Below are 57,671 nucleotides of genomic sequence, written 5' to 3'. Positions count from 1 at the left end.
GGTGAAGCGTACCTTAATGCGGGTAACACTTTAGCCAGTATCAGCCTCACTACCAGTGATGGCGTGAGTGCAACCAATACCGTCGAGACGACTTTAGTTAATGACACTGAAACCTTAATACTCACCAATGGCAGCGCGACAGAACACAGCACTGTCGCCGGTACCGTTATGGGCACGTTTACTCTGACTGATGAAGAAGGCGGCTTAAGCGTCGACTTCACCGCTGGCACTAACACCGCAGGCTATTATGAAATCGTTGGCAACGAAGTGCGCTTAACTGCCGCCGGTGTCGCGTATTTGAATGCCGGTAACGTTTTAGCCAGTATCAGCCTCACCACAAGTGATAATGTCACAGCAACTAATACCGTCAGCACAACTTTAGTGAATGACACCGAAACGCTCACCCTCACTAACGGCAGCGCCACCGAACACAGCACCGTTGCTGGCACCGTTATGGGCACGTTTACCTTAACGGATGAAGAAGGCGGCTTAACCGTCGATTTCACTGAAAATACCAATACGTTAGGCCATTATGAAATCGTTGGCAACGAAGTGCGCTTAACCGCCGCCGGTGTCGCGTATTTGAATGCCGGTAACACTTTAGCCAGTATCAGCCTGACAACCAGTGATGGCGTGAGTGCAACCAATACGGTTAGCACCACGCTAATCAATGACACTGAAACCTTAACACTCACCAATGGCAGCGCAACCGAGCACAGCACGGTTGCGGGCACCGTTATGGGTACGTTCACCTTAACGGATGAAGAAGGCGGCTTAACGGTTGATTTCACTGCTGGCACTAACAGTGACGGCCACTATGAAATCGTCGGCAACGAAGTTCGATTAACCGCGGCGGGTGTCGCGTATTTGAATGCCGGTAACACCTTATCCAGTATCAGCCTCACCACCAGTGATAATGTCACGGCAACCAATACGGTTAGCACTACGTTAGTGAACGATGCGCCAGTAATCACAATTCTGTTGGTAACAGACTTTATCGAGGATGACGCTTCGAACTCTGTCGGCTCAATTGTTGCTACTTTCCAAACGAGTGATGAAGAAGGCAATAACGTAACTGTGACACTAAGTGACACGACACATTACGTCCTAGGCACGGGCACAAATGCCGGTAAAGTATTGTTAACCGCAGAAGGGCTTGCGTTGGTCAATGCTGGTATCGATTTACCTGCATTCACACTTATTCCTAATGATGGCGTAAGTGAGGGGCAAAGCGTTAATGTAGATCCCACTGTCACAGCCCAACAAAATGTCACTTTTGCTATAGATGATAGCGTTACTACCGATGAAGATATCGCGATTAATATCGATGTATTAGCCAATGATATTGATGTTACAGGAGCAACCGATACCATAATCTCAATAGTTGCATCGGTCACAAATGGTGCTAATGGCTCAGTGAGCATTAATGCCGATGGCACAATCACCTACACTCCAAATACTAACTTTAATGGCACAGACAGTTTCACGTACACCAATACAGAGGGGCAAACCGCAACGGTATATGTCACTGTAAATGCCGTTAATGATATTAGCGTGGCAGTAGATGATGCCGTCAGTACCCAAGAAAATAACATACTCAATGCAAATGTACCTGCCGCGACAGATGTTGATGGAACAGTTGAAAGCTATCAATTAGTTGATGATGTTACAGCAGGTCACCTAGTCTTCAATAATGACGGCAGCTACTCATTTATTCCTGGCAATGACTTCGACTACTTAGCTGTAGGTGAAAGCCGTGATGTGACGTTTACTTACACCGCAACTGACAATGATCGCGGAGTGAGTGAAGTGAAAACGATTACCATCACAGTGGTAGGAACCAATGATGCACCAACCATAAATACCCATGTTGGTAGCACCCAAATTGAAAATATCGCAATGGCTGGCGATACGGTTGCGACGTTCACCGCAAGTGATTTAGACGGTGACAATGTTACCTACAGAATTACCAATGGCAATGCTGATGGTTACTTTACGATTGATACCAATACTGGCGTGGTGACCTTAACGGCTGCGGGTCAGGCTGCGTTGGCTAATGATGCCTTAATTGACACGCTGTATAATTTGGGTGTTACAGCGAGTGACGGTATTGCTGATTCGGTAGAAATGCTTGCCGTTATCACGTTCGAAGCAACTAACGATTCAGCCATCGTGAGCTCAGCTAACAATATTATCAATGAAACAGATAAAGCTATTACCACTAGCGGCACATTAACCGCGATAGATATCGATAATGACAATAATGCCTTTACCCCACAAACGATCGTAGGTACTTACGGTACTTTCACCATTGATGCATTAGGCGTATGGCATTTCACTGCCAATGATGCATTCAATGAATTGAATGCGAATCAAAGCCTCTCCGAAACCTTTAATGTCACCAGTGTTGACGGTACCGCCAGTACGGTAACAGTGCAAATTAATGGCACTAACGATGCGGCAACAGTGAGCAGTGACAATAACGTTATCAGTGAAACCGATATAGCTATTACCACTAGCGGCACATTAACCGCGATTGATATCGATAATGATAATAATGCCTTTACCCCACAAACGATTGTAGGTACTTACGGTACTTTTACCATTGATGGATTAGGTGTGTGGCGTTTCACCGCCAACCATGCATTCAATGAATTGAATGACAATCAACACATCACAGAAACCTTTAATGTCACCAGTATCGACGGCACAGCCAGCACTGTCACAGTGCAAATTAATGGTACTAACGATGCGGCTACCGTGAGCAGTGACATCAAGATAATGAATGAAACCGATGCGCCAATTACTACTGGTGGATTACTCACGGCCAAAGATGTAGATAATACAAATAATACCTTCACCCCATCTACCACCGTGGGGATATATGGCACCTTCAGGATTGATACTTCAGGCGCATGGACATTTATAGCAAACTCCACATTTAATGAATTAAATGCGGGTGATCGTATTTCAGAAATGTTTACCGTAACCAGTGCCGACGGTACGGTAAGCACAGTAACGGTACAAATTATTGGTACTAAAGAGATACTGGCTAACGTTATAGACGACCCAAAATTAGATGACGTTGATTTACCTACCAACGTCGATCCCAATGCCGAGCAGTCCGCTAACACTGTTGTTGGAGGAATCGTATCTACTTATAAAAATATGGAAATTAATCAAGATATTGATTTAATAGTTGATGTACTCGGAGCTCAAAACCCGATTTATCAACCCCAAACAGCTAATACTCCAATGTCAGATGAAGTATATCTGAGCGTGTTATCTGAGCGTCCTAATAGCGATGTGCATAATGAAATCGTTAAACCAGCAGAAGCGCTCACTCAAACATTTTTGCAAGAGCTCACGTCATTTTGGAAAGACAACGGGATAGAAACAGCAGCACAATCGCCAACGTTTAATGCAGACACAAATTCGCGTAGTCCAGAATTTGTAAATGATCTGGATAAAATGCAGCAAGACTTAGATACAGCAGCAAAAGAAAAACAAATAACAAACGATCTCAACGTTGGAACCGTTACAGGTGTGGGTGTCACTGCAGCAGCTATTTTTGCCAGTTGGTTGCTCCGTGGTGGCTCACTGTTAGCCAGCCTTATTACCGCAATGCCAGCATGGCGATCACTTGATGTATTACCCATATTGACCGCTGATGAAAAATTAAGAAATGGACAATCAGCAGGTGATGGCGAAGCCGAAGGGAATATTGATCACTTATTTGACGAGCAAAGTTCAGCTCATCCATCTGATGACAAGATTAAAAGGTAAAATATGAAAATTGCTGGGCTATCACCCATTGTGCGTCTTTCTATTGGGTTGAGTTTACTGACGGTCAGTTTATTGTTGGTTGCCGATTTTTTAGGTTTTATCCCCAACCCTAAGCTTGCCGAATTTACGGCACGTAAAGAAATTGCCGAATCATTAGCAATACAAGTTTCTGCTGATGTGATGAAAGGCGACATCAACTCTGTCGCAGTGTTGATGCACTCTCTTCAACAGCACAATAAAAGTATTGTGTCTCTAGGGTTGCGCGCTAACGATAAACAACTTATTTCCAGTGCAGGCGATCACAGTAAGCATTGGCAGTTAACGGATAAAGACTCATCAACCATAACAAACGTGCTAGTGCCCATCCATGACAAAGACGGTCGATGGGGCTCGCTTGAAGTCAGTTTTGAGCCACTCGATGGCAACGTATGGATTTTTGACCGTGCAGGTTCAACCATTACCATCATTATCTTTATATTAACGGTTGGTTTTTTTGTGTATTGGTTGTTCCTAAAACGAGCCCTAAATGAATTAGACCCAAGTGCAGTCATACCAGACCGCGTTAGCGCAGCACTAAATATATTGGCGGAAGGATTGGTCATTCTCGATAACAACGGACGTATCGTTTTTGTAAACACCGCATTTGAGCGCAAATTAGGCCAGCCTTCACAAATGCTAATTGGCACAAACTTGTCAGAATTAGACTGGAGAACGACAGATACAGATAAGCGTAATGAACCACACACTCTACCTTGGCAACAACTATTAGAAGGGATAGAAGCGCAACATTCAAACTTAAAGCTATACACCCAATTAAAAGAGTATCTTAGTTTTGCTGTTAATATTGCCCCCATCGAAACCGCAGAGGGTGATATTCGTGGTGTAGTGGTGACATTCGATGATGTAACAGAGTTAGAAAATAAAAATATTGATTTAGAACGGGCTTTAAGTCAAATCAAACATAGCCAACAAGAAATTACATATCAAAACAGGAGGTTGCAGATTCTCGCCACACGAGACTCGATGACCGGACTGCTAAACCGTCGTTCACTCTTTGAAGGTTTCACCAGTTTATTAAGTGAAATGGATGACGATGAAGACACGCTCAGTTGTATCATGCTCGATATCGATCACTTTAAATTAGTGAATGACCGTTTTGGCCATGCTACTGGCGATGTGGTTATTAAATCATTGGCAAAAATTTTATCAGAAACAGCACGTAGTGACGATTTAGTCGGGCGTTACGGTGGCGAAGAATTCTGTATTGTATTGCCAGGTGTAGACGAGAAGCTCGCTGCGGATATTGCAGAGCGGATACGGATAGTGGTGAATAACGTTAATACTGGTGGAGTTAGCGGTTTTATTCCATACACAGCCAGCTTTGGAGTATCGAATGTCACTGGGGGGAAGTTTACACCTGAATTCATCATCGACCTTGCTGATAAAGCACTCTATTACGCTAAAAAATCGGGTCGTAATCAGGTCGCTCGTTGGTCCCTTATAGAAGGTACTGAAAAAACCATTGAACAAAATACTCAAAATGACATTGAGAAAACAGCCCTCATAAGCAGTGAATCAGTGTCATTAACCGCACCAGTAGCTGAGCCTAATAGTGCTGAAAATACAGCAGCACAAAATTTACACCATCGTATTGCAGAGCTTGAAGCATTAATTTACGGACAAAAAACACATGACTTCGATTTAGCCAATAACGACAGTGATTTCCCTAATCAGATCGTCATGATGGATCGGATTAAACAAGGCATTGCGCGAAGTGTACGTTTAAATACATTATTCGCAGTTTTAATCATTGATGTCGATGCCATGCAAATCATTAAAAACACACTCGGTGAAGCCGCGGTTAATAAGCTGATTAACATACTCGCTAAGCGTTTAAAAAATATGCTGCGTTCAGCAGATTCAGTGGTTATAGATGGCACAACTAAAATTGGTAGCAACCTGTCTCGCACCAGTAATGGTGAGTTTGTCGTATTATTAATGGACATGCATAAGCAAGAAGAAGCCACCTGGGTTATTCAGCGTTTATTTAATTGTTTGTGCGAACCCGTAACAATTGAAGGCACAGAGGTTTTTCTTGATACCCGGATTGGCGTCAGTCTGCACCCAAATGATGGTCAAAACCCTGAAATATTACTCACACATGCTGGTGTTGCTTTACGTGAGGCTAAAGCCACATTAGGTAGGGATATTTGTCTTTATTACAGTAAAGAAACCAATGAACATGCTAAAACCCAATTATATATGAAAGGGGAGCTCCACAGAGCGATAGAACGTAACGAACTATCAATTGAATACCAACCCGTCATCTCAATGAGCACAGGCCGTATTATCAGTTTTGAAGCGCTTTTACGCTGGCGCCACCCTGAATTAGGCTCAGTTTCACCAGAGGTGTTTATCGCCATCGCAGAGCATTCAGGGTTAATAGAAGACATCGGTAACTGGGTGTTAGAAAAAGCATGCAGACAATTAAAAACTTGGCATGATATTGGGCATCAAGACCTAACAATCGCGGTTAATTGTTCCGTTGTACAGTTTAGATCTTCAGACTTTGCCAATAAAGTCCTAGCTATTGTTACGCAACAAGGTCTTAAACCTAACGCCTTAACCGTAGAGATCACAGAATCAGCGTTAATTCACAATATCAAAGCTGCAGAGTCAAATCTCAATGAACTAAGCAGTGCAGGAGTGAAGATATCACTGGACGACTTTGGTACTGGTTATTCATCTCTTAGCTATTTAAAACTGTTTCCGATTGATATTGTTAAAATTGACAAATCATTTTTAACTGGCTTTCCAGATACCCCTCAAGATGCAGCTATCGTAAGTGCCATCATTGCAATGGTGCACAGCTTAGGATTGCATGTTGTCGCCGAAGGCGTAGAGCTTAATGACCAATTACAGGCATTACAACACTTACAGTGCGATTCAATTCAGGGATACTTATTTAGCAAGCCAATCCCACGCGAACAAGCAACAGCACTGCTCGCTAATCCCACCGATATCCGCCGTCGAGTCTGGGACAGCAAATCTACCAATATGTCTAAAGATAATACCTTACTCGCAGGCGTGCTCAATAATGCCCCTAGAGAAAGAGCGTCATAATCGATTACCTAAACAAACAACGGCATATATTCTCACAATAGCTATATACAGATTTTAAAAGTGAAGAAACCACAAGCTCATCATTACTGATGAGCTTGTTTGGATATAGATAAAAATTGCTATTGTTATTAAAAAGCCAAGAAACCAGCTGTTAAAAAATGTGTTAATCGATAGCGAAGTCGCTTCATTGTTTACCGTGTTCTGGCTCTACAAATAGTGAGCTATTTTTTGCTGAGGCCATTACCTAAATATCATCGACACTTGCATCATAAAGGTTAGAAGCTTAATACAATAACGTTTAAGTCGTCCAGAATCAGAATCTAACAGCCGCATGATAATGCTAACGATTTTATAGCTCAGCGCGATACAGTGCACCTAACAAATTGCCTGATAAGCTTGTGGGTACAATATTAAATCCAAGGATAAACCAACGTCTGTATAAACGAACATCCCTAAAGTGAAAAGGATGATTGAGCTTTTTTATAAAAATTTTGTTAGCAGACCAAATGTCACTGTTTCCATGCCAAGATTGATTACCTTCACGCAGATCATTTATGAGGGTTAACAATGCTAATTGACTAAACTCCATTTCATACCATGTTTTTTGATAAGAAATGATGAAGTTATAAGTTATGGATAGGTGAAAGTGAAAGCAGTCTTCAGATTTTTTAATGATTTTTAAATGTACGCCAGTATCTTCAATATCAATAACAGTTATAGTATTCAACGTATTGATAACCTTTGTCATCGATTGCCTAAGTTTGATCTCAATCTCTAGTTTTTCCGAGCGTTCAGGAAAAGCATCTTTGTCGATATGTTTTCGCACATCTAGAAGCTCTTCAAAACTGTAGGTCTCGTATTTAGGTTCCATCCAAATAAGCTCTATAAGATATCTTTCTCTAATAAAATGAACCCAGGTTCTCGAATTGAATAATTAAAATAGTCTTTTAAATTCATTAGCTTGCATGATTTCACGCCTTTAAATTATGCAATTACTTACTAAGATTGACTTTATTCCTGAAGTTGAAAAAAGTCAATAATTATGAGCTAATTTGGCCATGTTTTGCTTAAAATCAGAATGTTTCATCTATACTTTTCTTAAATGAAATTGCTTCTTCATTCCCCATTTCAGCAGCAACGTTTAAATATTTGAGAAATAATACCTCATCCTTTAAATCAAGATAACCGAGCGAAAGAAGATAATAATAATCTGAAATATACCTATACTTGATAAATTTAGTAGCATACTCAATTACGAGCCTTGGATTTTTTATAAACGATTCTCTTCCTAAAGTAAGCACTCTGAGATAATAAATTTCCGCATCGATACTATCCCCAGAATCGATTAATCTAAATAATCGCTCCTTTAGCTCGACCAAATCCGGCCTGTTCTTATCTATGACTGCGATTAAATATTCAGTTTCAGCATCTACATGACCTTGTTTGGCAGCCTTCTCTAGCGACGCTAATCTATTTGATTGGTCAACCGCTAAGTTAGCACTTTCCCAAGTAGCATGAGGCAACCCCTGCTTAACCTGACTTATTATTAATTTGCGATCACAAACCTCCTTTCCAGAAAAGTACTGCCAGATGCAATACTCGATATAGCCATGCTCGGTCGCAAAAAAATTTTTATTAAGATCATCTAAATAAGATGTCTCGCCTGTGGTTCGATATAGATTAATCAAAGAGGCTATTTTTAGCTTTTGTACAACAGAGTCGTTACCGCCAATATACAGTCTTTTAGCCCGGCGTTTTATTTCAAAATCCAAAGTACCAAGGCCCTTTCCACACTTCTCAAGCTCAGTATTTATCGCCTGTTCATCATTAGAAAGCTGTATAGTTTTATTAATATCCACCATTGCATTGAGATCACAAGCCAAGACTCCTGCACTATTTAGCATCATAAACGTTATACTAACGGCCAGAGTAAGCCATCTCACCAAGATAATTTGCAAAGCTGTTTGCTCCATGTCTTATTACCTGAAATACAGGCATCTGTGCGTATGGTTGTTGACATAAGTTAGCAGAAAACCAATTGGGGTGGGTAGCCATGTTTTGTTGTGTTTTCAAAAGTGGTTTAAAGAAAGTTTTCACTTAACGAATATGAAAGATATCAAGAATAAAAGTATCAGAAAAATCCTTATCCTCTTAAAGAAAGTCATTTTTTTATATTCTTCACTGCTGATTAGCCTACTATATTTGTTGCCAGACTTAATTGCTGACTTGACATCTTCAAGCGTTATTTTGCTGTCTTGAAGTGCTAATCTAGCATGAATCTGAGATGCGAAAATACCTTCTAAATACATCAAAACCAGAAAGCCAAGCACACAAACTATTGTAAAAATCAAAAGAATCCCCGTCCAATAAGCCATGTATGATTTACAAAACCATAGCTAGCATCGAAAAAACGATGCCCCCCATTTCTTGAACAAATAACATAACTCGTTTTCATGGCTTTGGCGAGGGTTAGGATCGATGTGATCAACTCATCAATATTTATCGATATGGCTAGAATATTATCGTTAAATGAGTTGTTTATGGTCATCTAAGGCATTCAGCACAGCAGAAAATCTTGATATCAATCAAGTATAAGGAAGATGGTGGTTTTCAAGCCCTTTAATCAAGACACTCATAATTAATCTACGATGCCTAATGATACTTTTTCGTATTGGTTTTAATTCTTGAGGAGGGATAGTTTGCTTGTAATAAATAGGAACCTAGGGTTTAAATCTCTATCTTTCGCCAAAACGAAAAAGCCTCATCATTTCTAATGAGGCTTTTTCGTTGAATGTGGCGGACGGATAGCTTGCTTTTAATAAATAGGAACCCAAGCAATCAGCCACAAAGTAAAAATAAATTTCATTATAATCAATAACTAATCGAAAAGTCACATCTCAGGTAGTGAACATTCGTAGTCGATATATGACATTTAAATATTTATATAATCTTTTGTCAAGAATTCCATAGCATCTTGTTATGAAACTTTTGACAAACACTTCACTTTACTAGTTATTTTAGGAGGATTACCTGAAATATTTACCCCTCCGCCTGTAGTTGATGAGGTATATGTACTCATTTCACTAGAGATTATTTCTGAATCCCCTTTACATAATTCATTCGATTTTTTTAATACAGCTCTTTCTAAAGCTTTTTGATCATGCTCCCAACCACCTAACACTTCAATGCTAAACTGATTATTTTCAATTGGTTCAATATTGCTATACTGAATCATAGAACCCTCATGCCAAACCATTGAAGTACATCCAGTAATGTTCAACGACAAGATTAAAAAAAACACATTTCTATAATTCATAACTATTCCTTTAGAAGATTCAAAAGCCAACTGTTTTTTGTCCGTTATTAATCGCCTTGTTAGATATACTTACATTGAACAGCTGGGTGTACCTCCTGCAACAGCTTCTTTAACTTTATCGAATTCTTTTTCCCAAAACATATTGAGACCAACTACATTTACGGTTGTATTACAGTTAGCAGCACTTTGATCTATTTTTACATTTAGAAAATATCCAGCGGCACTGCCAGAAGGTGAGTAAACATTATAAGTAGTTGATTGCTCAGTTTTGAATTCTTTAACTCTATGGTTTAGATCATAACCGATTATACCAGAAGTAAATACAAAATCAGGTTTAAAACACTGAGTAAGATAACCTCTAATGCGACTCTCTACGATTTCTTTACTTTCGGAAAAGCACATAGGCTCACTTTTATTACCGTTTGTAATTAGCTCACCTTCAGTCTGAGGAAACATCGCACAGCCAGATAAAATTGTGGTTGCTAAAATCAATAATGGAAATTTACTCATTACGTCCTCTGTATACCTAACGCTTATTAAAGGGCCAAATAAATTTAAAGTCGGCTGTTTAAGTTATTAATTAATATCATCTTATATTTGCTATCTTATTGAAGTAAAGCAATTAATTGTGCCTAACAGACAAAAACAAACCGAGCTTGCGCGTAAAGTAGAGTTTGTGGTCACCGCCATAAAAATTAAAAGCATTAATATCAGACGATTACGATTTTTCTATTTTCAATACGATACAACTAAAAAACGATTTTTATTCGATTTTTAGCGTAAATCGATGAAACACCATTATAACTGTGCATAAAAACAGTACGCACCACATAAAAGTGTGCATATTGATTTTATCTTTCACGCTTTTGATTTCTTCACATGTGCAGCATGTGGCTGTTGGGGTTAAGGGGGATCCCCTTGCCCGTAGCTCCTATCCAGTAAAAAAGATGCCACCCATTTCTTGAACAAATAACATTAAATTTATTCGCAAGGCAACCACCTTATTGTTTGACGGTTAAGCCACTGGTAGCGAAGTTATCAAGAATGGTTTGCCAATCATCGGCTGTACGGCGATTTTTCATGTGTCGCTCCTCTGTTAATAAAAGTAACGACAGATTAAGGGTTAGTTGCGGAAGGCGGAATACGTCTTAAAATGATCGCTTACACCGACTCAATACGCTAACAAACACAAGGTGATGGAGTTGCTGCGCCTTCAACTGTTGATAACAAAAACTTAGCCGCAGGAAAAACCTTAGCCGAACAGCCACGACAGATATGTAAAACCCTCCGGAGCGGATTTGGTTTCAAAGTTTAATTTCTATCGATTTTTTTGATGTTGTTTATCAGCTTTTAAACACTTAGAGCATTTGTCTGTCGCGAATGATTTAAATGATATTAGCTCTCCAAACACTCCAAAAGATTGCCCACACCCAATACATTTGACATAGAAATAAGTCACAGCTGATATTAAGAAGATTAATGCAATCAATATCAATCCGAACTGAAAAAAAGATAGCAACATCAACGTAATTGCCAGTCCCATCCCAATCAAATACCGCTTAATAAATTTAGATAAAGTCATTAAAATTTCCAGTGACTTATTGTTTCTGTTTCCATTTTCATTACGGAGCCTCAACCGCCAGCACCAATATCAAAGCCGCCAGATACAAAGCCTTGTCCTTCAACTATTGAATAGTCCACACTAATTGGGCCAATTGACCCGCCTGATTCAATACTAGTTCTTCTAAAATGTTCTATAGACTTAACAACATCTACAGATAACGTTGCTTGCAACTCCATTTCTCCAGCGAGATCATCCCCATTACCAGTAAGTTGAACACCTGACTTAACGTATAAAAACGTGGCCACACATTTTTGAACAAATAACATAACTTGTTTTCATAGCTTTGGCGAGGGTTACGATATACGTGCTCAACTCACCTATTTCTATCGATATGACTAAAGGGTGATTCCTAAGTGGTTGGTTTGTATGGATTTTTAAGAATTAGGCAAAGCAGGGCACCTTGATATCAATCAAGCAAAAGGATAATGGTAATTTGATTGGCGTATTAACCGTGACACCCATAGTTAATCTGTAATTTATAATGATACTTGGTCTTGGATCTTGAGAATAGATAGCTTGCATGTAATGCTGGGTTTTAATCTCTATTTTTCGTCTAAACAAAAGGCCTTAGGTTTGTCGATCTGGCATTTTGCATTTGGTCTTGAATCTTGAGGAGGGATAGCTTGCTTGTAATAAAGAGGAACCCAGACTCTCGAATCAAATAGTTGAAATAGTCGTTTAAATTCATTTTGTTGCAGAGTTTTATGCCTTCAAAGTCTGCAATTGCTAACTAAGATTGACTTTATTCCTGAAGTTAAAAAAGTCAATAATTATGAACTGATTTCATTTGGGGCGCAGCTTGGCTGTTAAGTCTGCTTTTTTATAAACATCAGGGCAGTACAACCGCTTCTAGCGGTAAATGAGTCACATTAAAAGCAATGACAAGTGTGAAGCAATAGAATAGAAAACTAAGGCCAAAAAGCCTTGGGTGAGCAGAGTGTTATCTTGACTCACCGGAGCGTCCTATATGGCCATGTTTTAGTTCTGTTTATTTAGCACCAAATCCTTTTTCGCTAACAGACCAAAAAAAATGATCATTTTTATAATACCCAAATCCTAACAATCCATCATTTTTTGAATAAATATACTTCATCTGCACACTGGGGTAAGCAACATAGTCTACAAATGTATTCTTAGGACCTTTTATAACATACAGTTCAGAAAAGTTCTTCCCTAATATTTTCAACTTTTTATTTTTCGCAACAACTTCATATAATTTGTTATTGAACTCCCACTGTATAGTACTTTCATCAATATCTTTAGGCACTGCAAATACTATATCGTAAGAAATAATACAGTTAAATTTACTGAAATAGTTGCAAAAGAAGGCATCAGATTTAATGTCTCGCCCGCTATATACACTCCCTCGATTTTCATTTTCCATTTGAATGGTAAATTTTTTGTCTCCATCAATGGATCCAATATATATATATCGTACGTCACCATTTCGACCATAGCAAATTGAAATAGACAACATAAAAGTCAAGGCTACAACAATCATAAGTTTACTAAAGATCACCATATTAATTACCTTGATAAAGTTTTAAAAATTGCTTACCGTAAACTTCAGCACTGGCTTCACTTCTATTATAATCAAAATGCCCCAATTCATGTCCGTAGGTAACTATTGCACTTTCAATAGTTTCTGCTCCAAGTGCAGAAATTTGAATTTTTGCACTTAGAGGACCCCAACCTCGAACAGGAATAGGTGTAAATAGCCCATGAGCGGACTTACCTTCATCAGAATAAAGCTCCTCAGAATAAGTAACAGACTTAACTTGATAGATTTTATCCGTTGGTGGTTGCACAAGTCCCTTCGCAAGGGCATTATTAACAAAATTACCGCTTTTTTAATATTTTCATTATACCTTTCTTTCAAAGTTTTAGATGTTTCATTAACGAGGTATTGAATAGCAGCAGTTACCGCCCCATTCCCAAACTTCCCCCCTTGAATACTACTCATTATTCCTCCAGCAGCACCGCGAGCCAACATTTGTTCACCTATTGACCACGCATCTTTAGTGTTTTCAGCACCATGAATTTGATTACCGATAGCACCAAATACTGCACCACTCAATGCACCATACATAGCACCTTTCAAACTCCCTGTTGCGACAGCCCCTCCGATAAAGCCTGCCATTGCACCAGCAACAATTGAGTTAGCCATAGTACCTACCACGACAAACGATGCCACCCATTTCTTGAACAAATAACATAACTTGTTTTCATAGCTTTGGCGAGTGTTACGATAGACGTGCTCAACTCACCTATTTCTATCGATATGACTAAAGCGTGACAACTAAGTAGTTGGTTTGTATGGGTTTTTTGAGATTAGGCACAGCAGGGAAACTTGATAACAATCAAGCACAAGGATAATGGTAATTTGATTGGCTTATTAACCGTGACACCCATAGTTAATCTGTACTGCCTAATGATACATTTTGGGTATTAGTCTTAAATCTTGAAGAGGGATAGCTTACTTGTAATAAAGAGGAACCCAGGGTTTAAATCTCTATCTTTCGCCCCAAATAAAAAGGCCTTAGGTTTGTCGATTTGGCATTTGGTCTTGGATCTTGGATTTTGGATCTTGAAGAGGGATAGCTTGCTTGTAATAAAGAGGAACCCTTGGGTTCAAAGTCCTATCTTTCGCCAAATAAAAAGGCCCGCTATAAATAGCGGGCCTTTTTATTTGAATGTGGCGGAGGGATAGGGATTTGAACCCAGACTCTCAAATTAAATAGTTAAAATAGTCGTTTAAATTCATTTGGTTGCAGAATTTTATATCTTCAAACCCTGCAATTGCTAACTAAGATTGACTTTATTCCTGAAGTTAAAAAAAGTCAATAATTATGAGTTTTTAAAAGTATTATTTTGTGCATATAAATTTTTAATCATAATTGCGTATAAATTGTTCGGATCGATTAATCTTAACTAGCTCAAATCAAAATAGGGAAAACCTAATCCGCATGGGTGATTCAACTTACAGTTCTGTAGTCAGTGTGGTTGAGCAATATATCCAGTTCTACAATTACAAACGCAGACATTCAGCAATAGATTATATGACGCCACATCAAAAATATAATGAGTTAAAAAAAGCGGCTTAAAATCTCTCCAGAAATACTTGACCATTACATGTCGACATGATGTCGATTTAATGAATAAATTAAAACATATCCATTATTTTCTGTAAGGAATTAAAAAGGCAATCCTAAGATTGCCTTCAAAATATTAATATCTAACTACGCCATTGAAAGTGATTGTAGTTTAGCTGCTTTAGCCGCAGCCGCTTCTGCGTGAAACTCTTTATCATTTTTAATGTGCTCAATGAATTGATTGAATTTCTTTAAATTCATTCTATAAAGGAAAAAGTACATACATATACCAATAAGAATAAAGAATATTCCAAAAAATATTAAGCATAATGGAATGCCAATAATGATCAAAGTAATGCTTATATACTTATAGCTATTATTACCTTTTTTCATCATCTCAGCAAAATGAGTCAGAGTTTCTGGGTCATTTGCTCCAGTTTGTTGGATGGTCATTTTTTTTAATGTTTTATATTCAATTTCTGTCATTTTCAGCTTCCTAGGTATGTGGTTAGAACTGTTGGTTTTTAACAAGAGTAAATCGATAAAATTACAATGTATAAAATAATTCTTGCAAGTTTTTGATGCTAAAGCGTCAATAAAATTCAACTAAGTTAATAACTAACATGATTTTTTTAGCTTTATGCAAGAAGTCCCTCCTCTAATTTACGGATGTAAATGTTAAATAGTTAAAGTTATTTCACTTTGGCCAAACTCGTTTAATATTGCGTCTTTAAATTTATCTGAATGTTTTAGATAATACACTTGCTTTAACTTACAGTTACCTGTTTGTAAACTAATTAAAGCTCCAACTTTTCTGGCTCTGGGATATTCGCTATTTCCTATTTAAAACTCTGTATTATGGACACTATTTCAGCATTTAATGAAAAGCGCATTAACGCGCCATTTGCAATATGTACTGAAATAGCAGTTTAAGTCACTCAAAATACATTCACGTAGGTTAAGCTAGAATGTAACTGATAAATAGGCGATAAAAACCAGTTTACTATTGAATTAGCCTTTCACGTCAATAATGACATTATTTTCATTTTTGAAGTGATAGGCTAAATAAACAAATGCAACTGCCACAGCTTTCAGTACAAACTGATACATCAATATTTAAAGTAGCTCGTTAAGTAAACAGCTACTTTTCCTTAATGAGAGCCTTAATACATAGCTAAATTCTCTAACTTACAACATTGTTAATCGCAGCTAGCGTCTTTTTCTTCGTATGTTGTGATGTGAATAACATCATCAGAACAATCATCTGAGAAGCACACTGTAAATCCATAGTCGAATGATTCGATATCGAAATCAGGTACTAGCTGAGTTGTCTTTTTCGTGTCACTGATGAATAACTCAGTGGCACTGTCATTCACATCAATAGCGGTGCCTTTTGGTGCACGATAGACGTTATAGGTTACATGATCTCTTTCTGTACCAAGCGCATTCAGTGTTAATTCAAGCATTCCGCATAAAGGAAGTGACTCGCCAAATGTTTCAATTAGTAGCTGTTTGTCACATGCGTTGCCATAAGGAAGTGCCTGCTTGATGTAGCTTAAATTACCCGCCTGATAAAGCTCACCCGCTTCAACAAGTTTGTCGTTGTTAAGATGACCTTCACCACAGCTATCAACAGTACACGTTGTGGTGTCACTAAACTCAGTCGATGTTGATAAAAGAAGGTATTTCACTTCTGCTGGCGTTAGCCCGTCAGTAACACTAAGCACGTTGGCAATGGCTGCTGAGACAAGAGGAGTTGAGAATGATGTACCATCACCGACGTATGCCTTGTTGGGCAGAGATGGGTCATCTAATCCATACACGGCCAAGTCATCTCCGCGAGCAGTAATGTCATTGAAAGATCCATAATTAGTAAAGCTTGCCTGGTTGTCATTTATGTCAGTAGCAGAAACAGCAATTACACCCTTGCAGTTTGCTGGCCATGCAAGCGCGGTTTCGACGCTGCCATTTCCTGCGCCAGCAACAACTGCAATACCTTTTGATAGGGCATAATCAACTGCTTCCTGAACATCAATAGGGCAGTCAGAATAACCGGCGCGACTAATATTAATTACATCAACTGGGCGACTAATATCGGCGATGCCCTCATCGGCAAAACTTTTCCCTGCCAGCCAAGCTATGCCGTCATTTAAGTCGAAGGCGCTTCCTTCACCACAGGCAGCCACTCGAGCAGGGACTACTTCAACGTTATTGCCTGCACCAAAGATCCCCACTCCATTATTGCTTTTTGCTGCAATGATTGAAGCGACATACGTTCCGTGAGGAGTGCATGAGGATGACTCACGCATTATCTTTTCACTGTATGCATCACTGTCACGCTCAAAAAAGTCAGCACTTTCACTCGCGTAGTTGATATCAGGATGCGGAGCAAATCCCACATCAACAAGTCCAACACGGATTTTCTTTGTCTGCTTTGTTTGTGATTTTAGCCACGAGCCAATAAATTGATTGCCGACAGTTGCCTCAGTTAATGAAGAGTGCATGTAAGAATACTGTAGGCGCTGAAACTCAGCATCGTTAGGCAATGAGCCATCAGATGACACAGACTGCTTACCAGTAGGCTGGGGCGCAAGCTGTGGCGTAAAGTAACGTTCAGTAATTTGCGGTTCTTTTGGCGCAGACATTGCTGCTGTTGCTACGAAAGACGCGAGTATTGCCATTGATAAGGTAGTTAATTTTTTCATGATATTCTCCGGTAATACAGCGTTATTCTGCGGCACAAGTTGATGAAATGATTTTGCCGATTAACGCAAATTCGCTATTAAAAACCCATTGGCTGTTCACATATGAGCCCATGGATGGATTACCAATTAAAGATGACATGCCAGTCAAGGTCATACTTAACTCACCAGGAGTAAACACCGGTAGCTTGTCTGAAAGCGCTGCAATATCACTGATTTTTGTCGCCAAAGTGGTGTTGATTGAAAGAATGTAGGTTTGCAAGCCGCTTATAGTCGAATCAATATCGGTCTCACTCAGTGCGCCAGTCTTGTAGTCTGCAAGCATTTTGGTGATTGCTGCTGAAGAGTAAGCGCTGTTTTTGGCTAAGGTGCTGTATGCCACTGTTTGCGCGTCACTAAAGGCATCTTGATAATCATCTGCATCGGATGCTGTTGTTTCGCCAACATACACCGCAGCACTACTGTAAAAGCGGTAAATATTCGTCATGTCAGCAAATAATGATTTTTGGCTCACTGATGATGCGTAGGCGGTTAAAAACGAAACCTTACTGACGGCTGATGTGTTTTTAACATTGGCCGTGAACGTAACAGTATGTGAAGTTTTGCTGTCTTTAGCGGTAACGACAAACTGCTCAATGAGATCGTTGTTCATTTCAGGGGCAGTAAAGGTCACATTAACTGAATTACCACTAACATCAATTTTGACTTTTCCTTTGCCTGAATAGCTACTTGTTGCCGACAGTGTGCCATTAACATTGCTTGCTGAGAATGATCCAGAAACTGAGCCTAGTTCATCTACTGAGGTGCTAATCAAAGACGTGCTAACTGTCATTGGTTGAGATGGCTGCGTGGTTACTGGTGGTTGCGTGGTATCACTCGTTTCATCGTCACCGCCGCCACCACAAGCAGAAAGAAAAACGGTTATAACCGCAGTATAAATAAACAGAGCGATGTTCTTTTTCATTATATAATCTCGATTAATATTACGAAGTGTAAAGTTGATTGTAGTGTTAAAAGCTAATTATTAATTTTAATGCAATAATTTAATAAGGTAACAAGTTGGTTTGTGGGAATTAATAAAGTGACTCTATGGTGTAGAGTTTTTATTTTTAACAGGCGACGCTAAGTTCTTTTAATATTCGCGCTATCTATTGCTGTTGCATTTAATGCGAAATGTTAAGTTTCAATTTAATATAAGTATTAACATTTTATTAAGATTGAAAGTGTGCGCCTTTATATGTCATAACGTAAAAAATCAGCAACCTATCTAAAGGCTGCTGATTAAATTAATTTATATTATTTCCAGTCGGCTACCCATATTTGATAATTTGCTTTAAAAGAACTGTAGGTCATTACTTGCCCATAGTGATTCTTCAATCCAAGTGCATCAAACGCTGACTCAAAGCTAGTGATGCCGCTTGCTGTATTTGAATATAGCTTGTTTATGGTGCTAACATCATTATTTAGATGAAGATAACTATAAGCCAAACCATATTCTTCATAGTATGCATTTTTATCTGATGCGTTGTTCATATCATCAATTGATGTATTAGACACTTCGCTTCGTTTAGTTATTGATTGGCCTGAAAGATACACTGCCTGACCTTCTACAAGCCAGCTCGGAAGGTTGTATATACCAATAACAGAGCGCTCAGTGACTCGATAGTGTTGCATTTGAACATGGTGAATAAGCTCGTGCTTGGTGTAAACTGATTGCAATACACGACTATCCGCTTCTGGCTCAGCGAAGTTTAGTCCGTGAAATGTCCCTTCAGCAAAACGACTTTTACTCATCTGTCCAGCAAGACAGACAATAACTTTGTCGCTGCGTTTTTCAACTTCATCTCCTGAATTCCCGCTAAATTTTTCTGTTAGAATTAAGGCCGAGTCAATAGCGCCCTGAGTGTCAAGAGACTGATAATGATCTGGGATGCCATAGTAAACATCGCTAGAAGTCATTGACTTCCAATCAACATCTTTATGAATGCCAGTGTAGACATAGTTATACGCAAGTTCATCATTGTATTCAGTTATGTTTAAAAAACGATTTGCGATTGTTGGCGAGTATTGCGGCATAAATTCTTTTAGAGATGCCGTGGTAAAGTTCATTTTCCCGTAGGAAAAAGACATATTATTTTGAACAAGTGTTGCAACAGCCATTAAGTCATTATTGCCAACTGCGCTGTTAGCATAAACTCGTACAAATTCGCTTTCGAAATACTTATCAGAATTACCATCACAGTAATAACCTTGACCTCGATCTTCTGTTGGATATTCGATATAGCCATCACTACCAGATTGCATCGTATTACCAGACACATAGGTTTTAGATGGTGTTGTATCTGATGGAGCATCGGTTTCTTTTTCTGAGTCGCCGCCACTGCCACCACAAGCCGATAACACTAATGCCGCTAATAATGTATAAGAATGTTTTTTCATTTTAATGTCACAGAATCTCAATAACGCCATTAATATCCATCCACACATTAAATGTGTGGTGATAAAAGCTAATGTAAAAACAACAATACTTCGTTGTTTTCAGTCTCAGTGTTTAGTCCCCAATTAATTACTCGCCATGAGCAGTAAAGGGGGGCATGAATACACAAACACCCTTATAAAAAATAACCCAATTTACAGAGAATGACTACAGACGGATTTTTTAAAAAAAACCACATAAGAATTGAAAAATTTTTTATATTATAGCGTTTTAGCTCAAATTTTAAGCATTCAAATCAGTCTGTTATGGACTTTTAAACGGTTAAGGATATAGTCACAAATTACACCGTGTCATACTTTGTGATGACTCTGCGATACACTTGCTCAAGCAGTCAATTACCTTATGTTGCTGCATAAATGTTAACGGTGCAGCACTAATAGCGACATGTTGATTTGTGAAAGAGTAAAAACATAACTTTGGTGTTTATATGGTTTCATTATTTGCGTGTTGTTGAGTATTTTAGGCATCTTTATACGGATATAACTCTCATTCACAGGCGGGAACGTGACTTCACTTTACGATATTTTTATTCAAGCAATATCACTTCCTGCTACACAACAACGTGCATTTATTCATCAGCAGTGTGAAGGTGAACAAGCATTAATTGATGAAATTAATGTGCTTATTACCAATGATAACGAGCTTGCTGAACATGACTGGTCAAGATTAATGGCAGACCAGTTTGACAGCTTATCTAACCATGTGACCGCGTTAACAGGCTGTTTTGTGGGTGCATTTAAATTGGTGAAACTCATTGGCCAAGGTGGCATGGGAGCCGTTTATTTAGCCGATAGAATTGATGAGAAATTTGAACAGAAAGTGGCTGTTAAAATTATTAATCATCAATTAGAGTCATTTATAGGTAAAGAAGCCTTAATTCGTGAAGCCAGCTTTATGGCAAAGCTCAATCATCCTAATATTGGTAAGGTTTTTGACGCGGGGATCTCCGCTGAAGGTTATTCTTACATTGTGATGGAGCTCGTTGATGGTAAGCCAATTTCAACGTTATGGGCCGATAACAGCGTTGGATTAAAAGATAAGTTAAGCGTTTTTTGTAGCTTGTGTGACGCCATTCATCATGCGCACCAAAATCAAATTGTTCATGCAGATCTTAAACCCGCCAATATTTTGGTCGATAACCGCAATCAAATAAAGGTATTGGATTTTGGTATTGCGCGTATCTTTTGTAATAATGACGAACCAAGCCAACAGATATACAAAACGTATGTTAAAGCGTTAACCCCTATTTATGCCAGCCCAGAAGTTAAACTTGGCGAGCTTGCCAATACAACAAGTGATATTTACTCACTTGGGTTAATTTTAAAAGACTTACTGCTTTGCTCAGATGAATATAGCAAAAGAGTGGAGTTACATGCGATTGCTGATAAAGCATCCAGCCCTGATAGTTCGTTACGTTATCTTTCTGTTTTAGATCTTAAATATGATATTGAACGCTATTTAAGTCATCAAAATGTAACTGCGTATTCGGGCAGTTATGGGTTTAAATTAACAAAGTTTGTTTTTAAGCGATATCCTATCCCGACATTGACAGCGGTGAGTTTTTTTGCCGCGATAACTTATCTAACTGTGAATTTGTACATACAGTTTGAAGACCTTAAAGTGGCTAAGAATCAGTCTGACTTGGTGGTAAAAAAGTTATCTGAGCTATTGGAAATGGCAGACTTAAAAAAATCGAATGGTAAAGAGTTACTCGCGGTAGATTTATTAGATAATGCTAAAAAAATCGTTAAAGACGATAAAGTCCTTAATGCCGATTCTATTGCGAAAATCAAACTGACTCTGGCTGATAGTTATGAGTCTATTGGTAATATTGCACAAGCTAAAACTCTGTATCAAGAAGTGATAAATAGCGTTGCATTATTAAGCGACGCTGATATGGCTTTTAAAGCAGGCGGACAATTAGTGCAATTGTACAACTATTCAAATGAATTTAGTTTGATTGACCCTAATACAAGTGTGTTACTTGATCATTTAACATTTTCGGGTGTTGAGGGGTTACCAGATACACCATTGCAAGCCATTTTTTATCACAATTACCTTAATGGCCAGAAATACCATTTATATCAAAGTATGCCCAGCGATATGGGGCTACAACACATTAATTTACTGAGAAATATCAAAGCCCATTATTGGGATGAATTAACCGATGAGCTTAAGGGTAATGTGCTTGGCGCACTCGGTGGTGCGTTAGAGAATCAAATACCCATTGGCATAGAGTTTAACTTTGAACAAACAGATGAACTCATTTTTGACTCACAATATAAACCTCTTATTGAAGAAGCCGCTGTTGCCCTTAATCAATCGGTCGAGATTTATACTGGTTTGAATAACCAAATTGAAGTGTTAAAAAAGCAGTTGGTACTAGGCCGGGCGTACATAGAATTAGACAGATTTGAAGAAGGACAGCGTGTAATGAACCAGGCGCTGAATAACCACAAAAAAATTGTCGGTGAACAACATCCTAATAATATTCACTTTTATCGCATGATTGCTGGTTTTTATGCTTATGATGCGCCGCAATTAAGTTATCAAGCGGCGGTAAACGGTGTCACGTTAGCGGAAACATATTTGGCGACTAACCCCGGTTTATATTTGAATTCGCTTGAGGTGCTGTTGTTCACGTTATACAACATAGGGGATTTTGAACAATATCAACAATATGCTAATCGGTTGTTTAATGTGTATTTAACCCTTGGTACTGATAAGCGGGATATTGCATCGGTGACGTTAGCAGCAAAAATTATAGATGAGTATTTGTCTATTATTGGGAAAGCCCCTGAACACTTGCCCGCGATTGTGGCTCAAATTTTAAATGATGTTGATGGGCTGGTGAGTGGCAAAGACAATATCCCAGAGCGAACCACAGCGCTATTTACACCCGCATTCAATACTTATTTACTGAATTTAGTCACAAGCCAGGACTTAGCACTAACGCGTATTGATTATTTGCAATCGCAAGATGTGCTTACTACAACAGCAAAGCGAGATGTTTATTTTTACAATAAGAAACAACTTGAACTTGCCTATTTACTGAGTGAAAGCGTAGGCACAGAAGTGGCCCCTAACATTGCGTTAGCAGCATTACCTCAGTTTACATGGGGAGCAAAAGAGCGTCGCAATTCTGCTAATCGTCTTGATGTATTGATAAAAGAAGCCAAAATCGCACTTAATTATCACGATATAGCGTTTTCAAAGCGCAACATTACCCAGATTAAAACACTGTTAGATAACCGAAATATTCAGAGTAATAGTAATTGGTATAAGCAATACCAGCAGCTGGTGGATGACGTTGCCGTTTCTGAACGGTCTGTGGGTTTAGCGAAACGCAGCAGTTAATATAGATTCAAAGGAGCTTGTTAATGACAGAAAGTGAAGTGTTGTATTTAATTAAAGCTTGGCAAAATGGCGAACCTGAGCCAACGAAGGTATTGATGGAATTGGCTTATATTAAAATAAAAGAGTATGCCAATATTCATTATGACAATCTGCCTGAGGATGTAAATACTGCATTTTTATCTTTGTCTGTTACGGATTTAACGCATGATTGCTATGAAAAGTTGTTGGTCGCCGAGTCAACTTTACCTGTTGAAACATTACGTGAGTTTTACAGTTATTTAAATTCAACGGTAAGAAACCTATTTATTGATCATTATCGTAAGACGGTAAAGAGCAAGGCGAGGGGGATGAGTAAAGTGTCATCAACCATTGCGATTAATCAAAAAGGCCAACCTTTGGAGGACGACTTTAATAGCATCATTTTGTACCTCGAAATGGACGGCTTTTCTAAACACTATGCCAGGCAGGCAGAGGCACTGGATTTACGCTATTTTGCTCAAAAGAGTAACAAAGAAATTGCCAGGTTACTCGGAGTGTCTTTAAGAACGGTAGAAAATGATTTACGGTTTGCCAAAGCATGGTTAAAGCAACGCATGCAGCCGTCTGTTCAACCGTCTAGAGAGTTTGCATAAACGGTGTTGTGATAGTGATTTAAGATACGTTTAACCACCAATAAAAAACCAGACAAGCTGTCTGGTTTTTTATTGAACTCATTTAACTAACGAATAAAGATCAGTCATTACAAGTTTCACAAACGTTAACACCGGTGAAATCAATATCACCTAATTCACCATTAACAACGGATTGTGTCATTGGACCATAAGCATTTTCATCAGCGGTGTCGATGGCGTAAATTTGGTAGTCGCCATCTGGAATGCTGCCAACGGCATAGCTATAGCCGCTCTGATCTGTATTTACCGTAACTTCATACTCATTTTCTTGATCCAGTGTTGGTATTAGAAACAATCTGGCGATGGTGACTGTCGCTGAAACAGATGTAAATGATGCTGAATATTGATCTGTATTCAGCCAGTCATTTAGGATTAGTTCACTGTATCCTTCTGTTGTTAATAGGTCTGTGTAGTCATAGCCAGAAGGCAGTGTGAATGCGCCTGTTGCTTGCAACATTGCGATTTCACTGTGAAACTGTGGCATTGTTTGAGGATCTTGTCCTGCTTGATACGAATTTCTAATGAGTGAGATAAGTGCTTGATCAGTTAACCCTTTGTCTACTAAGTAGTTAACCGAGGTTTTATAGATTGAGTATAGTTTATTATCGTATTGTGGATAGGCTTCTAAGATATCTTGTTGGTGGTTATAGGTGTTAATGCCATAAGCTGATTGCAACCCTTGTAATGAGGGATTACTTGCCAGATCGCTTGTAAAGTTCATTAATAATGAACGGCTTACATTACTTGAATCCATTGAAGCAAAATACTCCGCACTGCCTTCTTGGAACCAACGAGGTAAGTGATGGTATATTGTATTTTTTCCAAGTAATTCAGTTTGAACAACATGGAATAGCTCGTGTTTTGCTAGTTTAAAACCGCTAGCGTTAAGTTCAATAGGGCTAAATGTCATACTGGCAATTGAGCCTGTTCCATTACCCGTTTGATTGTTATCGAGACAAATTACCCACTTATTTTGTCCATCTAAATTTAGGTCATTACTTTTATTTAAGCCCGTCGCAGTTATCAGTTCATTTAAGGCTATTTGAGTAAGTTGTGCTGCATAAATTAAATCAGCGTCATTCCCATCACTTTTGGCGCTTGAGCTGAAACCTACATACAAGTCTGTCGTTTCATAGACACTGCTTGTTGTCGAACATTGAGATTCTACGCTGTTATCTGATACCGATGGGGTTATCGCCAGCATTTTTTGAGCAAGTTCACCTGTTGGGGCCATATAGACACTTTGCTCAGAAGAAGAGCCGTTGCCGTTGCTAGGTGTATTGACTGAGTCGTCGGTGTTTTCATTGCTGTCGCTGCCACCACATGCAGTTAATCCTGCAGATAATAATGCGATACTGATTAACGATGTATATTTTTTCATATTATTTTCAACTTTCTTCATGGTCAGTGTGTCATTAATCAACTTTAGTAAATTTTATGGTTGCAATACCTGATTTAATCAGTAATGAACCGTCTTTATCGATGATGTAGGCCTGATCGCCTTCTTGTGTTTGCATGATTAAAATTTTTCTGTCGCCTTGTTCTTTGACGTAGATTTTTTCGACTTCTATTTTTTGACCATTTGATTCAATGTAATCAGTGCCGATGTACATTGTTGTTTTAGGCATCATGCTATTTAAGCTGCCTAATCCGGTAGCCTCGATGCTTGATTCATATTGACCTTCATAGCCATGTCCCCCGCAAGCGGCGAGTAAAAGTGATAAACCTGCAACGATAAAAGATTTTTTCAGCATAAATTTTCCTTTGCGAACTCAAATATAAATCATCTAGAGGGTGTAAAAGCCGATGTCAGACGATGCGAGCAGATAAAAATACCTAGAAAAGGTGCCGTTTGCTACAGACGTCGTTTTAAAAAAAAACCACAATTGTTTTTATCAAATTTTGAGTTAGATAATGATTTCATTGCAAAGTGAGCGATGTTCGACAGTATTTGAAGAATTACAGTTGCGGCATGGCCAAACTCATTTGACTAAAAAAGTCCTATAAATGATTTATATGAGGGGTATTACCGTTTTAGTTTTTTGGAGCCTGTAAATTATTTTCAGGCTCCATCGGTCAAGTTTATAGTGTAATAGTTTGGAATTCTTTTGATGTTAAAATATCATTCAGCCCTATGGTGACTAAAGCTTTATCATCAAATTCAGCAAGTCGAATTATTTTATAAGCGGCTTTTTGATTAATTTTTCTCTCTGGACGTGCAATTAATAAATTAAATTTTTCACTATTATCAAGCTTAAATCGCCCATCCGCGCTAACAGTAGACACATAATCTAGCTGATTTAAAAGAATATTATTGTAGTGAAACTCCGAATACAAATTCAAAGTACGCATATGTTCAAAAGCAACTTCGTTAGCTATTTTTTCATCACTAGGAATTATCACTCTATCCACTGCGTCTTGAGCCCATTTCACTTTGGTTTCAAGGCTTTCTAGCATTCTTCTGTCATTACGTTGGTATCTGTTATGTAAATCAGCTATCTGAGGATGGTCTTGGTAATACGAGTTGGATTGTTTTATTAACTGATTTCCGTCTCGCAAATACGATTGAGCTTTATTTAAGGCAAGTTTAATTGCGTTAATTTGAGGTTCTTTAAGTTTCTGGTTTTGTGCATTATCAGACGCATAACTAGAAGGGAATGTAATTTTTGTGCAAACCAATTCTGATTTATCGTCTGTTATACGTGCATCTGAATAATAAATAGCATTTGGTTTATTTCCTGCATTTCTATCTAAATCGCGACATGTTTTATCTTTTAATGCCTCTGTGAAATTATACGAATACGTATTATAAAATCTGTCATTGCCTAATCTTTTACTTATGTTTCCAGTCGAGTCAACTCCTACATCAGCCAGACTTTTAATGGCTTCTGTTTTTGCCAATTGAAACGCATCATTTAACGCTACTCTTTGAGATTTAAATGACTCAATATCAGATCTCCCCTTTTCAAAGGCAGCAAAAGACTCATTGTAAGTGGGAAGAAATGAATCTTTTTCAGCTTTACTCGCTGCTAGCTGTGCTAATTCGTTATCAAGTTGTGCTTGATAGGTCGCTTTCAGTTTTGCTTTAGCCTCTACTAGGTTAAAAGGCTTTACGTCATCGACTAAATCAACAAGATCCATTTCATCAATTAAATCGTCAACGGCTTCAACGAAGGCTTCTGCATCACTTAAATCCTTAGTGCCCGTGACTTCTTCCATTCTTTGTTTGAAGTCTGCTTTAGCTTCAGCCCAATCCTCGATTGCCGATGAATCGAGTGTATAAATATCGACTTTACTCGAGCCTAAATAACGCATTGATGAATCATCTATCTTGCCAATATCAGGGCCTTGAGTACAACCTTGGGCTATAAAAATTGCAGCGACTACAGTAGAAAATTTAAAGATATTTGTCATCTAATTAACCCTTTTGCATAATTTGTTTATCAAATCACAACCTTTAACTAACTACTTAATTTGATGTCAAATAATGAGTATTAAAGGTCATGCTAAACCAAAATAGCTAACGAAAATACCTTGGTGTTAAGTCTGTTGCTACAGACGTATTTTTGAAAAAAAACCACAATTTTTTTTAATACATACGGGAGAAACTTGATATGCCATACCAATGACGTTTCAATAATCCTGTGTCACATTGTTCAAAAGTAATGAGATATCGCCTTTATTAGGCAATAAAGATCTTTTCCCTCAATTATTTTTTAGACAGAGAAATCTGTCTTTATTTGATTAATACTTACTTACTGTACTTATATATATCATCACACTGTGATGGGTTTAGCTTGATTGTGACTTCAATTTTGTACATTAGTGTGTGTTTACAATTGCTTTTAACATGCTTGAAGAACCATTCCTGTGTGGTCAAACTAACGGTGCTACTACAGCGATTATTGATTTATAAACAAGTACCCTTTCTAATTTGAATTACTAAATAGACAGTGATTTATTAAGATTCATGACAGAAAGTCCCTGTATGGCATTCAAAACCAATTCTCAATTTACCTTGATTTAAACAACAAGAAGATGTCAATACTGTGCCGTCTATTGGCAAACCATTGAATGGCAATAGGCTGTGGCTTGTACTTTGCGTTTTTCACATGCGCAGCATGTGGCTGTTGGGGTTAAGGGGGATCCCCTTGCCCGAGCTTGTATCCGACCTTTTTGGAACAAAAAGTGGGATACAAGCGTACCGGGTTACGTACTGGTCCCACATAATTGTGTGCTGCTTTTTGCTTCGCACTCAATGACTGCGAGCCATTTTCAACACCATTAATTTTCGCTCTCTGCTGTAGCGAAATAATGACAGCTTTGGCAGTGTTTGTGCCTCATTTGGCGCTGTTACTGCCAATTGCGTCTGGATATTTTTCGAGGTTTAATGCTTATCGATTAAGCACACCCGATCATCAAATTTGATAGTCAATTCTCTCGATATCCTTGAGCAATGCTGCAACGTTTATATCTTTGCCGTAACGACTGAAAGTGATGTTGGGATTAGCGTGACCGACGATTTGAGCAACAATATGCTCACTGATATCCAGTTGCTTAATTTCATCGATAAACGTGTGTCTGAAGCCATATGACGTGGGACGCTGGTTAGCTTGCATGCCGATTTCAGTTTGAAGTTTGGCGAGCTGTTTACAGTAGTTTTTTGACCAGTCTTCAATGATGCCAACAGGTTTATAGTCAAACAGCTGGGTATGAGTTGATTTTCTTTGATCAACAAACGCAATAAAGCCTAGCTCAAGCAAGTATTTGTGAATGGGCACATAACGTCTAGCATTGAGGTTCTTTAATCGTTGTACAGCGCCACTGTCATCAATGCAAATACAGTGTACGCCGTCGATTAGTTTGATATCTCCAGGTTTGAGCTGGCAGGCTTCTGAAGGCCTTAAACCGCCATAAAGCATTAATCGGGTGACCCATTTGAAATCGATTGTTGAAGCTTTGAATGATGAGCTGCGAAGTAGGCGTTTAAGCTCAGGATGCGTCCAGCGGTCTCTAGCTTGATTCGGTTTAGCTTTTGGTTTTTGTCCGACTGTAACGCTTTCAAAGGGGTTACTGGTGCAGTAATTCATTAATTGACACCACTTAAAGAACTGAAATACGGCAGCTAAGTACTCTTTATTGCTTTTGTAGCTTCGGCCTTGAGTTAGTAAAGCATCGCGATAGGTCATCGCATCAGCACTGGTGATGTCATGCACACATTTATCATCAGTTTTAAGTTTGGTTTTAAGAGCGGGTTTTGATGATACGGTATCAATAAAATGCCGAGTACGCTGCTCAAGCTGCTTAATAGAGAGAGGCCTTATGGCTGATTTTAGTTTTGAGATAATAAATGCGCTTAATGCTTCGTTTAACCCAATTACAGGCTTTGCTTGCGCCACAGCGGTAGTTTCACGATGCTGAGACAATTTAGTCTCTCTATTGGGGATAGCATGAGGTTTTTGCGTGATGTTGAACGTGATATCAGGATCAGCTGCATCAAACTGAGCTCTGAGATGGTTAATGACCTCATCAACGTAACGAATAAAGTCATTAATGCGTGTTTGATGGTCAATAGACTTGATGATTTTTTTTAGTGCTCCGGCAACATCAATGTTACGGATGACCGCCTCTGCTCTATCACGAGTCAGTAATGAGACTTTTACGTCAAAGGGGAAGCCCTTGTCGCGTAAATATTTGGCTAAACAGATACGCGTGAAGTATACGTTGTTGGGTGCTCGATAAAGATACATTGTCTGAGTCAATCCTTATGGAGAGCCCCTCAAACGCCAAAAACAAAAAAAGCCGTTGATAATCAACGGCTTTTCTCGTATTTAATGTGGCGGAGGGATAGGGATTTGAACCCTAGAACGGGATAAACCGTTGCCGGTTTTCAAGACCGGTGCATTCGACCACTCTGCCATCCCTCCGAACGCGGTGAATAATAAGGGTATTCACGAAAATGTAAAGCCTTGAAGTGTGCGATGGCGCAACAAATGTGCAATATCGCTCAAAAAGGGCTGCGTTTGCGTGATTTTTGCTCTTTTTATTCTTTCAATGCGTTTTAGCGTGTTGTCTCAATCGCCGTTTTGCTTTGCTGCGTTCTGTTGTGCTTGTTAGCAATCTCTACTGCCAAATATGTTCAGCAGTAGAGGTTGCGACAATAAATAGTGCTTAGTGCACTAAACCACGACGCTTTAATAACGCGTCTGTTGAGGGCTTTTTACCGGCAAAGTCGATGTAGCTTTGCATTAGATCCTGGCTGTTACCTTTTGACAATACGGTGTCGCGGTATTTTTGGCCGTTCTCTTGGGTTAATCCACCGTTCGCCATCATGTGTGCAAACGCGTCTGCGGCAAACACTTCGGTCCACAGGTAGGCGTAGTAACCAGCAGAGTAACCGCCGCCGAAGCTGTGGCTAAAGTAGGTGGTTTTATAACGCGGTGCGATTGGGCTGTAGTCTAAACCGTGTTTTGCCAGTGCTTGTTTTTCAAAAGCAGCAACATCGGTAATTTCAGTGCCAGCAGGAATTGAGTGCCATTCCATATCAAGCAGTGCAGCTGCTAAGTATTCAACGGTGCCAAACCCCTGGTTAAAGGTGTGCGCTTTTAATACTTTAGCCAGTAACTCGGCAGGAATAGGCTCGCCTGTTTGGTAGTGCTTAGCGTAGTTCGCTAGCACGGCAGGGTCGATACTCCAGTCTTCGTTTGCTTGTGATGGAAACTCAACAAAGTCACGAGCGGTTAAGGTCCCAGCTAGGCTTGGGTAGTTAACTTGTGAATATAAGCCGTGAATCGCGTGGCCAAACTCGTGGAATAACGTGCTCACTTCGTCAAAGGTTAACAGTGTTGGTTGACCTTCAGCAGGTTTTGGCACGTTAAGCGCGTTATACACGACTGGTTTAGTGTTTTTTAAGAATGACTGGCTAACAAATTCGTCCATCCATGCACCGCCACGTTTACCCTGACGCGCGTACATATCAAGATAGAACAAGCCTAGTGAGCTGCCGTCTTTGTTAAAGATTTCATAAGCGGTGACGTCTTTGTGCCATGCAGGTAAGTCGTTACGTGACTTAAAGGTGATGCCGTACAATTTTTCCATCGCGAAGAATAGGCCGTCGTTTAGTACGGTATTCATTTCAAAGTATGGCTTAACTTGACTGTCGTCTAGGTCATATTTTGCTGCGCGAACTTTTTCGGCGTAGTAAGCCCAGTCCCATGCTTCAAGGGTAAAGTCTTTACCGTCTTTAACGATTTCGGCTTGAATATCAGCGGCTTCAATTTTGGCTTTAACCAAAGCTTTAGGTGCTAAGTCATCTAAAATACCATAAACCGCTTCTGGGTTTTGCGCCATTTGATCGCCAAGCGAATAAGCGGCCCAGGTTGGGTAACCTAATAGTTTGGCTTTTTGTGCACGCAGTTGGGCGATTTTGATGTTAAGCGGGCTGTTGGTGTCCATTGCGCGATAAGCTGAAGTTTCCCAAAGCTGTTTACGTAAATCGCGGTTTTTAAGGCTAGACAGTAACGGTTGGGTGGTGGTGTTAACCAGAGTAATCATGTAACCGGTTTTGCCTGCCGCTTTTGCTGCTGCAGCTAATGATGCGATGTCATTGTCTGACAAGCCGTCGAGCATGGCTTTGTCTTCAACCACTATCACGTCATCTTTAAATGACTTTAAAACGTTTTGTGAGAAGCTGGTTTCAAGCTTAGCAAGCTCGCCGTTTAGTTCACGCATTTGGGCTTTGTCTTCTGCTGACAATTCAGCACCTGCGCGCACAAAGCGTTCGTAATAGACGTCTACTAAACGTAAGTCTTCGCCGGTTAATGTGGCTTTGTTTTTGTAAATGGCTTGAATGCGGGCAAACAGCTTTTCATCGAGGTAGATGTTGTCCATGTGCGCGGTCAACTGAGGCACAACTTGCTCTTCAACACTAATGAAGTTGTCGTCTGAAATTAACCCTGTAAGGTTAAAAAACACGCGTTGAGTGCGGTCTAATATCGCGCCGGTTTTTTCAAGTGCTACAACGGTGTTCTCAAACGTTGGTGCGTCAGCGTTGTTAGTAATGGCTGCGATTTCAGCTTTGTGCTCTTTCATGCCTTGTTCAAAGGCAGGTAGGTAGTCAGCTGCATTAAATTTGTCAAACTGCGGCGCCATGTATTGTAATGGGCTTGCGACTAATAGCGCGTTTTCGGCGGTTGCAGGTGCTTTGGTCGTTGTTGTTGGTGCTTCTGCTGTGGTTTTGCTCGTCATTGCGGTGTCTGCTGTTGGTTCTGAACACGCACTAAGCATCAATGCCGCACTTACGGCAGTGGTAATAAGAGTTTTACGCATTAATATATCCTTGGGCACGGCCCGATTGTAGTGCTTTTATGCCTATTTCAAATGTGGTAAATACCGAAAAATAGTGACCATAAAAACGAAAGTAAATACCTTGATACAATACCAAGCCTACGGCTGTAGGCATAGGGTAATGCGATTAACGAAGATTAATTTTTGTAACCAAACTTACCAAGGGTGATATTTGTTGGGTTTTAGTGCTGTTTATGGTGAATTCTAGTGGCTATTTGTGAGTTTTCACGTAGTTTAAAAGAGAGAAAAGGCATGATGAGGGCGTTAGATGAAAGCTGGTAAGCATGATACACAATTGCTCAAGCTCGCGATGGAGATTGGGATGGGTTACGCACAAAAACGTGGCTTTGACGATTTTGGTAAAGGTATTTCGCCTAAAGACAAAGTGGAATGTATTTATCGATTATTAGTGCAAGACAAGCTAATACAACCGCTCGCTGAAGATAAAGACGACGGCCCCAACCGTAAACATAAATTGATATTGTGGATTAGTAAGCAGTTACCGAAAGAGCATGAATTATTGAATTAACATGACTTGATGATGTTTAAAAAAGCCCAGGTGAAAGACTATTTCATCTGGGCTTTTTTGGTTGATACGATTAAAGCTTGATTTGATTAATCAGAACAACTGCCTTAGCGCGATTCAATTTCAACAATTTTTAAGCTGATGAGCTTTTGCTGCCACTGTTGTTGATTAATTCCTTCTATCCACAACACTGGCGATTGGCGGTGTTGGCCTTTACGTAAATACGTTTCTGGCATGCGGACAATGGCTTCCCAGGCTTCTAGGGTTTCGGTTTTGATTAAACCACCCTGATCGTTAAAGAAACTGGCCTCGACATTCACCACGATGACATGTTCGCCACTGGTGCTGTCAAAATCAAATACTAAACCTAATTCGTTATCTTTCCATTGAGTGTTTGCAAGAGTGATTGTAATGCCATCTCTTGTCGTGCGGCCCATTAATTCAGGTTGTGCCATCGCACTGGCGGTTAAGCGCGTGGTAGCCATTGGCGCCACCGTCGTTACGACCGCAGGCTTGGCGTTTGTGGTATCGACAGCCATTTTGGCATCAGCAGTATTCACCGCACTGGTTGCTGGCGCAGCGAGTGCAGTGACTGCAACTGGCGCTGTGGGTGTTTGAATAGCCGTAGCAGGTTGCGCCACGGTTTCGGTAATAATGTATTCCCAGGTGAAGTCGTCTTTTAGGCGGACATTAGTGCCGTTTTCTAAGGTGATCACCGCAACATCGGCAGCCATTGCCGCTGGGGCAAGTAATAAGAAGAGGGCTGATGCAATCGCATTAAGTTTGGTTTTCATCTATTCATCCTGATTTATGAGTCGTTAATGAGGTAATTCTACGTTTATTTAAGGGGTAACAGGAAAATATTTTAAGGTGAGTTATAAGCCAAATTTAAGGTTCGTGGCCGCAGTAAATATCAACAAAGACGGGTTATGGCTCATCAAAAAATGTATAACAGCGAGTCGTTTTTCTGGTTTATATCAGCAAATGCTTAAGGTGATTTGGCTCATAAAACGCAACATTGGCCCTAAAAACGGGTTTCGATTTACAGAGTAAAGAGTAAACTCATCCTTAACATGTAAAATTTATACATGAATAAATAATATTTGAGGAGTAGAGTTATGTTTTGTGTGCAATGTGAGCAAACCATTAGAACACCAGAAGGCAATGGCTGTAGTTACTCGCAAGGTATGTGCGGCAAGCTAGCGTCGACGTCTGATATTCAAGATTTATTAATCTATATGCTACAAGGCGTGTCGGCTTATGCTGTTAAAGCGCGTGAGTTTGGCATTGTAGATAACGACATTGACACTTTTGTGCCTAAAGCCTTTTTTGCCACGTTAACTAACGTAAATTTCGACGATGAACGCTTAATTGATTATGCCTACCAGGCACAGACGTATCGCGACCAATTAAAAGCGGCTTACATTGCTGCTTGTAAAAGCAAAGGCGTTGAACCAGAAATGGTGAGTGGCCAAGGTGAACTATTACTGGCGACATCAAAACCTGAAATTTTAGCTCAAGCACCCATTGCACTGCTTAATCGTGGTGACGTAAATGAAGACATTTTAGGCTTACGTTTATTATGCCTATATGGCTTAAAAGGCGCTGCGGCTTATATGGAGCATGCTCGCGTATTAGATCAAACTGATGTTGATGTGGCTGCTGAGTTCCATAAAATTATGGCATTTTTAGGCGAAGACTCTGTTGATGCAGACAAGTTATTTGCGACTGCAATGGAAATTGGCCAACTAAACTACCGCATTATGGCGATGTTAGATTTAGGCGAAACCACCTCTTTTGGCCATCCTGAGCCAACACAAGTGAATACCAAATCTGTTAAAGGTAAAGCGATTTTAGTGTCTGGTCACGACATGAAAGACTTAGAGCTTATTCTTGAGCAAACCGCAGGCAAGGGTATTAATGTCTTTACTCACGGCGAAATGTTACCAGCACTTGCTTACCCAGCATTTAAAAAATACTCGCATTTAGTCGGTAACTACGGCGGCGCTTGGCAAAATCAGCAAAAAGAATTTGCCACTTTCCCTGGTGCAGTAGTCATGACCTCAAACTGTATTATCGACCCTACAGTCGGCGAATATTCTGACCGTATTTATACCCGTAGTATCGTAGGTTGGCCTGGTGTGACTCACGTTGAAGGTGATGATTTCAGCGAAGTGATTAACAAAGCCCTTGAACTTGAAGGTTTTGCTTATGACGAAATTCCACACATGATCACCATCGGCTTTGCCCGTAATGCCTTAATGGCAGCGGCACCAACCGTAGTTGAAAACGTTAAGAATGGTTCTATTAAGCACTTCTTCTTAATTGGCGGTTGTGATGGCGACAAGTTGGAGCGTAATTACTTTACCGATTTAGCTAAATCAGTGCCTGACGATTCAATTATTTTGACCTTAGGTTGCGGTAAGTACAAATTCAATAAATTAGACTTTGGTGACATCAATGGCATACCACGCTTATTAGATGTGGGCCAATGTAACGATGCTTATTCTGCTATCCAGTTAGCCTTAGCATTAAAAGATATTTTTGAGTGTGACCTTAACGATTTACCGTTGAGCCTGGTGTTGTCGTGGTTTGAGCAAAAAGCGATTGTAGTGTTGTTAACTCTGTTATCGCTAGGTGTGAAAAACATCCGTACCGGGCCTACTGCGCCAGCGTTTTTATCTGACAATCTAATGACTATTTTAGAGCAGCAGTTTGGTTTACGTGGCACTACTGATGTTGCGTCAGACTTAAAAGCGATGATGAAAGTGGCGTAATTCGCCCTAAAAATCGTGCATTTATGTTACCCGTATTTGCACGATAACGATTACAGGCGATATGAGAAGTTCATATCGCGATCGGTATTTTTTACTGCGTTAAAGGTGTCAAAATGAGTAGTGCTCCCTCAATTGGTTTTTCATTTTCACAAGCGCTTTCTGCCCAAGCGGCAAAAAAGGTGACTCCTGTTATCGATACCCCTGTTTTCAAGACCTCGCCTACGGTGCAACCGCCTGTATTGACAGGCTCGAAGGCACTTTGGGCTGCTGAAAACTGGCAACGAGGAGAAGTGCAACTGCGTTGTATTGAAAAGTGGAATGAAACCCATGATGTGGTGAGCTTTCGATTTCAAGGACTGACACCGGTTAAGTTTAATTTTAAACCGGGACAGTTTATTACCTTTAAACTCGACATTAATGGCGACAAAGTTTATCGCAGTTACACTATTTCATCGTCACCTTCACGGCCATTTTCGTTAGTGGTTACGGTTAAAAAAATCGTTGGTGGTTTGGTGTCTAATTACTTAACAGAGTCGCTCAATGTTGGCGATGATGTGACGGTAACGGGCCCTGATGGCATATTTAACTTGATCGACATTGAAGCCGATAAGTACTTATTGTTAAGTGCCGGTTGCGGTGTCACGCCAATGCATTCTATGTCGCGCTGGTTGTGCGATACCACCACCGACAGCGATATTGCCTTTGTACACAGTGCTAAAACGGTTCATGACATTATGTTTGCCGATTCGATGGCATCAATGGCATCTCGAAGCCCGAGTTTTAATCTTAATTATGTACTTGAGTCCGACAGTAATAAGCAAGAGTTAACCGCTAAACATACTTCTACAGGCTGCGAAGGTGGTCGCTTAAGCTTAGAAACCTTAGTCAAGTTAGTACCCGATTATCAACAACGTACTGTATTTGTATGCGGACCTGAGCCCTACATGGCTGCGGTAAAATTAATGCTTGAAACCGCCGAATTTGATATGAGTCAGTTTAATCAAGAAAGCTTTGGCGCAAGTAGCGCTCTAGGCTTAAAAGCGGCGTTAGACAGTAATCCATCAACTGAACGGTTTATGTTGAGTATTGGTGACAAGCAGGTTGAATTAAGCGGCGATCAAAGCTTACTTGACGGCATAGAGTCTGCAAAATTACCGATGATTGCGGCTTGCCGAACGGGCGTATGTGGTGCATGTAAATGTCAGGTTGTTTCAGGCACTACTGTGTCGTCTAGCAAGATGGCATTAACCGCTGAAGAAATTGCGGCAGGTTTTGTATTGGCGTGCTCGACTAAAATGACCTCGAATGTGCAGCTCAAAATGTAACGACTTGTTCGACATAGTTAACGTTAAATGAATACTAAAAATCCCTTAATAGTGGCTCTATTAAGGGATTTTTATTTGGGTTAGCTGTTATCCGCAGAACCACCAGTTTTGAGTGAAATAGCATACCGATTAAAGGTAAATTCGCCTTCTTGATACTGCGAGTGATAAATCATCCCAAGCTTAGTGACGACATTAATTGAGCCTGTGTTCACGTCCGCCACATCGGCATAAACAACGTCTAAATCCATGTGTGCTTTAGCATAATCAATACAAGCCTGATTGGCTTCTGTTGCTAAACCCTGGCCCCAATAATCTGGATGCAAGCGATAACCAATATCGACGGCATTAATACGAGTTTCATTTTTAAAACCGCAAAAACCAATCACAGTATTAGTGTCTTTAACGACGACCGCCCAGCGGCCAAAACCATACTGTTGATATTCCACCAGCCAAATATTGCGGATGATGTTTTCGGCATCCATTAACGTGGTGCACACGCCCGCATCGCCGGTATATCGATTCACTTGCTCTGGGGTATTAAAGTGCAACACCGCGGGGGCATCTTCAAGGGTGAACTCTCGGATAATGAGTCTGGGTGTTTCGGTAATCATTTTCATTGGCTTACCTTATTTTTATTATGCATTGGCAATGATGTCGCTCAAACGCCTTACCACCTAGCGTGAGCTTGTGCTAGGTTAACATACTCAATTCCCGACATTTAAGAATAATAATATGACCCGCCTACGTCTTGCTTACCCCATATTAGCGCTTGCACTTACTGCTTCGTCACTGTCATTGAATGCTGTGGCGAATACCAAGCTAGATCAATCAGTAGCTCAAGCCTTACCTAAGCTGGAAAAGCTTTACCTGCATTTACACCAGCATCCTGAACTGTCGTACCAAGAAAAAGCCACCAGCGAGCGTATGGCCACAGAGCTTAAGCAGCTTGGGTTTGAAGTAACGTCTAATTTTGGCGGTTATGGTGTGGTCGGCATATTGCAAAATGGAGAAGGGCCGGTAGTGATGATCCGCGCTGACATTGACGGCTTACCGATTACTGAACAAACCGGAAAGGATTACGCCTCAACCGTCACCACGGTCGATGCAAACAATAATACTGTGGGTATTATGCATGGCTGTGGTCACGATATTCATATGACCAGCCTTATTGGTACGGCTGAGCAATTGGTAAAACATAAAGCAGATTGGCAGGGCACATTAATGATGGTGGCCCAACCCGCAGAAGAGGTGGGTGGCGGCGCCAAAGCCATGCTAAAACAGGGGCTATTTAGTCAATTCCCCACGCCAGACAGCATCATTGGTTTGCATGTGAGCGCGTCCATTCCTGCCGGCAAAGTCGGTACTGTGAGCGGTTATGCATTGGCGAATGTCGACTCGGTTGATATTACCATTAAAGGCAAGGGCGGCCATGGCGCTTATCCGCATGCCACTGTTGACCCCGTGGTACTTGCTGCGCGCACTGTGTTGGCATTACAAACCATAGTAAGCCGTGAAGTGTCGCCGTTAGAGCCTAATGTCATCACGGTGGGCTCAATTCATGGCGGCTCAAAGCACAATATTATTTCAGATGAAGTAAAGCTTCAGCTCACCTTGCGCTCATATAACCCTGAGGTGCGCGAACAACAAATTGCGGCGATTAAACGTATCACCGCGGGTATTGCGATGAGTGCTGGCTTGCCTGACAAGTTAGCGCCAGTAGTGTATGTGCATGACGATGAAACTATTCCATCAACGTACAATGATCCAACATTAGCCGCTAAGGTTAAAGCCAGTATTGAAGCTGAGCTTGGCAGTGACAATGTGCTTATTGCGCCACCCGTGATGGCAGGTGAAGACTTTGGTTTGTATGGTCTCACCCCTGAAAAACGCCCCATTACATTGTTTTGGCTTGGCGGCGTTGATCCTAAGCAATATCAGGCCAGTGTCGACTCGGGCAATGCGCTACCATCTTTGCATTCAAGTCAATTTGCACCCGATTACAAATTAACTATTCGCACGGGTGTTAGGGCTATGACGCGGACTGCGATGGATTTATTTAACCTGAGTTCGGAATAGGGGATGAATTTATACTATTTAAAATCAACATGTTACCCCTTCTCACTTTCAAGCTTGTCATTTGTTCTGCTAACAAGGCGAATTGACGCGTCAATAGCTAGCCTATTGTAAGTCGATTCAACGCAGTTAGCAGGGCAAAGGACTGTTTGAAAGGCGTTTATTATCCCGAGCTCAGGTTATTTAATCAAACAGCGCAATAAACGCAAACGAAATCGCCACAATAGCGGCTATAATGGCCGCTATTGTTGTGTTTAACCTTGTGGGCATTTTATGATTATTTTTAGCACCAACCTTGGCGATTTTACCGTTGAATTGGAAATGGAACGCGCGCCAGTGTCGTCGAAAAACTTTTTAAAGTATTGTCAGGATGGCTTTTATGAAGGCACGATATTTCATCGGGTAATTAAAGGCTTTATGGTGCAGGGCGGTGGCTTAACAGCCAAAATGAAAGAAAAGCCAACCCGCGACCCGATTGCTAATGAAGCCAACAAAGGCTTAAAAAATGTGATCGGTACTTTAGCGATGGCGCGTACAGATGCACCGCATTCAGCGACAGGGCAGTTTTTTATTAATGTGGCTAACAATGACTTTTTAGACCATACAGGCACCACTAATGCCGGTTGGGGTTATGCGGTATTTGCCAAAGTGACTGCGGGTATGGACGTTATTCAGCAAATGGAACGTGTAAAAACCACCACGGTAGCAGGGCATGAAGATGTACCACGTGAGCCAATAGTGGTTGAGAAAGTGACCATTGTTGATGAGCCAACGGTTGCTTAACTTTAGATTGTCATTTTAGAAATGATTATTTAAGTGGTTTTTCTAGCCCAATAAAAAAGGTTCGACAGTGATGTCGAACCTTTTTTTGACTGTACTTAAGCGATAAAACCCAAGCGATAAAACTCAAGCGATAAAACCTAAGCGATAAAACTTAAGATGCCATTACTCATAAACATTAAAGTGAGTAACGGATACCAATGGCGACACCGTCATCTTCAGACAGCTCCATTCTTGCTTGCTGATCTTTGTCGTTACTGCTGAAATCGCTGTAATCACGACGAGCTTCTAGGTAAACAACGGTATTAACGTCAAATACATAGTGCAAACCCATTACCACAAATTGACGCTTAAATTCGTCTTCTGGATCGGCATTGTAGTTAGGCTGAATCACGTAGTCTTTACCCGCATCAAGGATGTTGTAAGACACAAAGGTACGGATGTTATTATCAAACATATATGAGAATAACGACTCTACACCCACGGCTTTATCAATTAAACGGCCAATATTATCGGTGTCGTGGTTTTCGTTGTGGTTAATGTTCGCAGCAGCGTATAAACCATGTTGGTCGAAGTTACCCCAGGTAACCCCCATACCGTAAATAATGTCTTCTGCTGTAGACGTGTTGCCGTTTCCAAACGTCACATCAAATTCGCCACGGTTTACACCCGCAGTGAATACTAATTTGTCTGTTGCTTGGTAAGTTAATGCGCCACCGTAGGTATAGTTGTATTCAACTTTTTGCGCCTCAACGGCACCAGAAGTCCATAAATCTATACAAGCGTCTTCGGTAATATCTTCAATGTCACAGGTATAAAACTCGCTGTTTTTTAACTGTACTTGTACTGCAAAGCTTACGTCGCCAAAGCTGTTGCGGTATTGCACGGTTTTGTCACCGCGGCCGACACCATTTACTGCGCCATCGTCTTTGTTATAGGTGTAAACACCTGCTGTATTACCGTCCCATACAAAACCATAGTTAGTGTTGTATACCACGTCATACCAAGCACCCCATTGCTTGCCAATAGTGAGGCTGCCGTATTCGTCGTGTGACAAACCAGCGTAACCTAAACGGTTATAAAAAAACTCTTCTTGAATGGACTCAAAACGATTGTTGTAAACAATGTCTGTGCTACCAACAGGATTAACGCCCCATTCTAATTTTGCATAGGCTTTCCAACCATCATGCAATTGACGTTCAAAACCAAAATTAATACGAGATGCACCGTTAACCACTTCCGTTTCACCTTGAGTGTTGATCACGCGAGCATCAACAAAACCACCAATTTGAACGGCGTTAACGTCGTCTTTAAAAATTTCTGTTGCCGAAACTGAAGGCGCAATCAGAACGCTTGAAATTAATGCAGCAACTAAAGTCTTTTTCATTTTAATCTCTTGTCTTGTTGTTTGAGTAAGCACAGTTTAGTCCATTAACTCATCTATCCATTGAGGCGATGCAGAGTAGCAAACACATTAAGTTTTCTCAAAGTGAAATATGCTCAAAAAGAGCGATATTGCTCATAAAAATTAATCATCAATGACTTAGTATAAATCCGTGTTAACAAGTGGTTAACGCATGAGGTTAGTTGTTAACTTGTGGTTAATTATGCATTTAATGTGATTTTTTATTTTGATGTGGTTGCGGTCACTTTTTGAGTATTTCTTTGACCTAGATCGCTATTTTATTCTGCAAATGGCATAGGCTTAACTTAAGGACTTTGTTTAAAACGTAAATAGAGAGGAGTGACATTATGCAAATGACATTGCAGTTTTTCGGTGCGACTGAAGAGGTTACCGGTTCATGCCACTTACTTACGGTTGGTGGTCAGCAAGTGTTGCTTGATTGCGGACTTATTCAAGGCGGTAAAGCGGATGAATTACGTAATCATGATCCCTTTCCATTCCAAGCAGAGCAAATTCACGCGGTGGTGTTAAGCCATGCCCATATTGATCATTCAGGACGGCTCGCCTATTTGGTCAAGCAAGGTTATAGCGGCCCCATTTACACTCAACGAGCGACGGCACAATTATGCGACATTATGTTGCGCGACGCTGCGATGCTACAAGAGCGTGATACAGAAAGGACCAATAAAAAGCGTGCTAAGCACGATTTAGAAGAGCTCGAGCCATTGTTTACGGAAGAAGATGTCGAGCAGGTGTTAACCCAGTTTGTGGTTCTCGATTATGGTCAGCGAGTAAAGGTGGCAGACGAAATAGAAGTCTGTTTATCTGATGCGGGGCATATTTTGGGTTCTGCTGTGGTTGAGTTGTGGCTAGGGCAACAACCTGAACAGAAAAAATTGGTGTTTAGCGGTGACTTAGGCCGAGCAGGCATGCCTATTTTGGATGATCCTACCTTTATCGATAAAGCTGATTTAGTGTTGATGGAAAGCACTTACGGCAACCGTTTACACCGCAGCTGGCAGGACACTCTGGTTGAGCTTAAATCCATTTTTAAAACGACCATTAGTGAAAGTCGCGGTAATATTTTAATTCCAGCATTTTCAGTCGGTCGAGCACAAGAGTTACTGTATCTATTCCATTTGTATGCCAAAGAATGGGATTTATCGCGCTGGCGTATTTGCTTAGACAGCCCAATGGCGATTAAAGCCACACAAGTTTACGTGAACAATTACCCCATACTGGACGATGACTTTAAGCGCTTTACACGTTTATCTCCCGGCAAGCATCCATTACTATCGTGTGCTGAGTTTGTCAGCAGCACCGAGGAGTCTATTGAGCTTAACGACATTCACGAAGGGTTAATAGTGATTGCGGGTAGCGGCATGTGTAATGGTGGCCGAATTCGTAACCATTTTGTGCATAATTTATGGCGTAAAGAAGCCAACATTATTATTTGTGGTTATCAAGCGTTAGGCACGCCAGGGCGCTTATTAGTGGATGGCGCAGAAGAGCTGACCATTCATGGCCAAAGTGTCAAAGTGGCTGCGCGTATTCACACCGTAGGCGGTTTGTCTGCCCATGCTGATCAGGCTGAGTTGCTGCGTTGGTATCATCACTTTGAAGGCTCACCCGCCATTATATTGGTGCATGGTGAGCCCGAAGCGCAGCAAGTGTTAATACAAGCGCTTAATCAAGATGAGGCCACTAAGCCGAAAAGCAGTGCGATTGCGAAGCGCGGAGATTGTTTAGATTTAACTGCGTTACCCAAACTGGTCTGGCTCAATGCTGCCAGTGAATAATCACAAGTTTAAAACGAAAAGAGATAATGGATGCTTAGCCTGCTGGCTAGGCATCAATTTCGTGTTGCAGCTTTTCAATGTCGTCTAAAATCCGCATAAATTTTTGTCCAAAGTCAGTGACTTCGTATTCGACTCTAGGTGGGATTTCGGGATAGTTAATTTTATTCAAAATCCCAAACTCGAGGTTTTTCTTCAGGCATTGATTAAGCACTTTAGTGCTGAGCCCATCAACCGATTTAACCATCTCACCGGGACGATTAATGTTATTGGCGAGCAACTGATACACAGTTAACGACCATTTGCAGCCGTAAATCGTTTCGACCATTCTGGCTGATTTTTCTGGGGCAGACTTTCGCGGAAATAATTTTTCTTTTGTATTCATCAATATGTACCTAAAAGTACCTATGGAACTAAATTGTACTTACTATTCAAGTGGATAGTTTCTCAATAAGCTTATCACACTTATTCGTAACTTAGGTGTCAACAAATGACAGCATTCACTCAAACAACAGCGTTAATTATTGGCGGTACCAGTGGTATTGGTTTTGAAACCGCTAAGCAATTAATCTCCCAAGGCAGTGCCACAATTATTGTCGGCAACAACCCTCAAAAGCTCGACGCTGCCGTTGAGCAGTTATCAGTACTGGGCAAGGTCAGTGGTGTTCAAGCAAACTTATACAACGCACAAGATTTACAGCGCGTAGTTGATATGATTGATGCGCTGGACAGTAAAATAGATTATTTGGTTAATGCGGCAGGTTATTTCAACCCTAAGCCATTTTTAGATCATCAACTGAGTGACTACGACATTTACATGGAGCTTAACAAAGCGATATTTGTGATTTCGCAAGCTGTGGCTAGAAACATGGTTAAGTTTGGCGGTGGCAGTATTGTTAATATTGGCTCTATGTGGGGCAAGCAAGCCATTAAAGCGACTCCGTCTAGTGCTTATTCTATGGCAAAAGCCGGTTTACATGCACTGACTCAACATATGGCGATGGAATTAGCAGAGCATAATATCCGCGTGAACGCTGTGTCGCCAGCGGTAGTGATTACCCCAATTTATGAAGCCTTTATTGAGCCAAAAGATGTTGAAAGCGCATTGGCGGGCTTTAATGGATTCCACCCTATTGGTCGCATTGGTACGCCAGTTGATGTTGCAAACAGCGTAACGTTTTTATTGTCTCCACAAGCGGGCTGGGTGACTGGCGCAATTTGGGATGTTGATGGCGGCGTAATGGCAGGCCGTAATTAAGATCAACCGGCCCTAGTAAGCTCATTTTTGTAATGACAGTAAGCCCTTAAATTATTGATGATTTAAGGGCTTGTGTCTTTTTAATCTGATTTAAATCTATTTACTCTTTTGTTCTGGCTTGGCTGCACGTTAAGCTATGCATAATTCTGTAGTGTGAAATGTGCGAGTAACAAAATGAAGTTAGTTAAAATAGATAAAAGCCAATACCGTTCAGTTAACAATCAGGTGCAAATTGGCTTAGTGGTTACTCTGGCCATTTTGTCGTTAGTGTTTGGTCAGTTGATGATTTATTTCTTTGGCGTTAAGCCGTTACCTGGCGCAGAGTCTTCGGGGAATTTTCATCTTAATTTTACTGGCGTCATTTTAGCGTTAATGGTTTGCAGTTTATTGATCCGCAACCTACGCGAAAAACCCAAGTTTTATGAAGTGTATTACGTGTGGCAACTTAAACAGCTGCAAAACAAAATTTTCCGTAAACTAAAAGCAGTGCAACAAGCGGCCAAAGACAATAACCGTGATGCCTTAGTGATATTGAGTTTTTATTATCAAAGTTTGGCGATAGTTTACGAGTTAGATAACAACACCTTAACCATGTCTAACGTCAATAATGAGCTCGATAAATTACAGCAAGCGATTGAAGCTGCCGGTTTTACTATCGATACCGACGAATTTACTCCCGAGATGCTACAAGCCTTTTAGCCCGATTTTTTACTCTTCAAATAAGGAGCCATGATGTCAATATTGGCTGATATTCCTTTTTCGCTACTCGAACTTGCGCCAATGCGCGAAGATTCCACCATCACCGATACCTTAAAAGACAGTTTAGGTTATGCCCAGCATGCAGAAAGCCTGGGTATTAATCGTTTTTGGTTAGCCGAACATCACAATATGCCAGGCATTATTTGCTCGGCAACATCAATTCTGATTGGTTATATTGCGGGTGGCACTAAGCGCATTAGAGTGGGCGCGGGTGGCATTATGCTGCCTAATCATGCGCCGCTTGTGGTGGCAGAGCAATTTGGCACCTTAGCCAGTTTGTATCCAGGGCGGATTGATTTAGGCCTAGGCCGTGCGCCGGGCAGTGACCCGGTAACCAGCTTAGCGCTTAATCGTGATACCCAGCGGGCAGAGCATTTCCCCGATGAGGTCAGTGAGCTGCAATCATTACTCGGCCCACGTGAAGCGCGCCAAATTGGGCAAGCTAAAGCGGTAAGGGCTATTCCGGGCGAGAATACCAATGTACCGATATGGTTATTAGGTTCAAGTTTGTTCAGTGCGCAACTCGCGGCACAACGTGGTTTGCCGTATGTGTTTGCGGGCCATTTTGCACCACGCTTTTTATCAGAAGCCATTGCGCTATATCGCCGTGAATTTACCCCGTCGGCAGTGCTCGCTAAACCTTATGTGATGGTTGGGTTACCGTTAGTGGCAGCGCCTACCGATGAAGAAGCGCAGTTCCTAAGCACCACATCAAAACAACGTATTTTAGCGCTTATTCGTGGCGAGGAAATGTGGCTAAAACCACCTATCGACAGCATGGATGGGTTGTGGAGCGAGCAAGAAAAAAGCTATGTCGATAGTTTCTTAAGCTTATCTATTTGCGGTGGCCCAGCGACCATTAAGCATCGTTTGGAGGTGTTTGTTGAGCAGCTTGGCGTAGATGAAGTGATGTTTACTAACGATTTATACCGCAACGAGCACCGCTTGCGCGCACTCGATATTTTAATGAGTATTAAGGCGTAGTTACAACTCTCTAGGTATCCAACAACAAAAAACCAAGACTCGCGTCTTGGTTTTTTTTGGCTAAACACACCTTACGCAGTAATTTTTTGCGTTAAATCGCTTGGCCATTAACGGTTAATTTTACATCAATGTTGCCACGTACTGCATTTGAATATGGGCAAACTTGGTGTGCTGTTTTAACCAGCTTTTCTGCTGCTTCCTGGTCTAAATCAAGTTCAACTGCAAGGGCGACTGTAAGTGCAAATCCGCCATTATCGTTAGGGCCAATACCTACTGTTGCTGTGGTTGGCGCCGCTTTGATGGCCACTTTCCCTTGGGTCGCGACGTGCAATATTGCGTTTGAGAAACATGCGGCATAACCTGCGGCAAATAATTGTTCTGGGTTAGTAAACTCACCGCTGCCACCCATTTCTTTTGGGTAACTTAATTGTAAGTCGACTTTTTTGTCGTCGGTAGAAACTTGACCATTACGGCCGGCTAATGCTGTTGCTGAAGTGGTGTATAACGTTGACATAATAAACCTCGTGTATAAGTAAACTATTTTAAGTTATGTATAATTTAAGTTGTGTGCAATCTAATTGTGTTCACTATAACTAAGCGAAAATTAAAATGCAACTACATTGTGCGCAATTTAATTTTTAACCAGTTCACTTCACGTTAAAAAGCCGCGTATGAATAGGCATTATTTGAAAATCGTTTACGGGTGCAGGCAAGGCGGGGTTGTCATGATTTTGTCACTGTTATGTCATCGTTTACTTTCACAATAGGCGCTCATTAGACCTCTTTGGCTATGACTGACATAGCCGCATGTGAATAGTAAAAATAAGGATTTGTTTATGAAACGGTTTGTCACTCGTCGTGATTTTCTAGCTATGTCGGCCAAGGGCGTTGGTGCTGTTGTCGTGTCTTACGGTTTAATGGGTTGTAATAGTGATGACGACGATGTTATTTCAGGTCAGTTTTTACAAGGTGTTGCCAGTGGTGATCCAGCAACAGATGCCGTGATCTTATGGACGCGAGTCACTCCAGATACGCCAGGCGATATAACGGTGTCATGGGAAGTGGCGACAGACAGTGACTTTACTGATTTGGTCACAAATGGCAAAACCGTTACTAATGATAGCCGCGACTATACCGTTAAAATTGATGCCGTGGGATTAGTGGCCGGCCAGCAATATTTTTATCGCTTTAACGCGGGCGAAAACGTATCGGAGGTGGGGCAAACTCGCACTTTACCTGAGGGCAGTGTTGATTCGGTTAAGCTTGCGGTAATGTCGTGTGCTAATTTCCCTGCAGGTTATTTCAATGTGTACGAAATGGCCGCTCAGCAAGATGATTTAGATGCAGTGGTGCATTTAGGGGATTACCTATATGAGTATGCTCGTGGTGAATATGCCAGCGAAAATGCTGCCGCATTAGGTCGTGAAGTTTTACCTGAAGGTGAGCTGTTTCTATTAGCCGATTACCGTACTCGTTATAGCCAATACCGAAGCGATGTAAGCTTACAAAAGCTGCATGCCAAAGTGCCGTTTATTACGGTGTGGGACGACCATGAAGTTGCCAATGACACCTGGAAAGACGGCGCAGAAAATCATAACGACGGTGAAGGTGATTTTGATGAGCGCAAAGCCGCTGCCTTGCAAGCTTATTTTGAGTGGCTGCCAATCCGACCTTGGAGTGAGGGTAATCATGAAGAAATCTACAGAAGTTTTAATTTCGGTAACTTGGTTGATTTGCACATGCTCGATACTCGTGTGCTGGGTCGCGATAAACAATTAGAATACGGCGACTACATTGACCCTGCTACCGGTTCGTTTAACAGCGACACGTTTTTGGCTGCGGTCACCGACACCAATCGCACGCTACTTGGGCAAACACAACTATTGTGGCTACAACAAACCTTGTTGCAGAGTACAGCTAAATGGCAGGTATTAGGACAACAGGTGTTAATGGGTAAAATGTTAATGCCCGCCGCCATTGCAACTCAGCAAATGAGTATTCCACAATTTGCTGAGCTGGCCGGCATTGCCCAATTGGCAGGGCGAGCACAAGCTGGGGACAGCACATTAACGGCAGAACAACTGGCGTACTTACAAGCTAATCAAGACAAGTTGACCCCAGAGGTGATGGCGTTATTACAATTGCCATCTATTCCGTACAATTTAGACGCGTGGGACGGTTACGCCTACGAGCGTGAAGTGATTTACGCGACCGCCAAATCGTTAAATCATAATTTAGTGGTAATTGCGGGCGACACCCATAATGCCTGGGCAAGTGAGTTAACAGACACCAACGGAAGTGTCGTGGGTGTTGAATTTGCTACCAGCTCAGTATCGTCACCTGGGCTCGAGTATTACTTAGGTTTGTCTGATGCTGAGATGCCTGCAACCGAAGCAGCCATCGTGGGCTTAATTAGCGACCTTAAATACGCTAACTTAAAAGATCGCGGTTATTTATTACTGACTTTCACAGCTGATGCAGTACGCAGTGATTGGCAATACGTAGATACCATTTTAGATAAAAGCTTTACGAGTTTAGATGCGCGTAATTACAGCGCAACGAGTGCAGTGGGTAATCCACAAATCTCGTAAGCCAGATTTTGGGTTAACCAAACAATTCAGCCACCTTTTTGGTGGCTTAATTGTTTGTCGTCAATAGTCGATAGACTGTCGATTAATCTATCGTCAGCACGACAATTTTTAATGGGTGATTATCATCAAATGCAGGGAAGTCTTGATGGCAGTCTAACCACTGTGTTGCAGTGACTTTACGGCCCTGTTTTTCAACGCAGCGCACCAGGCTGTCATACCATGCCTGACGATCCACTTTGGCGACATTGTTACAACACACAATTTTACCACCAGCTTTAGTGGTGAGCACTGCGGGTTTAAATAACCCCTGATAATCATTCACTAAATCAACAATGCCAAAGGCGCTTTTAGCAAAGCGTGGTGGGTCTAAAAACACTAAATCAAATTGCATGGCCCGCAGTTTTGGGTATTTAGGCAGTTTTTGATTGCGACGTCCGCCAACCGGTAAACCCGCTAATTGACGCAGCGCCGGAAACGCATCGCTTTGCACAAACTCACACACATCGGTGACCTTGTTTAACTCGGCATTTTTTTGCCCTGCTGCTAATGCAAATGATGAAAAATCGACATTCATCACTTTACGCGCGCCGCCCATGGCTGCGGCAATACCAATGCCACAAGTGTACGAAAACAGGTTGAGCACGGTTTTACCATTACTGTTGTCACACACATATTCACGACCAATGCGCATGTCTAAAAACAACAGCGGGTCTTGACCTTCGTGGCGTAGCTTAGAGGTAAACAGAATGCCGTTTTCACGGATAACTTGTTCGGTTTGGGCGTAATCCTGGGCTTCATTTACGCCAGCGTTGGCGACTCGCGAGTGGCTGCCTGAGCGATCGTTGTAAACGATATGAAAGTCAGCATGAGCGGTCAGCACACTTGAAATCTCTGCCAGTTGCTCGTCTGATAATGTCTGGTGAAATGTTTGGATTAACCACGCATCGCCGTAACGGTCAATATTAAGGCCATTTTCGCCTTCTACAGTGCCATGAAATACCCGATAACAATCGGTGTTATGTTGCTTAGCGTGCTCAAAAAAGGCAGCGCGTTTCGCTAACGCATCAGTTAAAACAGCTTGAATAGACATGGACACTCGATAATGGCGGGGCAATTTGCGCGGAGTATAGCAAACAATCACCTCGAATGTGGTAGCGAGATTATCGATAAAGCTTCACTTTATTCGGGGAGAAATACCTTAAAGGTTTTGTCGGCAACAATTTTGCCATTGAGTTCAAGTGTCATTCGCCAGTTACCGACTTTGTTGTTTACTGGAGTCCAAATGCAATCATCATTAATGTGGTAGTGAGATTATCGATAAAGCTTCACTTTATTCGGGGAGAAATACCTTAAAGGTTTTGTCGGCAACAATTTTGCCATTGAGCTCAAGAGTCATTCGCCAGTTGCCAACTTTGTTATTTACTGGCGCCCAAATGCAATCACCCAGGTAAAAGCGCCAATCGTTTTCTTTGATCGATACCCAATCAACCTGACGATGCATGTTTCAGAGCTTCACCGTGTTTTCAATACTAAGCGCGTTAATGCGGTAATGTAGGCACCTTATAAATTAGCGCAACAACGTAGTGGGAACACGGTGAAGCTCCCAAAGGGCAAGTTTTACACGCGTTTATGCTGCGTTATCGATTTTGGAAAGGGATAACCATTACCAGCAATAAATGCCTTGCCTAAACGTGTGTAAACTCTTGCTGAAATCGAGCATCTTCAGGTCGATTGGGTATTAACCGTCCCATCAAACGGTGGTCTCACATTGCCATCGTCATCAGGAATATCAGGATGATATATGCAGTAGGTTAATACTTGGTTTTTGGCTTTTTTGATCCTAGCAATAAAGCCAAACTCAGTATCGATAACGGCGGGAACGTGAACTGTCGCCTCTAAAAAACGTGGCAAGTCATCGCTCTCGCTGTTCCATTGGCTAAAGAGTCCACTATAAACAATGCTGACGTCGGCTTTTAGCTTACTCAAATCAGATTAACCTTTGCTGTGCTCTTTTAGGTACTTAATCGCTGCTTGCAGAGCAAAATCATAACCTTGCGCTCCTAGCCCACAAATAACCCCTAGGGCTTTGTCTGAAAAATACGAATGGTGTCTAAAAGGCTCACGCGCATGCACATTGGATAAATGCACTTCAATAAACGGAATGGCAACGCCGAGTATCGCGTCACGCAGGGCTACACTGGTGTGGGTAAATGCAGCGGGATTGATGATAATAAACTGGGCATCGGTTGCATGAATCGCATCAATAATCTGGTATTCAGAGTTCGATTGAATGTGCTCTAACGTGACACCAACCTGGTTTGCGGCATCGGTTAAATCGCTCACAATAGTGGCTAAGGTTTGATGGCCATAGTGGCCCGGCTCGCGACGGCCAAGCAAATTTAGATTAGGGCCGTTAATCACTAAAACTTTGGCTGTGCTGCTCATGGGACTTCCTGTGTTGTGGGCGATAAGCGAATGAGTCCATTCTTACTGAAGATGCGCGCGTGGTAAACCTAAAAATGTTCATCTCACGGCTAAATATGCATTAATAGCCGGTTTTATTTTGACGCATAGCTTTGGTGGCACCACGCTGCTTTTTGGTTTCTATCCGTCTTGTTTGGCTGCCTTTGGTCGCTTTGGTCGGTATGCGCTTCTTTTGTACTATGCCGACACTTTTTACCAGCTCAATAAATTGTTCTAACGCGGTTTGGCGATTAAAATCCTGGCTTCTTGATTGTTGACATTTAATGACAATTTTTCCGCTTTTAGTAATGCGGTGATCGGCTTTGGCTAACAGCTTTTGTTGATAAAATTCAGGCAAAGACGATGACGCAATATCGAAGCTAAGCTGGGCCGCTGTCGATACTTTATTAACATTTTGACCGCCAGCGCCACTTGAGCGAACAAACTGCCATTCGACTTCGTTGTCTTGCAATATGACTCGTTGAGTAATTTGTATCATTCTGTTGAGGAAGTCCCCTTAAATTTATTCAATATCAGGTCATTATACCGTAATTGGGCATGTATTTCAGCGGTGGCCATTTATGAGTCTTAGCGTTAACTCGCCACGACACCAGTAAAACTCTGACTGCGCTCTGAGTTATTACATATTTAATGAAATCAATTGCAGAGTTTTGCTATCATGAGCGCCATTATTGCTTTACACGATAGCATCACCGTATAAAGCCTGTTCTATCGCCTGATGATCAGGCTGGAGTTAGCGTTATGTTGTGTCAAATCCCCGATATTACCAAGGGTGTCATTAGTTTATTTGTCAGTGGTCGCTTATCTGCGCCAGATTACCGTACCCGTTTACAGCCTGCTATTCGTGCCTATCGTAAAGATTGGGACCAGGTGTGTTTGTATATCGAAGCCGATGTATTGCTCGAAGGCTGGGACTTTGGTTCATTAACCGGCAGTGGTGAAGTGCAATTACCTGCTTTTGATGCGCTAGTGTTTGTTGGCGGCCCAGATTGGGTGGGTAATGCTGTACGTTTAATGGGACCATTTATGCAAGGTGAGGTAGCATGGTTTCCGTTATCGCAAAAACAAGATGCTATTGCGTGGATTGCTAAACGTTCAAAGTGTTAGTTTATGGTTTGCTGATACCGAAAAGGGTCAACAAATTCCGAATATTTATTAGAAAAGGATAGCTTATTTATGTCTTTATCAAAATTAGTTGCTGCTTCAAGCGCATTGTTATTAACCCTTAGCCTTACCGCTTGTGCACCTGAAGTCGGCAGCGATGCTTGGTGTAAGCAAATGAAAGAAAAAGAAAGTGGCGATTGGAGTGCAAATGAAGCCGCTGATTACGCAAAACACTGCGTATTTAAATAAGCTCATTTTCTCTGTAATGGTTCGCAGCACATCAATTACAGGTAGGTCACTTCAACAAAGAACAAAATAACTATCGATATAAAGCCTGTTAGTTAGATAAAAGTTCAATCTTAAGCCTAGTCATCTGATTAGGGCCTGTTGATCTTTCAAGGTTATTTTTGCAGCGAATTGTAGGCCATTACTCACATATACAACTGCGCGGCAGAGACTTAGAGGTGTAGTTATTCTACATAAAAAGTCGATAACGCAGTAAAAATGGCCAACAAACGCTGCCCGAAGGGTTCGGCTAAAAACGTTTTACTCTTTGTTGAATGAATTTTGCTTAGATGACTAGGCATCAATCCATTCGCCTCGATTAAAACGTTTTTAACTCGAACAAAATTTAACCAGCAAAGATCAACAGGCCCTAGGCTTTTTTCATTTTTATTCTTAAATTGCTTAAAAATAAACCTTGCTTATTTAAGATTACAGTTGTAATTTAAATAAATGGATTACACCTGTAATCCATTTGTAACCTAACAAGTTCTAACAACAAATGAGCGATATAGCATGAAAGAAATCAGTAATAGTGAATTAGTCGTGTTGCAGCAGCTTTGGTTGCAGTCGCCATTGACCTCAAGTGAGATTGTGGATGCCTTAGAGCATAGTCACGATATGCATGAAAAAACGGTTAAAACCTTGCTCAATCGCTTAGTTAAAAAACAAGCTGTGAGCTTTGAAAAACAAGGTCGGGTTTACCATTACTCACCATTAATTGCCGAGCAAGACTATACGCTGAAAGAATCTCTGTCGTTTGTTGAGCGCATGTTTGCGGGCAAGTTAACCCCACTGGTGGCTGGTTTTGCGCAAAAAAATAAGTTGTCTGCTGATGATGTTGCTGAACTGCAAACCTTACTTGATGACTGGAAAAAGGAGCAAAAGTGATGATTAATTGGTTTATGGAACAAACCATTTCACTGAGTGTAGTGTGTATAGTGTTATTGGTTTCGCACCGCCTTTTACTGTCTAAACTAGGCGCACACTACACCTATTTTATGTGGATCATAGTGCCAGTTTTCGTGTTTGTCGACGTATTACAAATGCTATTGCCCTCGATTTTTAACGGATTTTCCAGCAATAACACGTCGATAATCATGCAGCAATACTACGTGTTTGCGACCGACACGGTTGCATTGTCGGCAGGCTTATTTGACCTGTTATATCTGCCATATCTCTACGGTATCGGTATCACGTTTTTAGTCGCTAATATCGTGATGGAATACGGCTACCTGCAACGGTTAATCGAGCGTGGACGTCAGCTAGATATTCCTTCAGTAAAGCTTAACGTATTAGTCCATCCAGATATCGAATCACCAATGCTAGCAGGAGTGATTACTCCTAGTATTTTAGTGCCAACGAGCTTTACATTACTCGATGAAAGCCAGCAGCAAGCCATTCTTCAACACGAGGTTTATCACTATCAACGTGGTGATGTGTGGAGCAATATTTTGGCTTATGGTTTGACGGTGCTGTTTTGGTTTAATCCATTGATGTGGTTGGCATACCGTCGATTTAGACAAGATCAAGAATTGTCTTGTGATGCGCAAGTGACAGCTCACATGGAAGCCCATTCTAAAATTGCCTATAGCAACACGTTATTGGCCTATTCACAACATGCACCATTAAGCATGTTACACACCCATTATGGGGATAAAACTATCTTAAAAGAGAGGATCTTACAGATGAAAAAGCAACATGGAAAAAGCACCTTAGTATTGATTGGTATGACATTGGCTATCGGTGTGAGTGCCTTTATGTTTAATCAACAAGCCTATGCCGGTGGCCAAGTGAATATTGCCAATACAACGAGCGACATGGCATTACCCGTCATTAGAATTGAGCCTACTTATCCGGTTAATGCTGCTAAAGAAGGAGTAAATGGTTACGTACAAATGTCGTTTGATATTAACCCAACAGGCAGTGTAGCTAATGTGAATGTGATTAAGGCTTCACCTAAAGGAGTGTTTGATACTTCGGCTGTTGAAGCCCTTAAGCAATGGAAGTATCAACCTTCTGCAACTGGGTTTAAAGGCCTACAAGTACAGTTAGATTATGTGATCCATCAACCTGAGAAATCAGTCGAGAGAATCACGGTAAAATAACAAATAACAAAGATACTGAAAATGATTCAATGCCTCATTGCTATGGGGCATTGAATCATTTTTATAAATCAGGCTTTTTAGGTTGTAAGTTTAACTTCAATTTATTCGCCAACGGTTCAATGGCTGCTCCTTGAACAATGACCGAAATCAGCACGATGAAAAACACCATGTGGATCATTTCTCGTGAGCCTTCAACTCCAGCGGCGGCTGGGATAAGTGCAAATACAATCGGTGTCGCCCCTTTCAATCCAATCATTGATACAAATAAGCGTTTACGCCAACTTGCTTGCCTAAAAGGTAAGTAACATAACTGCACCGCTAATGGCCTAGCGACCATAATAAGCAGTACTGCGGGCAATAATGAGATAGTAAATACCGGCATTAATTGTTGAGGGAATATCTGTAAGCCTAAGATAATAAACATTAATGACTGTGCTAGCCAGGATATACCATTAAAGAAATGCTTACTGACTTCAGCCCCTTTCTTTAAATAGTTACCAATAATGACCCCAGCAATGTACACCGCAATTAACTCGTTACCGCCTAAAATTTCAGTGCTGGAAACGGTAATAGCAAATGTCGCCAGGATAAACACCGGGATAAGTCCAAATTCTGGCAGTTTGATGTTGTTTAGTGCCCAAACCGATAATTTACCCATAATGAGGCCAATAACCGCGCCGACACCAATTTGTTGCCCTAAGCTTGTGGCGATAGATAACGCCGTTGGCGCGCCGTTAGCGCTATTGATAATAAAGTCGGTGAGCATGATAACCATGAGCAAGGCGATGGGGTCGTTTGTGGCCGATTCGAATTCTAAAATAGTGCCAGTGCCGTGTTTTAACTTAAGCTTTTTAGATTCTAAAATTGAAAATACCGCCGCCGCATCGGTTGATGACACTACTGCAGCAAACAGCATGCAAGTAATGAGATTAAAATCGAGTAACGCATTCAATATAAAGCCAAAAATAACGGTTGTGAGAATAACGCCAGCGCTCGACAACATGCCGCCTTCTTTCCAGGCAAAGTGAATGTGTTTCATTGGCGTATTGAGGCCGCCCACAAACACAATGGTGTTGAGTGCAACGGTACCTATTGCCGATGTGAGTTGAAGATTGTCGTAAACAAAACCAAATTCACCATTACCAAAAGCCAGGCCAACGCCCATAAAAATCAATAATGACGGTAAGCCCAGTGTTTTCGATGGGTGATGGAGTAAAATGCCGATAGCAATAAGGATTGATATTCCTAATATAATAATATCTGGTGGCATATTGGCACTCCATAGGCAAGAAAGGCTGTATATTATGGCTATTTTAGCATTAAATTAGCCTAAACTAGTTTTATGAGCATTTATTAATATTTATTCATACCTTGTCAGTGAGTTGCTGTTTAACTTAATTAAGAGTTTTGTGAATATAACCGCTGATGTTCTCTGTGGATTTTTAACGTATTCTGCTAGTGATATTGACTCATAAACAACTTATTTAGCAACCTAATCGAACAGACGGGTCAATTAAGTCTCGTAGTCAAAACCCACTTATAGAGATTAACATTTTTATTACATTTTTTCGGTGCTAATATATTGTATGAGCATTATTTTACAGGCTTAACATGGCCATATTAATCAGTATTTGGGGCATTAGCATCTGTTGTTTCGGATTGTTTATGCTCCTTAAACCAGTCGCATTTGCTGATGCGATTATTGTCTTTAGTCGCAAACGCTACTTCCATTATTTTGAAATCCTCTCGCGCTTAGCTATTGGTGCAGCCTTGTTATTAGACGCACACAACACTGCGTACCCACTTGTATTTGAGTTTGTTGGTAACCTGTTGTTTATAGTTGCTATTGTTTTGGTTTTTATGACAGAAAAACACCATGAAAAATTTGCCGTAACGGCCGCAAAACATTGCGTAAGCTGGTTTAAGCCAGCAGGGCTCGTCGCCTTAGTATTTGGTTTATGGGTTCTTTACGCAGCTGTGATGTGAACCGTTTTGTGTTGCCAATATTCAAGTAACGTTATTATTTTGTCTTTTTTGTTAAGATTTTATTCAGCCATAAATCCCTTCTAAGCCGCATGTTCATTGGATTTGCATATTTCTGCAATGTTATTGAAATGTTACTGTCATTTTTACGCAGTCTTTTTGTCATTTTTGCACGTTAGCTTGTCATCCAGCCAACTAACTCACACGCTTACGTCCGTCTTCGGAGATGACAATGGAACTGAAAAATATTTTTAAACTGACTGCACTTTCTACAGCGCTTGCTGCCACGCTAGGTCTAGCGGGTTGTGGTGGTGATATCAATATCAGCACTGGAAATGAAACCACAACACCTACCACACCAACTACGCCAACAACACCAACCCAGAGTGCTCAAGAATTATCTTACAGTGGCTTTGCGACAAAAAGCGCGACAACGGTTGATGGAAAAGAAGTTTGGGTATTAAAAGGCACACTCGCGCCTTCTACAGCAGCCTCAACCATTAGCACTGGCGGCCAAGATGGCGACAAAATTGTGTTAGGTAACGACGTGGTATGGCAATTAGACGGCGCAGTTGTTGCGGGTGGCGACAATGCAAACTCAGTTGAATTATCGATTTTACCTGGCACTAAACTATTAGGTGGCAGCGACTCATATTTAGTGATTAGCCGTGGTTCAAAAATCATGGCCGAAGGCACCGCCACTGCACCTATCGTGTTTACCTCGGTTGAAGCCGGTTTAGGTGAAGAAGGCGAAGCTGGTCAATGGGGCGGCTTAGTCTTATTGGGTAATGCACCAGTGAATACCTGTCCAGATTTAACCAATTGTGCGGCATCATTTGAAGTGGGCAATCACAGTTACGGCGGTGATGACACCGAAGATAACTCTGGTTCAATCAAATATGTACGTATCGAATTTGGTGGA

General features: G+C 40.9%; 50 protein-coding genes and 1 tRNA gene (2 of these 51 cut by a window edge). 21 read left to right on the top strand and 30 right to left on the bottom strand.

Annotated features, from left to right (window positions below; genetic code table 11):
* Together AC19MV_RS09180 and AC19MV_RS09175 are read left to right on the top strand one after the other, a co-directional pair.
* Positions 1-3,786, top strand: partial view of a BspA family leucine-rich repeat surface protein gene (locus AC19MV_RS09180; RefSeq protein ID WP_498307143.1) — the 3' end only. Its footprint begins 11,355 nt before the window's first position; the window shows 3,786 of its 15,141 coding nt (coding positions 11,356-15,141); its start codon lies beyond the left edge, outside the window; the stop codon is at positions 3,784-3,786.
* Between the two features lie 3 nt (positions 3,787-3,789).
* Positions 3,790-6,909: a bifunctional diguanylate cyclase/phosphodiesterase gene (locus AC19MV_RS09175; protein ID WP_498307141.1), complete on the top strand. Its 3,120-nt coding sequence runs from the start codon at positions 3,790-3,792 to the stop codon at positions 6,907-6,909.
* 349 nt (positions 6,910-7,258) lie between these two features.
* On the opposite strand, the gene AC19MV_RS09170 is transcribed toward AC19MV_RS09175, so the two are convergent.
* The 7 genes from AC19MV_RS09170 to AC19MV_RS09140 all read right to left on the bottom strand — a co-directional run bounded on the left by AC19MV_RS09170 (position 7,259) and on the right by AC19MV_RS09140 (position 14,016).
* The gene (locus AC19MV_RS09170) at positions 7,259-7,780 is read right to left on the bottom strand and encodes a hypothetical protein (RefSeq protein ID WP_498307139.1); all 522 of its coding nucleotides are present in this window, start codon (positions 7,778-7,780) and stop codon (positions 7,259-7,261) included.
* Positions 7,781-7,982: 202 nt separating this feature from the next.
* Complete coding sequence (locus AC19MV_RS09165; protein ID WP_498307137.1) at positions 7,983-8,882, bottom strand: hypothetical protein; 900 nt, start codon at positions 8,880-8,882, stop codon at positions 7,983-7,985.
* Positions 8,883-9,886: 1,004 nt separating this feature from the next.
* Positions 9,887-10,225, bottom strand: coding sequence for a hypothetical protein (locus AC19MV_RS09160; RefSeq protein ID WP_498307135.1), 339 nt, complete (start codon positions 10,223-10,225; stop codon positions 9,887-9,889).
* A 69-nt stretch (positions 10,226-10,294) separates the two neighbouring features.
* Positions 10,295-10,735, bottom strand: a complete 441-nt coding sequence (locus tag AC19MV_RS09155; RefSeq protein ID WP_498307134.1) for a hypothetical protein — start codon at positions 10,733-10,735, stop codon at positions 10,295-10,297.
* 1,122 nt (positions 10,736-11,857) lie between these two features.
* Positions 11,858-12,115 (bottom strand): hypothetical protein, encoded by a 258-nt coding sequence (locus AC19MV_RS09150; RefSeq protein WP_498307132.1) that lies wholly within the window; start codon positions 12,113-12,115, stop codon positions 11,858-11,860.
* Positions 12,116-12,837: 722 nt separating this feature from the next.
* Positions 12,838-13,371: a hypothetical protein gene (locus AC19MV_RS09145; RefSeq protein WP_188927208.1), complete on the bottom strand. Its 534-nt coding sequence runs from the start codon at positions 13,369-13,371 to the stop codon at positions 12,838-12,840.
* Positions 13,372-13,527: 156 nt separating this feature from the next.
* Positions 13,528-14,016: a hypothetical protein gene (locus AC19MV_RS09140; protein WP_498307131.1), complete on the bottom strand. Its 489-nt coding sequence runs from the start codon at positions 14,014-14,016 to the stop codon at positions 13,528-13,530.
* 730 nt (positions 14,017-14,746) lie between these two features.
* On the opposite strand from AC19MV_RS09140, the gene AC19MV_RS09135 reads away from it, so the two are divergent.
* Positions 14,747-14,953, top strand: a complete 207-nt coding sequence (locus tag AC19MV_RS09135; protein ID WP_498307130.1) for an integrase core domain-containing protein — start codon at positions 14,747-14,749, stop codon at positions 14,951-14,953.
* Positions 14,954-15,088: 135 nt separating this feature from the next.
* Here the strand turns inward: AC19MV_RS09135 and AC19MV_RS09130 are convergent, their stop codons facing one another.
* The 4 genes from AC19MV_RS09130 to AC19MV_RS09115 all read right to left on the bottom strand — a co-directional run bounded on the left by AC19MV_RS09130 (position 15,089) and on the right by AC19MV_RS09115 (position 20,082).
* Entirely contained in the window at positions 15,089-15,427 is a 339-nt protein-coding gene (locus tag AC19MV_RS09130; protein WP_498307128.1) for a hypothetical protein, read from the bottom strand.
* Between the two features lie 713 nt (positions 15,428-16,140).
* Positions 16,141-17,646, bottom strand: a complete 1,506-nt coding sequence (locus AC19MV_RS09125) for a S8 family serine peptidase (RefSeq protein ID WP_498307126.1) — start codon at positions 17,644-17,646, stop codon at positions 16,141-16,143.
* Between the two features lie 22 nt (positions 17,647-17,668).
* The gene (locus tag AC19MV_RS09120; protein ID WP_498307124.1) at positions 17,669-18,607 is read right to left on the bottom strand and encodes a hypothetical protein; all 939 of its coding nucleotides are present in this window, start codon (positions 18,605-18,607) and stop codon (positions 17,669-17,671) included.
* Positions 18,608-18,939: 332 nt separating this feature from the next.
* A complete protein-coding gene (locus AC19MV_RS09115) occupies positions 18,940-20,082 on the bottom strand; it encodes a hypothetical protein (protein ID WP_498307122.1) in 1,143 nt (380 codons plus the stop codon).
* Positions 20,083-20,644: 562 nt separating this feature from the next.
* Here AC19MV_RS09115 and AC19MV_RS09110 point away from each other — a divergent pair.
* Together AC19MV_RS09110 and AC19MV_RS09105 are read left to right on the top strand one after the other, a co-directional pair.
* Positions 20,645-23,497 (top strand): serine/threonine protein kinase, encoded by a 2,853-nt coding sequence (locus AC19MV_RS09110; RefSeq protein WP_498307120.1) that lies wholly within the window; start codon positions 20,645-20,647, stop codon positions 23,495-23,497.
* Positions 23,498-23,520: 23 nt separating this feature from the next.
* Positions 23,521-24,129, top strand: a complete 609-nt coding sequence (locus AC19MV_RS09105; protein WP_498307118.1) for a sigma-70 family RNA polymerase sigma factor — start codon at positions 23,521-23,523, stop codon at positions 24,127-24,129.
* Positions 24,130-24,229: 100 nt separating this feature from the next.
* On the opposite strand, the gene AC19MV_RS09100 is transcribed toward AC19MV_RS09105, so the two are convergent.
* The 7 genes from AC19MV_RS09100 to AC19MV_RS09070 all read right to left on the bottom strand — a co-directional run bounded on the left by AC19MV_RS09100 (position 24,230) and on the right by AC19MV_RS09070 (position 32,629).
* A complete protein-coding gene (locus AC19MV_RS09100; RefSeq protein ID WP_498307116.1) occupies positions 24,230-25,549 on the bottom strand; it encodes a hypothetical protein in 1,320 nt (439 codons plus the stop codon).
* Positions 25,550-25,583: 34 nt separating this feature from the next.
* A complete protein-coding gene (locus AC19MV_RS09095) occupies positions 25,584-25,922 on the bottom strand; it encodes a hypothetical protein (protein WP_432401851.1) in 339 nt (112 codons plus the stop codon).
* A 328-nt stretch (positions 25,923-26,250) separates the two neighbouring features.
* Positions 26,251-27,582, bottom strand: a complete 1,332-nt coding sequence (locus tag AC19MV_RS09090; RefSeq protein WP_498299459.1) for a hypothetical protein — start codon at positions 27,580-27,582, stop codon at positions 26,251-26,253.
* Positions 27,583-28,586: 1,004 nt separating this feature from the next.
* Entirely contained in the window at positions 28,587-29,918 is a 1,332-nt protein-coding gene (locus AC19MV_RS09085) for a site-specific integrase (protein ID WP_498307115.1), read from the bottom strand.
* A gap of 87 nt (positions 29,919-30,005) precedes the next feature.
* Positions 30,006-30,095, bottom strand: a tRNA-Ser gene (locus AC19MV_RS09080).
* Positions 30,096-30,339: 244 nt separating this feature from the next.
* On the bottom strand, positions 30,340-32,496 hold the full coding sequence (locus tag AC19MV_RS09075; RefSeq protein WP_498307113.1) for a M3 family metallopeptidase: 2,157 nt from the start codon (positions 32,494-32,496) through the stop codon (positions 30,340-30,342).
* Positions 32,489-32,629, bottom strand: coding sequence for a hypothetical protein (locus AC19MV_RS09070; protein ID WP_498307111.1), 141 nt, complete (start codon positions 32,627-32,629; stop codon positions 32,489-32,491). Before AC19MV_RS09070 ends, AC19MV_RS09075 begins: the two co-directional genes overlap by 8 nt.
* A 153-nt stretch (positions 32,630-32,782) precedes the next feature.
* Here AC19MV_RS09070 and AC19MV_RS09065 point away from each other — a divergent pair, with 153 nt between their 5' ends.
* The gene (locus AC19MV_RS09065; protein WP_432401101.1) at positions 32,783-33,043 is read left to right on the top strand and encodes a DUF5062 family protein; all 261 of its coding nucleotides are present in this window, start codon (positions 32,783-32,785) and stop codon (positions 33,041-33,043) included.
* Between the two features lie 104 nt (positions 33,044-33,147).
* On the opposite strand, the gene AC19MV_RS09060 is transcribed toward AC19MV_RS09065, so the two are convergent.
* On the bottom strand, positions 33,148-33,834 hold the full coding sequence (locus AC19MV_RS09060) for a DUF3157 family protein (RefSeq protein WP_498307109.1): 687 nt from the start codon (positions 33,832-33,834) through the stop codon (positions 33,148-33,150).
* Between the two features lie 324 nt (positions 33,835-34,158).
* Between AC19MV_RS09060 and hcp the strand changes: the two genes are divergently transcribed.
* The gene (gene hcp / locus AC19MV_RS09055) at positions 34,159-35,817 is read left to right on the top strand and encodes a hydroxylamine reductase (protein ID WP_432401105.1); all 1,659 of its coding nucleotides are present in this window, start codon (positions 34,159-34,161) and stop codon (positions 35,815-35,817) included.
* Positions 35,818-35,930: 113 nt separating this feature from the next.
* Positions 35,931-37,142 (top strand): FAD-binding oxidoreductase, encoded by a 1,212-nt coding sequence (locus AC19MV_RS09050; protein ID WP_498307107.1) that lies wholly within the window; start codon positions 35,931-35,933, stop codon positions 37,140-37,142.
* A gap of 80 nt (positions 37,143-37,222) precedes the next feature.
* Here the strand turns inward: AC19MV_RS09050 and AC19MV_RS09045 are convergent, their stop codons facing one another.
* Complete coding sequence (locus AC19MV_RS09045; protein ID WP_498307105.1) at positions 37,223-37,759, bottom strand: GNAT family N-acetyltransferase; 537 nt, start codon at positions 37,757-37,759, stop codon at positions 37,223-37,225.
* Positions 37,760-37,874: 115 nt separating this feature from the next.
* Here AC19MV_RS09045 and AC19MV_RS09040 point away from each other — a divergent pair, with 115 nt between their 5' ends.
* Positions 37,875-39,218, top strand: coding sequence for a M20 metallopeptidase family protein (locus AC19MV_RS09040; protein WP_498307103.1), 1,344 nt, complete (start codon positions 37,875-37,877; stop codon positions 39,216-39,218).
* A 270-nt stretch (positions 39,219-39,488) separates the two neighbouring features.
* The gene (locus AC19MV_RS09035; protein ID WP_432401113.1) at positions 39,489-39,998 is read left to right on the top strand and encodes a peptidylprolyl isomerase; all 510 of its coding nucleotides are present in this window, start codon (positions 39,489-39,491) and stop codon (positions 39,996-39,998) included.
* A 175-nt stretch (positions 39,999-40,173) separates the two neighbouring features.
* Here the strand turns inward: AC19MV_RS09035 and AC19MV_RS09030 are convergent, their stop codons facing one another.
* The gene (locus tag AC19MV_RS09030; RefSeq protein WP_498307101.1) at positions 40,174-41,382 is read right to left on the bottom strand and encodes a porin; all 1,209 of its coding nucleotides are present in this window, start codon (positions 41,380-41,382) and stop codon (positions 40,174-40,176) included.
* A gap of 365 nt (positions 41,383-41,747) precedes the next feature.
* Between AC19MV_RS09030 and AC19MV_RS09025 the strand changes: the two genes are divergently transcribed.
* Positions 41,748-43,199, top strand: a complete 1,452-nt coding sequence (locus tag AC19MV_RS09025) for an MBL fold metallo-hydrolase RNA specificity domain-containing protein (RefSeq protein WP_498307099.1) — start codon at positions 41,748-41,750, stop codon at positions 43,197-43,199.
* A 46-nt stretch (positions 43,200-43,245) separates the two neighbouring features.
* On the opposite strand, the gene AC19MV_RS09020 is transcribed toward AC19MV_RS09025, so the two are convergent.
* A complete protein-coding gene (locus AC19MV_RS09020; protein ID WP_498307097.1) occupies positions 43,246-43,581 on the bottom strand; it encodes a winged helix-turn-helix transcriptional regulator in 336 nt (111 codons plus the stop codon).
* 105 nt (positions 43,582-43,686) lie between these two features.
* On the opposite strand from AC19MV_RS09020, the gene AC19MV_RS09015 reads away from it, so the two are divergent.
* From AC19MV_RS09015 to AC19MV_RS09005, 3 genes are all read left to right on the top strand, one after another.
* On the top strand, positions 43,687-44,454 hold the full coding sequence (locus AC19MV_RS09015; protein ID WP_498307096.1) for an SDR family NAD(P)-dependent oxidoreductase: 768 nt from the start codon (positions 43,687-43,689) through the stop codon (positions 44,452-44,454).
* A 174-nt stretch (positions 44,455-44,628) separates the two neighbouring features.
* Complete coding sequence (locus AC19MV_RS09010) at positions 44,629-45,153, top strand: DUF3087 domain-containing protein (protein WP_498307095.1); 525 nt, start codon at positions 44,629-44,631, stop codon at positions 45,151-45,153.
* 33 nt (positions 45,154-45,186) lie between these two features.
* The gene (locus AC19MV_RS09005) at positions 45,187-46,197 is read left to right on the top strand and encodes an LLM class flavin-dependent oxidoreductase (RefSeq protein ID WP_498307235.1); all 1,011 of its coding nucleotides are present in this window, start codon (positions 45,187-45,189) and stop codon (positions 46,195-46,197) included.
* A gap of 91 nt (positions 46,198-46,288) precedes the next feature.
* Here AC19MV_RS09005 and ohr read toward each other — a convergent pair whose 3' ends face one another.
* Positions 46,289-46,711, bottom strand: coding sequence for an organic hydroperoxide reductase Ohr (gene ohr / locus AC19MV_RS09000; RefSeq protein WP_498299600.1), 423 nt, complete (start codon positions 46,709-46,711; stop codon positions 46,289-46,291).
* 322 nt (positions 46,712-47,033) lie between these two features.
* On the opposite strand from ohr, the gene AC19MV_RS08995 reads away from it, so the two are divergent.
* Positions 47,034-48,788 (top strand): alkaline phosphatase D family protein, encoded by a 1,755-nt coding sequence (locus AC19MV_RS08995; RefSeq protein WP_498307093.1) that lies wholly within the window; start codon positions 47,034-47,036, stop codon positions 48,786-48,788.
* A gap of 82 nt (positions 48,789-48,870) precedes the next feature.
* Here AC19MV_RS08995 and AC19MV_RS08990 read toward each other — a convergent pair whose 3' ends face one another.
* From AC19MV_RS08990 to arfB, 6 genes are all read right to left on the bottom strand, one after another.
* Complete coding sequence (locus AC19MV_RS08990) at positions 48,871-49,878, bottom strand: class I SAM-dependent rRNA methyltransferase (RefSeq protein WP_498307091.1); 1,008 nt, start codon at positions 49,876-49,878, stop codon at positions 48,871-48,873.
* Between the two features lie 89 nt (positions 49,879-49,967).
* Entirely contained in the window at positions 49,968-50,072 is a 105-nt protein-coding gene (locus AC19MV_RS08985; protein WP_498307234.1) for a DUF3859 domain-containing protein, read from the bottom strand.
* Positions 50,073-50,118: 46 nt separating this feature from the next.
* Positions 50,119-50,289, bottom strand: a complete 171-nt coding sequence (locus AC19MV_RS08980; RefSeq protein ID WP_498307089.1) for a DUF3859 domain-containing protein — start codon at positions 50,287-50,289, stop codon at positions 50,119-50,121.
* 221 nt (positions 50,290-50,510) lie between these two features.
* A complete protein-coding gene (locus AC19MV_RS08975; protein WP_432401132.1) occupies positions 50,511-50,774 on the bottom strand; it encodes a DUF3859 domain-containing protein in 264 nt (87 codons plus the stop codon).
* 6 nt (positions 50,775-50,780) lie between these two features.
* Positions 50,781-51,233, bottom strand: a complete 453-nt coding sequence (gene aroQ, locus AC19MV_RS08970; protein ID WP_498307087.1) for a type II 3-dehydroquinate dehydratase — start codon at positions 51,231-51,233, stop codon at positions 50,781-50,783.
* 100 nt (positions 51,234-51,333) lie between these two features.
* Entirely contained in the window at positions 51,334-51,750 is a 417-nt protein-coding gene (gene arfB, locus AC19MV_RS08965; RefSeq protein ID WP_188956206.1) for an alternative ribosome rescue aminoacyl-tRNA hydrolase ArfB, read from the bottom strand.
* A gap of 263 nt (positions 51,751-52,013) precedes the next feature.
* Between arfB and AC19MV_RS08960 the strand changes: the two genes are divergently transcribed.
* The 4 genes from AC19MV_RS08960 (at position 52,014) to AC19MV_RS08945 (ending at position 54,766) form a co-directional block, all read left to right on the top strand.
* Entirely contained in the window at positions 52,014-52,379 is a 366-nt protein-coding gene (locus AC19MV_RS08960; protein WP_160056017.1) for a SpoIIAA family protein, read from the top strand.
* Positions 52,380-52,448: 69 nt separating this feature from the next.
* Entirely contained in the window at positions 52,449-52,625 is a 177-nt protein-coding gene (locus AC19MV_RS08955; protein WP_498299604.1) for a DUF3012 domain-containing protein, read from the top strand.
* Between the two features lie 549 nt (positions 52,626-53,174).
* On the top strand, positions 53,175-53,549 hold the full coding sequence (locus AC19MV_RS08950; RefSeq protein ID WP_432401141.1) for a BlaI/MecI/CopY family transcriptional regulator: 375 nt from the start codon (positions 53,175-53,177) through the stop codon (positions 53,547-53,549).
* Positions 53,549-54,766: a TonB family protein gene (locus tag AC19MV_RS08945; protein WP_498307085.1), complete on the top strand. Its 1,218-nt coding sequence runs from the start codon at positions 53,549-53,551 to the stop codon at positions 54,764-54,766. Before AC19MV_RS08950 ends, AC19MV_RS08945 begins: the two co-directional genes overlap by 1 nt.
* Before the next feature lie 61 nt (positions 54,767-54,827).
* On the opposite strand, the gene AC19MV_RS08940 is transcribed toward AC19MV_RS08945, so the two are convergent.
* A complete protein-coding gene (locus tag AC19MV_RS08940; RefSeq protein ID WP_498307083.1) occupies positions 54,828-56,036 on the bottom strand; it encodes a potassium/proton antiporter in 1,209 nt (402 codons plus the stop codon).
* A 395-nt stretch (positions 56,037-56,431) separates the two neighbouring features.
* Here AC19MV_RS08940 and AC19MV_RS08935 point away from each other — a divergent pair, with 395 nt between their 5' ends.
* Entirely contained in the window at positions 56,432-56,752 is a 321-nt protein-coding gene (locus AC19MV_RS08935; protein ID WP_498307081.1) for a hypothetical protein, read from the top strand.
* 229 nt (positions 56,753-56,981) lie between these two features.
* Positions 56,982-57,671, top strand: partial view of a beta-helix domain-containing protein gene (locus AC19MV_RS08930; protein ID WP_498307079.1) — the 5' end (the start) only. Its footprint extends 2,127 nt past the window's final position; only the first 690 of its 2,817 coding nucleotides appear in the window; its start codon is at positions 56,982-56,984; its stop codon lies beyond the right edge, outside the window.

The sequence above is a fragment of the Shewanella sp. MF05913 genome (genome assembly GCF_059758095.1).
This window is presented reverse-complemented; position numbering and strand designations above follow the sequence as displayed.

Coding starts and splice junctions, on each gene's coding strand:
- AC19MV_RS09175 (WP_498307141.1), top strand. CDS start 3,790: ATGAAAATTGCTGGGCTATCACCCATTGTGCGTCTTTCTATTGGGTTG.
- AC19MV_RS09170 (WP_498307139.1), bottom strand. CDS start 7,780: ATGGAACCTAAATACGAGACCTACAGTTTTGAAGAGCTTCTAGATGTG.
- AC19MV_RS09165 (WP_498307137.1), bottom strand. CDS start 8,882: ATGGAGCAAACAGCTTTGCAAATTATCTTGGTGAGATGGCTTACTCTG.
- AC19MV_RS09160 (WP_498307135.1), bottom strand. CDS start 10,225: ATGAATTATAGAAATGTGTTTTTTTTAATCTTGTCGTTGAACATTACT.
- AC19MV_RS09155 (WP_498307134.1), bottom strand. CDS start 10,735: ATGAGTAAATTTCCATTATTGATTTTAGCAACCACAATTTTATCTGGC.
- AC19MV_RS09150 (WP_498307132.1), bottom strand. CDS start 12,115: ATGTTATTTGTTCAAAAATGTGTGGCCACGTTTTTATACGTTAAGTCA.
- AC19MV_RS09145 (WP_188927208.1), bottom strand. CDS start 13,371: ATGGTGATCTTTAGTAAACTTATGATTGTTGTAGCCTTGACTTTTATG.
- AC19MV_RS09140 (WP_498307131.1), bottom strand. CDS start 14,016: ATGGCTAACTCAATTGTTGCTGGTGCAATGGCAGGCTTTATCGGAGGG.
- AC19MV_RS09130 (WP_498307128.1), bottom strand. CDS start 15,427: ATGACAGAAATTGAATATAAAACATTAAAAAAAATGACCATCCAACAA.
- AC19MV_RS09125 (WP_498307126.1), bottom strand. CDS start 17,646: ATGAAAAAATTAACTACCTTATCAATGGCAATACTCGCGTCTTTCGTA.
- AC19MV_RS09120 (WP_498307124.1), bottom strand. CDS start 18,607: ATGAAAAAGAACATCGCTCTGTTTATTTATACTGCGGTTATAACCGTT.
- AC19MV_RS09115 (WP_498307122.1), bottom strand. CDS start 20,082: ATGAAAAAACATTCTTATACATTATTAGCGGCATTAGTGTTATCGGCT.
- AC19MV_RS09105 (WP_498307118.1), top strand. CDS start 23,521: ATGACAGAAAGTGAAGTGTTGTATTTAATTAAAGCTTGGCAAAATGGC.
- AC19MV_RS09100 (WP_498307116.1), bottom strand. CDS start 25,549: ATGAAAAAATATACATCGTTAATCAGTATCGCATTATTATCTGCAGGA.
- AC19MV_RS09095 (WP_432401851.1), bottom strand. CDS start 25,922: ATGCTGAAAAAATCTTTTATCGTTGCAGGTTTATCACTTTTACTCGCC.
- AC19MV_RS09090 (WP_498299459.1), bottom strand. CDS start 27,582: ATGACAAATATCTTTAAATTTTCTACTGTAGTCGCTGCAATTTTTATA.
- AC19MV_RS09085 (WP_498307115.1), bottom strand. CDS start 29,918: ATGTATCTTTATCGAGCACCCAACAACGTATACTTCACGCGTATCTGT.
- AC19MV_RS09075 (WP_498307113.1), bottom strand. CDS start 32,496: ATGCGTAAAACTCTTATTACCACTGCCGTAAGTGCGGCATTGATGCTT.
- AC19MV_RS09070 (WP_498307111.1), bottom strand. CDS start 32,629: ATGCCTACAGCCGTAGGCTTGGTATTGTATCAAGGTATTTACTTTCGT.
- AC19MV_RS09065 (WP_432401101.1), top strand. CDS start 32,783: ATGAAAGCTGGTAAGCATGATACACAATTGCTCAAGCTCGCGATGGAG.
- AC19MV_RS09060 (WP_498307109.1), bottom strand. CDS start 33,834: ATGAAAACCAAACTTAATGCGATTGCATCAGCCCTCTTCTTATTACTT.
- hcp (WP_432401105.1), top strand. CDS start 34,159: ATGTTTTGTGTGCAATGTGAGCAAACCATTAGAACACCAGAAGGCAAT.
- AC19MV_RS09050 (WP_498307107.1), top strand. CDS start 35,931: ATGAGTAGTGCTCCCTCAATTGGTTTTTCATTTTCACAAGCGCTTTCT.
- AC19MV_RS09045 (WP_498307105.1), bottom strand. CDS start 37,759: ATGAAAATGATTACCGAAACACCCAGACTCATTATCCGAGAGTTCACC.
- AC19MV_RS09040 (WP_498307103.1), top strand. CDS start 37,875: ATGACCCGCCTACGTCTTGCTTACCCCATATTAGCGCTTGCACTTACT.
- AC19MV_RS09035 (WP_432401113.1), top strand. CDS start 39,489: ATGATTATTTTTAGCACCAACCTTGGCGATTTTACCGTTGAATTGGAA.
- AC19MV_RS09030 (WP_498307101.1), bottom strand. CDS start 41,382: ATGAAAAAGACTTTAGTTGCTGCATTAATTTCAAGCGTTCTGATTGCG.
- AC19MV_RS09025 (WP_498307099.1), top strand. CDS start 41,748: ATGCAAATGACATTGCAGTTTTTCGGTGCGACTGAAGAGGTTACCGGT.
- AC19MV_RS09020 (WP_498307097.1), bottom strand. CDS start 43,581: ATGAATACAAAAGAAAAATTATTTCCGCGAAAGTCTGCCCCAGAAAAA.
- AC19MV_RS09015 (WP_498307096.1), top strand. CDS start 43,687: ATGACAGCATTCACTCAAACAACAGCGTTAATTATTGGCGGTACCAGT.
- AC19MV_RS09010 (WP_498307095.1), top strand. CDS start 44,629: ATGAAGTTAGTTAAAATAGATAAAAGCCAATACCGTTCAGTTAACAAT.
- AC19MV_RS09005 (WP_498307235.1), top strand. CDS start 45,187: ATGTCAATATTGGCTGATATTCCTTTTTCGCTACTCGAACTTGCGCCA.
- ohr (WP_498299600.1), bottom strand. CDS start 46,711: ATGTCAACGTTATACACCACTTCAGCAACAGCATTAGCCGGCCGTAAT.
- AC19MV_RS08995 (WP_498307093.1), top strand. CDS start 47,034: ATGAAACGGTTTGTCACTCGTCGTGATTTTCTAGCTATGTCGGCCAAG.
- AC19MV_RS08990 (WP_498307091.1), bottom strand. CDS start 49,878: ATGTCTATTCAAGCTGTTTTAACTGATGCGTTAGCGAAACGCGCTGCC.
- AC19MV_RS08980 (WP_498307089.1), bottom strand. CDS start 50,289: ATGCATCGTCAGGTTGATTGGGTATCGATCAAAGAAAACGATTGGCGC.
- aroQ (WP_498307087.1), bottom strand. CDS start 51,233: ATGAGCAGCACAGCCAAAGTTTTAGTGATTAACGGCCCTAATCTAAAT.
- arfB (WP_188956206.1), bottom strand. CDS start 51,750: ATGATACAAATTACTCAACGAGTCATATTGCAAGACAACGAAGTCGAA.
- AC19MV_RS08960 (WP_160056017.1), top strand. CDS start 52,014: ATGTTGTGTCAAATCCCCGATATTACCAAGGGTGTCATTAGTTTATTT.
- AC19MV_RS08955 (WP_498299604.1), top strand. CDS start 52,449: ATGTCTTTATCAAAATTAGTTGCTGCTTCAAGCGCATTGTTATTAACC.
- AC19MV_RS08950 (WP_432401141.1), top strand. CDS start 53,175: ATGAAAGAAATCAGTAATAGTGAATTAGTCGTGTTGCAGCAGCTTTGG.
- AC19MV_RS08945 (WP_498307085.1), top strand. CDS start 53,549: ATGATTAATTGGTTTATGGAACAAACCATTTCACTGAGTGTAGTGTGT.
- AC19MV_RS08940 (WP_498307083.1), bottom strand. CDS start 56,036: ATGCCACCAGATATTATTATATTAGGAATATCAATCCTTATTGCTATC.
- AC19MV_RS08935 (WP_498307081.1), top strand. CDS start 56,432: ATGCTCCTTAAACCAGTCGCATTTGCTGATGCGATTATTGTCTTTAGT.